Below are 57,671 nucleotides of genomic sequence, written 5' to 3' on the forward strand. Positions count from 1 at the left end.
TTATTGAAAAAGCCTTAGATAAAGCAACTGGCGGCGGCGGTGAAGATTACCAACCTGCTCGTTATGAAGGTTTTGGGCCTGGTGGTGCGAGTGTGATCGTCGATTGCTTAACGGATAACGGTAATCGTACTTATCAAGATGTTCGTCAATGCTTTGTAAAAACAGGGGCGAAGATTGGCACACCAGGTGTGGTAGCACACATGTTTGATCATCAAGCCGTCTTTCAATTTAAAGGCAGTGATGAAGAAGCGATCCTTGAAGCGTTGATGATGGAAGATGCTGATGTAACGGATATCGAGTTAGAAAACGATGTCATTACCGTGTTCGCACCTCACACCGAGTTTTTCAAAGTGAAAACGGCACTGGCTAATGCTTTTCCTGATTTAGTCTTAGATGTTGAAGAAATCACATTCGTGCCACAAAACCATACAAGTGTTAGTGGTGAAGATGCTGAAAAATTCCAAAAATTCTTGGATTTGTTAGATGATTGCGATGATGTACAACAGGTATATCATAATGCTGAAATCAGTTAATCCATAAACTACGATAGCCGAGCTTGCCTCGGCTTTTTTACGTCCTTAGCATGTCAATCTTATTCAATATAGGGAAATTATTATGAAAGTCAGTTTTCTCGGTTTAGGCGTGATGGGTTATCCGATGGCAGGGCATTTAGCCAATGCGGGTTTTGAAGTGAGGGTTTTTAACCGTAATCAGCAAAAAGCCATTAATTGGTCTCAGCAATTCTCAGGCCACGCGGTAATGACCATCGCTGAATGTGTCGCTGATGCTGATGTCGTATTGATGTGTGTCGGTAATGACGATGATGTCCGCAGCATTACGCTTGGCCAGCATGGCGCGCTATCAGCAATGAAGCCAAATGCTATGCTAGTCGATCATACTACGACGTCCGCTGAGCTTGCCCGAGAGCTTGCCCAAGCGGCGAAAGAGCATGGAATAAGCTTTATGGATGCTCCGGTCTCTGGCGGACAAGCTGGCGCTGAGAATGGGCAATTGACCATTATGTGTGGTGGAGAGCAAACGCTATTTGAAAAGTTGCAACCTGTTTTTGCCGCTTATGGTCGTTCTGCAATACGGATGGGGGAGGTTGGTCAAGGGCAAAGTGCTAAGATGGTCAATCAAATTTGCATCGCAGGCATCTTAAATGGACTGTCTGAAGGCTTGTTATTAGCTGAAAAAGCAGGCTTAGACGTTCCAACCATGATCGCTTGTTTAAAAAATGGCGCCGCAGGCTCTTGGCAAATGGAGAATCGTGCAATCAGTATGGCTGAGGATCGCTTTGATTTTGGTTTTGCTATTGATTGGATGATCAAAGATCTGCAATTTTGTCTTGATGAGGCTGAGCGTCATGGCTTGTGTTTACCGATGACCGAAGCAACAGCGCAACGTTATCGTGATTTGTCTGCTCAGGGGCTTGGCCGGATGGATACCTCGGTTTTAATCAAAGCACTTAGGGATTGATCTTTTACCGCTGACGTCTCTTAGTCATCATGCCCAAACAAAATATTTCATAAATTTGATTTGGGCATTGATGCCGTTATCGTTGTTTGATCAATCATTGGCCTCTTCTGTTGATCAGCAAAGCTATTCGCTCTATGCCACAAACTGAACTATATTTTTATGCATAGGGTTTGTTACTCTTGTGATGTTCTTTGTTCATTCTTATCAGTGGGGTGGATGGAATAATCAAGGCTGACAGACCCTAGTCGTCTAAAAATAAATAGCACGCACAGTCAGTGAGGCCGAGTATGAGAGTACTGATCATCGATGATCATGCGACCAACCGAGAATTGTGCCGTATTATGTTGAGTCATATTACGCCGCATGTTGATCTTTTTGCCGATGGCCAAGGGGTGGTTGCGGCGATGAAAAAGATGGATCCTTTGCCCGATATTATTTTGCTCGATGTGATGATGCCGGTAAAAGATGGATTTACGACAGCAAAAGAGATCCGGGCGGCTTTTCCTGAACAACATATTCCTATTCTGTTTCTCACTGCCTTAGATGATCAAGATTCCTTTGCTCGCTGTCTTGCTCTGGGTGATGATTTCATTCCTAAGCCGATTGAAAAAGGTGTCTTATTAGCCAAAATACAGGCGCATTATCGGATTGTAAAAATGCATCAGCAACTGATCTCTCAGCGTGATCAGTTACAGACTTTCCAAGATCAAGTCCAGCATGATTACTCTGTGGCTGAATCGATTTTTAGTAACTTAGTCGAAGAGATGAGCACACAAATCGACCCCATTTATGGGATTCATTATATCTCTACTCCTTCAACGATTTTTAACGGAAATTTAATCTTGGTGGCTCGGCGTCGCTATGGTGGGATATACGTTATGATCGCGGATTCAAGCGTCGATGGCTTGCCTGCTGCGATTGCTAATATTCCTGCGACTCGTGCTTTTTTTGCATTAGCGGAACGGGGCTGTGCATTGAGCGAAATGGTTGTTGAGCTTAATCAAGAACTGGCGACATTCTTACCCCCGAGTATTCATATTGCTGCTAATTTATTTGAGATACACTCCAATGGTTTTGAAGTTTCTTGGTGGGGGGGAGGAATGCCTGACGGTTATATATTATCGCCGAATCGTCAGTTGGTGAAACGCTTAGCATCGACACATCAACCCTTAGGGGTTCTACCGAGTGAAATGTTTCGCTGTGATATCAAACACTTTAAACTTTCACCTGGGCAGAGCATTGTCTGCTGCACGAAAGGTGTTATTGAGACCCGTAATCAAGAAGGTGAGATGTTCGGTCGTAAGCGACTGGAAACATTATTGACTCAAGCATCGACACAATCGTTTATCAGCCTGATTGATTCGGCGGTGCACGCTTTTTCATCAGCAAGACAAGATGAAGATCTGTCCATTCTTACTTTATCTTTTCCGATCATCAATGCGCAAAATGTTCAGCCGATCCTCAGCTCTTCTCCCAGTCTAATTCCTTGTAAAAGTGAACTCTACTTTTCCTCTTCGGTGTTAAAGCAGATCATCTTAATGAACGAAGTTCGTTTATTTTTAAAAGGGATGATTCAAGTTGGCGATCATTTAGATTTTATCTGCTCGATTTTATCGGAACTCTTCACGAAGATTATTGAACAAGGTTTACTTGGTCTTTCTACCGAGCTGAAAGATCATCCAGATGGTTTTGTTCTTTATCATCAACAACGGGAGCAAGGACTGCAGGAACTGGCTGACGATTATTGGATCCGTTTTCAGGTCGATTATCAACCTCAACAGCAGCGGATACTGTTTATTCTTGAACATAATGGACACCCGCTGACGGATGTTAATACCGAGCAAACGGATCGGATGCACGACGATCAAGATTTATTGTTTGCAACGGAGCTATGTGAATCGATTCGTTATATAAACCACGGTCAGAAAATTCAAGCCGTGTATCGTTTTGATAGTCGGTATGCTTTTCCAGATGTCTCTTTAGTGATTGAAGACCAGGGGTACTAAACCAATCGTATTGGTCTTTAATTGGGCCTTTTCCTTGTCATCAAGCCGATATCCAGTGATGGGGGCCTTAATTTGAACATCGAATTATTTAGTGATTCAGGCATTTTTTATACACTGCTCTTTAATCCAAAGAGATGCTGTAAGGTTGAGTATTATGTGGAAGGATCTGATTACTCTCTCGGAAGACAAGGGCCGCGTTATTGCGCGCTTGCCGAGCGATAGCAACGCAACCCCGGAATTAGCTCAAGCAGGATTGAGTGAGTCCTTAGCACGATTAGGGGCGGGGAAATTCTATGTGCTCGAAGATGCTGTCAATCGTTTTATCAATGGTGTTAAAGAAGGTAAAAAAGAAGCTCGAGAAGGTATCATCATCGCAGAAAAAAGAAATGCGACTGTTGAGGTTGTATTAAGTGAACAAGACATGCTGGCCAGTATGGTGGTGACCGGAGCTTATGGAGGGCGTGGTCTTTATGGTAGTGAGTTAGTGCATGCTTTGGCTCAAGCGTATGTGATTAAAGGTATAAATAAACAAGCTTTGAAAAAAGTTTTACTGGTGAGTAAAACGTTAAAACCTGGAGAAACGTTTACCCAGCCGATTGCTCAGGGGAAAGCGCCGATCCAAGGCCAAGATGTACAATTTTTACCCTTAGTAGACGATGTGACAACCCGCATTTTAGCACCACAAAAAACCGCTGATCCGCATAAAGTTGACATGAGAAATTTGGGCGAAACGATCACTGTTGAGGAAAATGATCCGGTGATGCGCCGCAAGCCAGCCACTCAAGGTGAACCCGGTTTTACCGTTTTAGGGAAAGTGATCCCAGCTAAACCAGGTAATGAAGGAGTACTGGTTGCTGGTAAAGGGACATATATCTCCCCTAATGATCCTAATTTATTGCTCGCTAGCTTATCTGGAATGCCGATCATTAAGAATAAAACGGTCGATGTAGAAAGCGCCTTATGCCTCAATAATGTCAGTGTTGCAACTGGTCACGTAAAATTTAAGGGCAGTGTAGTCATTGCTGGAGATGTAGAGCCGGGGATGATCGTTCGCGCTACAGGTTCTATTGTGATTGGGGGATTTGTTGAATCGGCAGATGTACAAGCTCAAGGTGATATTGAGATAGGTAAAGGGATTATTGGGCATACGGTTTATGATGATGAAGCGAAAACCTGTGTGGTCAAATCAGGCGGCAGTATTAAAGCCAATTATGCACAATTTTCTGAGTTACAAGCAGCGGAAAATATTCAGCTTTCTGTGCATAGTCTGAGTAACGATATTCGTTGTGGGGGGGATTTAACCGTTTTAGATAAAGCGGAAAAACAAGGCACACTAAGCGGTGGCAGCGCTAAAGTTGGTGGAAAGGTTGTTTGCTTTAACCTTGGAGCCGAAGGCGATGCTGCCACTATGTTAGAGGCTTTTGCGCGTTATGGATGGTACCGCGACCGAATTGCCAAACATAAAGAGTATTATAAGCAGGCTCAAGAGAGCACGATGGAAGTGATTCGCCGAGAATTAGAATTTAAAAAACGCCCAAAAGCTGAACGTAATGAAGAGGAAGCGTCACAGATTGAGCAACATAAGGCGCAATCAAGTGAGCGAATGGAAAAAGTTAAGGTAGCGGTCGACTTGTTAAATGAAGAGTTTGAACAGATGCTGGAAATCAATACCATTGAAGTCAAAGGTAAGGTATTCACCCACGTGACGATTCAATATGGTGACGAAAAAGTGGTGACGAAGCGGGTTCATGGGCCTTCGATGATTATGTTTAATCAGCATGAAATTAAGTTTTCTTCCAAATTGGATCAAGAAGATATTGGCATTTAAGCCTGATATTTTGCACGTTGAGATATCAGCGTGCGAAATCAATCCGTTCTACTTGAGATCGTTAGGCTATCAGCGCACAATCATAGCCAAAAAGAGGAGTAGACATGGATCTTTCAGATATTCGTCGTGAGTACACACAAGGTGGATTACGCCGCAAGGACTTATTGCTCGATCCGATCGAGCAATTCAATTTTTGGCTAGAGCAAGCGATTAATGCAGGGCTTGCAGATCCAACGGCAATGACGGTGGCGACTGTAGATGACGATGGTCAGCCTTTTCAACGTATTGTTTTATTAAAAAATGTTGATCAGCAAGGTTTTGTGTTTTACACCAACCTAGCAAGCCGTAAAGCGCAGCATATTGAACACAATCATCGCGTCAGTTTGCACTTTCCTTGGCATCCTTTAGAGCGTCAAGTGCACATTACTGGCGTCGCGGAAAAACTGACTGCCTTTGAGAACATGAAGTATTTCACTTCTCGTCCGAAAGAGAGTCAACTGGCTGCATTGGCGAGTAAACAGAGTAGCCGCATCTCAGCTCGTGGTGTATTAGAAGGTAAGTATCTAGAACTGAAACAAAAATTTGCTAAAGGAGAAATTCCTGTGCCTAAGTTCTGGGGGGGCTATCGAATCAAACCGCAAAGTATTGAGTTTTGGCAAGGTGGTGAGCATCGCCTACATGATCGTTTTCTATACAGTAAATCTGAACAACAGTGGCAGATAGAGCGTCTCGCACCATAGCTAGGCACGACAAAGGGGATAATATGACTATTATCCCCTTTGTCGCCTTTATACTGTCGCTACAGCTCGCGTAGGACGCGAAATCCGAGATAGTTAGCCGATGTAGAAGGTGAGACAAAAAGCTGATGATAAGCTTTAGCCATTTCAGGGGAGAAACTCCACGCCCCACCTTTAGCTATACCGGGATTATCAGATGTCCATTGCCAAATGTTGCCGACCATATCGTAGAAACCTAATGGGTTTGGTGAAAATGCCATAACGGGGGACGTTTGCTTATTTGACCATGGTGTGCCACTCCATCCTGTGTTGGCTTGACCGGCTCCAAAATCATTCCCCCACCAGTAATCGGTTCTTCGCCCTGCACGGGCGGCCACTTCCCATTCATCTTCACTCGGTAAGCGATAACGAAACCCTGTTTGTTGGGTTAGCCAATTGGCATAAGCTCTAGCATCGCTACGACTGATACAGACGGCTGGCGATTGAACGGTTTGTTTAAAGCCTGGGTTTTGCCAGTGACTTCCCGATACCGGAGCAACGGTTGTCCCTTGTACGGCCAGACAGATATTTTTCAGTTCAGCATCAGTTTTATAACCCGTTTGCTGCACAAATTGTTTAAATTGTCCCACGGTGATTGGCGTTGCGCTAATAGCGAAAGCATGATCAAGGCGAACTTGACGAGAAGTATTCTCTCCCAGTAGGTATTCTCCTGCGAGTAAAGTGATCATCTGTGGGGCTTGCTGAGTATTTTTTAAGGTATCAGCGAATTTATCTCCCGCTTTTACCTCATTAACAATTTCACGTAATACCGCTCGTAAGGTGTGATCGCTACTGATATTGACCTGTTGATCAAATGGGTGGAAACCTTCTTTTTTGATAACGACATGGTGTTGACCAGTAGGGAGCATGATTTCAACAGGAGTACTACCATAACGGACACTATTAATCGTGACCTGATCGTTATGCTGATTGGAACGAATCATGACATTAACCCAAGCCACTTCTTTTTGTTGATTTGGATGGCTACCATCACTAGGAGCGAAGCAATATTGGCTATCAATATTGAGTAATGTACAAGGCACGTTTTCGGCAGGTCTTGCATCCAATTGTGCTTCAAGTACCGTTTTAAAGCGGTTGCCATCATAAAAACCAGAATCAACGGTTTTATGTCTGAGCAAGTGAATGTTGAGCGAAACGGCGGCGAGGTGCTGTTTGATCAACGGCGCTTCAGTGGTCTCTTCTATTAACCACGTTTGAAATTGATTGACGGCCTTTTGCTGAGCTAAATCAGTGGTTTGTTGGCTACACTGTGCCAAAGTCATTGTGGCATGACAGACATTGGTAAAGCTGACTTTTTGTTCTCCGACACGACTCAATTCTGCTCGTAATCGCTCTGCTCTTGCTCGGAGTCTATCTTGATCCAATTGAGTAATTTTTTGTTGGATAGCGTCTTGGCTAGCTTGTAATTGAACGAGCTGATTTTGCATTTCTTGCAAGGTTTGTTGAGCAAGCAAAGTGTCTTGTTGATTTTTCTTAACTTCAGACCAAGCCGTTTGGTAAGCGTGTTGTGAACCGCTAATGTCTAATTGCGGTTCATCAATCATTTTCAAATAATCACGTTCTAGGGCTGTTTTCGCTGAATTGAACACGGTATTGAGTTGTTTAGCTAAGGCAGTTAAACGAGCGAGTTCAGCTTGCTGAGTGTCCACCACCGTTTGCTGATGTTGAGTTGCTTTCTTCGCTTCTTGCCACTGGGTATGATGCGTAAATAATGCGTCATCAATCGCCATGACTGAGGAAGGTGTGCCTTCAGCTAACGTGGGTGCTGTCACTAAGCAAGGTAAAAGTGCTAATAACAGAACGGGTAAACCTGGTCGCATTGTTGCCTACTTCAGTTAAGTTTTTGAAAATTATTGTCGCTATTCTAAACGAAAACGCCGTTTTGTCAGAAGTCATCTTTCAATAACTTAGGACCAAAACGGCGTTTAAACGACAGCTTTGTGAAATCAGACCAGAAAACGAGTCGATTTACAGGAATTAATCGTTTCTACTAGGGCGAAGTCTTACCCAAATAGTGTCATTTCCGTTGATTGTGACGGTTTGATTATAGGTTTCAAATCCGTCTTTAGTCACAGAAATTTGATGACGTCCTGCGGGTAAAACGACTTCCACAGGCGTACTGCCGTATTGTATACCGTTAATAGTGACGGAATCATGATATTGATCTGAACGAATGGTTACATTGGCCCACTGTTTTTCATTTTTGCTATTGACGGTTTCAGTTGCATTTTTTAAGCAATAGCGACTAGATACGTTTAACAGTTTGCAGGCGGCAACGGCTTCTGGACGTGCTTGTAGCTGAGCCTGAATATGAGTGAAATACTCGTTGTTCCCTTCAAATCCACTACGGATCACTTGGCTTTCTTGAACGTGAATATTGAGTTCAACGCCACGCAGATTTTGCTTAGCGATGACCGATTCAGTCAAGTTATCAAGTAATTGCTCTCTGAAGGTATTCACAGCACGCTGACGAGTCAATTGTTGACCTTGATTGGCACACTCACCCAGCGTCATACTGGTCGAACACGTAGTCCGAAAGCTTGCTTCTAGCACGCGACTTTGACGCAGCTCAGCTTCTAGGCGCTTAACTCGTGCATCAATCTTGCTCTCTTGCAAGTTAGTGAATTCGGTTTTCAAACGAGCATGACGCTGCTTCATTTGAGATAAACGCATATCACTTTCTGTCATCGCTTGCTGATTAGTAAGTTGCTCCGATTGGTTTTGTTTCACATCGGCCCAAGCTTGCTGATAGCGCTGTTGAAAGGTGACTAAATCGGTGTCTGGATCTTCAAGAAGGCGATTATACTGTTTGTCCAGAGCAGATTTTGCCCGGTTTTGCCGTGCATTAAGCTCATCACTTTCACGTTTTAAACGTGCCTGTTCATTTTTAAGTTGTTGAAGTTGAGCTCCTTCCGCTTCAAATTCTGCAGCGATAGTGTCAATTTCACTTTGTTTAATGGTTATTTTTTCATCGATGGCGGCCACAGGATCAACCTGTGTAACTTCTTCCGCGAACACCGATGCCGATACCCACAGAGGGCTTAGCGCAAGCAGTAGCGCTGGGAGGTGATATTTGATCATTAGGTCCCTGCAACAATTAACATAGCCACATTATAGTGGAGAAAGACAAACTTTTGACAGCGTTATCAATACGCTGGCTCATCGCAAAAAATTCTCATCCTGAAGGCACAATTGTATACAAAATCTAGTGAGTAGGTTACTGATTTTGTATCTTTTATAAATGTACTTACTCCATTTTGAGCAGATTCTTGAAATATGCAAGCACCGATTTCCGATCTGCTTTAACGTTTTTTAATTGGATACTCATTGACCGTAATTTATGTGCACTTGATCATTGTTCCGAGGCATTAAATGAATGGTTCGGGAGCTAATTTTATCTTTCGTTTACGGTCTTGATACGGAGATGAGACTTATTTCACTATCAAGCTTGGTTTCTGATAAAAATGTTATAACATGCACAAAGGTCATCCCATGGTGCAGTGCTCATGAGTCAATATTTAGTGAAGAATCCAGAAAGAGCCAAACTTTTGTCGCCTCGTCCGGCGGAGTTAATTACTTTACCCGCTTATATGGATTGCCATGATCATAGTTACACACAAATTGTGATTGGCTTAAAAGGTCAAGCGGATTTCGAAGTGTCTGGTGTCGGTAATATTGTCGGACCTGGACAAGGATGTGTCGTAACTTCTGGTACTGGGCATGCTTTCGGTGCAACGGTAGGACAATCGGACATTTTGGTGTTGAATTTGCCCTTACCCCAAGGGGATGATCCTTTAACGTTACAGAGAATCAATGAGCTGGCACGTAGCGACATTTATTTTCAACTCGATAAGCAGATTCAAAAACTTATTCAAATGTTAGTGCTGGAAATGCACGCCAGCCCAGACGATTTATTGCTCAGTCGAGCATGCAGTGATACCGTGGTTGCTTTATTGTTGCGTCACATCTCGGCATTTGAGGTGCATCGTAAAGAGGCGCGTTTTGATTTAGAGGCGATCGATCGCTATATCGAACAGCATTTAAGTCGACGCATTTCTGTCGCTCAGTTAGCTGGCAGTGTTTATTTAGGTGAGAGTCAATTCCATCAATTATTCAAAGAGCAGCTGGGCATCACCCCTCATCAATATGTGTTGAGTAAACGAGTGGATATGGCGAAACAACTCCTTGAACAAGCTCGATTTACTTTGGGACAAGTTGCCGAGTTGACCGGTTTTTCTAATCAAAGTTCGTTCACTCATACTTTTTCTCGTTTACAAGGTATTTCGCCTTCTCAATACAAAAAGCAGTGTAGCCGATAAGTCTCTTGTTACGCGTTGCGAACTCGTATTAAGCCAACAACAGCAGCAAGACTAAACGTTGGTCTTGCTGAATTCCTCATCATCGATTCGATAACACAGCGCGATTATGTTTTCCTAGGCATCGATTACTGTGCATTTAACGGCATATTGACGTTGTTTTTTTGAAAAAATATCAGTGATTTTGCTTTTTCTTATGACCTTAATTGCTGTGATTTTGTTTTTGTTTTGTTAAAAAGACGAGTTTTTCACAAAAATTCCGGAGTTTTTGACAAGTATTATTGATGCGCTCAAAATACACTGCTTGCCATTGACTGAAATCCGAGCCACATCCCTCGGATAGGAGATTGAGGAAAACGCATGTTTACAGCAATAGATGTGTTGAATCCCAAATTTATTGAGCAACCGCTTAGTAAGCTTTGGGGACAGATCTCGCCACTTTATATGGTGGACGAGTCTCAATGGCTAACCCAATTATTGCCTTTGGCAACGCCTAGCGATGAAGAAAAAACGTTAATTACCACCAAAACAACACAGTTGATCACGGCGATCCGCCAAGACAAAAAATCGGTACAGATGATCGATGCACTGCTTCTAGAGTACAGCTTAGATACTCAAGAGGGGATTTTATTGATGTGTTTGGCGGAAGCTCTGATGCGTATTCCAGATGCACCAACAGCCGATGCATTTATTAAAGACCGATTGTCGATTGCGGATTGGAAATCACACCTAAAAAATTCGGATTCTGTATTTGTTAATGCTTCAACCTGGGGCCTGATGCTGACTGGTAAAGTGATTGGCTTGGGAGAAAACCAAACGCAAAGTCCGACTCAAGCGTTAAACCGTTTAGTCAATAAACTTTCTGAACCTGTGATCCGTAAGGCCATGCACCAAGCAATGAAAGTCATGGGTCATCAGTTTGTACTTGGGCGTACGATTAGCGAAGCGCAAAAAAATGGCCGCGTGATGCGCGATAAAGGTTATACCTATTCGTTTGATATGTTGGGTGAAGCGGCGTTAACCACCAGCGATGCCAGCAAATATTTAAAAGATTATTTAATGGCGATTGAAGCGGTTGGCCGCGACCAGTATGGGTTGGATACTAGCCCGGCGCCCTCGGTCTCGATTAAGCTATCGGCGTTGCACCCACGCTATGAAGTCGCTAACCAAACTCGCGTTATGGATGAGCTATACCAGACTCTGTTGCAGTTATTAGTCCGAGCGAGAGAATTGGATGTCGCTATTACTATTGACGCCGAAGAAGCCGATCGTTTAGAGCTGTCGTTACAGCTGTTTGAAAAATTGTACAGCTGTGAACACGTTAAAGGCTGGGGCAAGTTTGGTTTAGTGGTTCAGGCGTATTCTAAACGTGCTTTACCAACGTTGGTTTGGTTGACCGCGCTTGCCAAACAACAGGGTTGTTGTATTCCCGTCCGTCTTGTTAAGGGGGCTTATTGGGATAGCGAGATTAAATGGTCACAGCAGCGAGGCTATCAGCGTTACCCAGTGTTTACTCGTAAAGAAGCCACCGATGTTTCTTACTTAGCTTGTGCTCGATTCTTATTGAGTGATGGGGTTCGTGGTCATATTTTCCCTCAGTTTGCAACTCATAATGCTCACACTGTATCGGCAATTGCGGTAATGGCGAGCCATAAAGATTTCGAGTTTCAACGTCTGCATGGTATGGGTGACGGCTTGTATCACCATGCCATCAAAGCGTATCAGCAATCGGTACGTATTTACGCACCTGTTGGTAGCCATAAAGATCTGCTGCCTTATCTCGTCCGTCGCCTATTAGAAAATGGCGCGAATAGCTCTTTTGTTCATCGTTTAGTCGATGCACGCTGTCCGGTTGATAGTTTAACTCAGCATCCGGTTGATGCGCTATTAGCGTTCGAGACGTTACATAACAGTAAAATCCCACTGCCGCCACAGATCTTCCCTGAACGCAAAAATTCAGATGGGATCAATATTGATATTCAAAGTGAAGCGCAACCATTTGAACAGCAAGTACATCATTTTTTAAGCCATCAATGGCAAGCCGCTCCCATTGTTAATGGCCAGTCACTGTTCGAAAGCATGATCAAGGAAAATATGGCTCCTGTAGCGGTCACCGCTCCGTATGACCGCCGAGTTCATGTTGGACAAGTCTACCATTCAAGCCATGATCATGTTTCCGAAGCGATAGCCATTGCTCAAGCCGGTTTTAGTCATTGGCAGCAAACGCCAGCTAAGCAACGTGCTGAAAAATTGCTTAACCTAGCCGATTTGTTGGAGTCGAATTTAGCCGAGCTGTGTGCGCTTTGCCATCAAGAAGCAGGTAAAACCATTCATGATGCGATTGATGAGGTTCGCGAGGCGGTGGATTTCTGTCGTTATTATGCGAATCAAATTGGCGGTTTAGCTCCATTCACGATGGACGGTTTTGATGGCGTAACTCGTCAAGTTTCACGTCAAGGATGTGGTGTGTTTGTGTGCATTAGTCCATGGAACTTTCCGTTAGCGATTTTCCTTGGCCAGATCACGGCCGCGTTAGTGGCAGGCAATACGGTGGTTGCTAAACCCGCGGAGCAGACCAGTTTGATCGCCGCGCGTGCTGTTGAACTAATGCTTGAAGCTGGCTTCCCCCATTACGCTATTCAATTTTTACCCGGTCGAGGCTCTGAAATAGGTCATGCGTTGACCTCACATCCTGCGATTGCTGGTGTGGTGTTCACAGGATCGACAGCGACTGCTCAGCGTATCAATCAAACACTGGCTGAGCGAGAGTCTAAGCCTGTACCTCTGATTGCTGAGACGGGAGGGCAAAATGCGATGATCGTCGATAGTACGGCTCTGCCCGAGCAAGTGGTGCGCGACGTGTTACGCTCGGCCTTTGCCTCGGCTGGTCAACGCTGCTCAGCGTTACGGGTATTGTTTGTGCAGCAAGATATCGCAGATCGCGTGATCAGTTTGATTCAAGGCGCTATGCAGGAGCTATCGGTTGGCATGCCTTACCTGCACAGTACCGATGTCGGGCCAGTGATTGATGCAAAGGCAAAACAAGGTTTAGAGAAACACATTGCTCACATGAACCAGACTCAGAAAAAAATTGCTCAATTAACGTTAGCTGATGACTGTCAATATGGCGATTTCGTAGCACCGACTGCGTTTGAAATCTCAGGAATTGATTGTTTAAGCGAGGAGCAGTTTGGGCCTATTTTGCATATTGTTCGCTACCAAGCGAATGAGCTGGCTCAGGTGGTGCAGCAGATCAACGCGACAGGTTATGGCTTGACGATGGGGATTCATAGCCGCAATGAAACCACTTATCGTTGGATAGAGAAGCATGCTCGAGTCGGTAACTGCTATATCAATCGCGATCAAGTTGGTGCGGTGGTTGGAGTGCAGCCATTTGGTGGGCAAGGACTATCTGGCACTGGTCCGAAAGCGGGTGGGCCACATTATTTATATCGTTTTACTCAAGCACAATATAGCTAGTCGATAAAACTAAGGAGTCATTTATGGTACATCAAGTCACCCGTTTTACCGATGCTTTCTCAGCTTGGGAAAACTGGAACTTAACCGATTTCGATTTTAAATGTGAGTGCTTACTGTCATTGAAATCATCGTTAAAAGAAAGTATGCCTGGATTAGCCAATGTAGTCTCTTTTCACCTTGAGCAAGCCAGTGCATTACTGGCGCGTTCACACTCCTTGATTGGTCCTACGGGCGAAACCAATGAACTGTATACCGCAGGGCGAGGAGTCACGCTACTTATCCAAAATGACGTGAGTATAACGGCTAAGCAAGCATTAGTGGCCCAGTTATGCGGTGCGTTGGTGGCGGGCAATAGCGTCATTATCTGCAGTGATGACCGAGAGCTTATAGCAGCCTTAACGGAAGCTAATCAGCAGTCGTCCTTACCGATTAATTTACTGCAGTTTAGCCCATTGGATGCGTATCAGGCATTAATTGAATCAGACATTCGCAGTGTTGGCTACGTTGGCTCTGCCTCGTTTGAACATCGCCTTAATCGCCAACTTGCTCAGCGTACTGGTGCCATTATTAATCTTGTTTCAGAAACCGATCTCACCACGATTCCCGTGGCACACGATCCACACTTATCGCTGCGTTTTATTACCGAACGTACGCGCACTATAAATATAACAGCAGTGGGTGGTAACGCGACGCTCTTAGAGTTAGGCAACGAAGCCCATTAATCCTGACCCTCCTCTTGTTAAATAAGAGAGGAGGGAAAGCGATCTTAGTAAATAGAGGAAATATCAATGGAAAATAGCTTTGCTATTACGACCACCTTCATTATCTATCTGATATTGATGTTGGCGATCGGTGTGTTTGCCTATCAGCGAACCAAAAACTCATCAGACTACTTTCTAGGGGGCCGTTCTCTTGGGCCATGGCCAGCTGCGCTCTCGGCTGGGGCATCGGATATGAGTGGTTGGTTGTTATTAGGTTTACCCGGCTACGCTTATGCGGCAGGGATTGAAGCCTTTTGGCTCGCGGGTGGCTTACTCTTGGGAACATGGGCTAACTGGTTAATTACAGCAAAACGGTTACGCACTTACAGTATTACCACCGACGCCCTGACATTGCCTGAGTTTTTATCGCGGCGCTTTAATGATAAATCGAAACTGATTCAAACCATCTCAGCCTTTTTCATTTTGTTATTTTTTCTTTTCTATACCAGTTCAGGTTTAGTCGCGGGTGGTAAATTATTTGAAACCGTCTTTGGGATTGATTACACCACGGCGGTGATCATTGGCACGATTTGCGTGGTGTCCTATACCTTATTTGGTGGTTTTCTGGCCGTATCTTGGACCGATTTGGTGCAAGGTTTATTGATGGCAGCGGCGTTGCTGATTGTCCCGATCACCGCAATGAATGGTGGCTTTAGTCAATTGAGTTCAGATTTGAGCGCTATTAACCCGCAATTATTGACTCTATGGGATGATATTCAAGGTAAGCCTCTTTCAAGTATTGCCATTCTCTCCCTCGTGGCTTGGGGCTTTGGCTATTTTGGTCAACCACATATTTTGGCACGTTTTAAGGCGGCTCGCTCAAACAAAGATTTAACTACAGCGCGTTGGATTGCTGTATTTTGGACGGCACTGTCGATGTTTGGAGCGATGTTAGTGGGTTTAGTTGGCCTAGTTTATGTTACGCAAAATGGGTCGATTCAGCTCGATGATGGTGAGCGAATCTTTATGCTGCTGGTGAACGCGGTGTTTCATCCAGTCATCGCCGGTATTCTGCTTGCGGCGATTTTAGCGGCCATCATGAGTACGGCGGATTCACAATTACTCGTTTCTTCTTCAGCGCTAGCAGAGGATTTCTATAAGCAAGTTTTCAAACAAGAGGCGACTTCAGAAGAGATCGTTAAAGTAGGGCGCTTTTCCGTTGTGCTGATATCGATTGTTGCGTTAGTGTTAGCGATGACACCGGATAGCTCGGTGCTTGGCTTGGTGTCTTATGCGTGGGCGGGCTTTGGTGCCGCTTTTGGTCCAGCATTGGTACTTAGCCTTTATTGGTCGCGTATGAATCGCAATGGTGCTCTAGCTGGAATCATCACCGGTGGCGTGACAATTGTGGTCTGGAAACAATTGACTGGCGGTTGGTTTGATGTGTATGAAATCGTTCCTGGGATACTCTTTTCAACCTTAGCGATTGTGGCTGTTAGTTTGCTCACTGGTGAGCCAGAAGATACGGTTAAAGCGCAGCACAAAACCTTTCAAAAGAATTTAGTTGAATTAGATTAAACTTCGTACAGACTAACGTTATTCAGCCCCATGTTGATCATGGGGCTTTTTTTTATTGCGTCTACATGTCTCAAATCTGGCCGCTTGTCACTTTGCAAAATGGGTGCTACGTATTACCATAGCCAGTGTTAAGTCAAAGGGATACCTTGGATTTGACGTTAACTCATTACTTTAAAATTCTCAGGGCGGGGCGAAATTCCCCACCGGTGGTATGCCTATTAGGGCCAGCCCACGAGCGCTCGATTCGTCGAGGTCAGCAGATCTGGTGAGAAGCCAGAGCCGACGGTTATAGTCCGGATGAGAGAGAATGACAAATACGCCAATAGTGTCTAGCGAGGATTTACTGAGCTTGCCATTATGGTGCCTTTCGTTTTGCCTCATAAAACTGCCCTGATTCTGGTCATTATTAGGAGTAAACCATGAATCAGTTGTCACTACTTGCCGAATTTGGCGATTCAATCACTCGAGTAGAAAATGCGTTACACGCTTTACGTGAAGGGCGTGGTGTTTTATTGCTTGATGATGAAGATCGTGAAAATGAAGGCGATATTATCTATTCTGCAGAAAAGTTGACCAGCCAACAAATGGCGTTGATGATCCGCGAATGCAGCGGGATTGTCTGTCTATGCTTAACCGATGAGCAGGCCAATAAACTCGAACTGCCGCCGATGGTCTCTGTCAATGACAGCAAAAACCAAACCGCGTTTACCGTATCGATAGAAGCACGTCATGGTGTGACGACGGGAGTGTCCGCTCAAGATCGTGTGACCACGATTAAAACGGCGATCAATCCACAAGCTAAACCGGATGATTTAGCTCGCCCAGGTCATGTTTTTCCTTTACGTGCTCGTAAAGGAGGCGTAATGACGCGACGTGGCCACACCGAAGGCACGGTAGATTTAATGCAAATGGCAGGATTATTACCCGCTGGCGTGTTATGTGAGGTAACCAATCCGGATGGCACGATGGCAAAAACCCCAGAGATTGTTGCTTTTGGCCGTTTACACAATATGCCCGTTTTAACCATTGAAGACATCGTTCAGTATCGTCTTATCGCACAGCAAAAACTGGCGTAATCGTACGATGTCATTTCAGGTTTAATAAGGGATGACGCAAGTGTAAAGCCTTTATACTGAGGCGCTGTTGAGAGTTTGAAACCGCTAGTCTCGAAATCTCAACAGCGCCTCATTGTTCATGTTAGAATGAACAATATTGTAGTACGTTTTGTTCTACATCATCTTATTTAGAGTCTGCTATGTCATTTACACAACTTGGGCTAAACGAAGCACTGATCAAATCAGTCGCTGAGCTTGGTTATCAAACTCCAACCACCATTCAAAAACAAGCCATTCCGGTTATTTTAAAAGGCCAAGATCTGATTGCCGCTGCGCAAACCGGGACCGGTAAAACGGCCAGTTTTGTGCTACCAATTTTAGATAGATTAATCCAAGGGCAGACTCAGCGTAAAAAACGTATTCGCGCGCTGATTTTAGTCCCGACTCGTGAGCTTGCCATCCAAGTTGCGGATAATGTCAAACAGTATGCTCAATACACGCCGTTAACCAGTTTGGCGATGTATGGTGGTGTTGATGAGCAGGCACAAAAACAGCAACTGATTGAAGGCGTAGATGTTCTGGTTGCTACCCCCGGACGACTGCTTGATATGTACGCTCAACGAGCGGTACATTTTGATGAAATTGAAGTGGTTGTGCTGGATGAAGCGGATCGAATGCTCGACATGGGCTTTATTGAAGCGATTAATAAAATCATTCAACGTTTACCAACTGAAGCACAATTTTTACTTTTTTCCGCAACCTTATCGAATAAGGTTCGTGAACTGGCTAAAACTGCGGTCGGTGAAGCTCATGAGATCAGCATTGCAGCGAACCAAGCGTCGAAGTCGAATATTACCCAGTGGCTTATTACGGTAGATAAAGATAAAAAGTCTGCATTATTGAGCCACTTAATTCATGAGTATCAATGGGATCAAGCGCTTATTTTTATCGAAACCAAACACGGCGCTGCCAAATTGGCTTCACAATTAGAAAAAAGAGGGATTGCCGCTGAAGCGTTTCATAGTGGTCGCAGCCAAGTGGTACGCGAGCAGCTGTTAGCAGATTTTAAAACTGGTAAGATCAAATATTTAATTGCGACCGGTGTTGCCGCGCGTGGTATCGATATCGATGAATTATCCCGAGTTATCAATTACGATTTACCTTTCCCTGCTGATGAATATGTTCATCGTATCGGACGTACTGGTCGAGCTGAGGCGAAAGGTGAGGCGATCTCTTTAGTATCGAAAGATAATTTTAAAAATTTATGCATGATAGAGAGCCGTTTAGGGCATTTGATTGAACGACGAGAAATTGCAGGATTTGAGCCTAAACATCCTGTGCCGATATCGATTCTAAATTACGTGCCGAAGCACAAACGCACTCAATAAAAAATGCGGCTGGTGGATTGTTTCTACCAGCCGCATTTTACTCATATCCGCTCTCTGTTTTTTTAATGCCTTAGACGCAGGTCTATAGACTGATTAATCGAGAGCGATCCCATACTTAAGCAGTATTTCGTTAAAAGTACCATTGGCTTTGATTTGTGCTAACCCTCGATTAAAGGCTTCGATGTACTCGAGAGCATTGGGATTGGCTAGCCCAGAGGTAACATGAAGTGAGTTAGCGGATAAACCACTCGTGGTAAATCGATAGTTATTGGCATCCAAACCATTGTCACTCATTAAAGAGCGAGCGACTAATTCATCTTCTAAAGTGACGTCGATCCGGCCTGCTTCTAAACGGCGTAAATTAGAAATTAAATCATTGGCTTCTGAGCGATTAAATAGCGTTGAATTTAAAAAATCGTCGCCATATCCATAACCTCGAACAGTACCTACGCGTTTACCTGCGAGACTATCAAGACCGCTATATTCAAAGGCATTCGTGGGTAGGGTAATAAACTTTATTTGGTTGTAGAGATAATGATCGCTATAAGCCAGAACGCTGGTTCGCTGTTCGGTAAACCACGTTGCTGGTAGCAAATCAATATTGCCTGCTTGAACCTCTGCCAGTGCCCTTGCCCAAGGCATAATTTGAAACTCCAGTTGATAGCCTTGCGTTTCTAGAGCGGCGCTGACTAATTCAATAGAAAGTCCATGAGGAGCCTCTGAGGTGACAAACGGTGGCCATGGATCTTGCGCTGCTGTGAGAGTTTTCGCCCAGCTTGTCCAGCTCAGAAAAGTAAGTAATACGGTTAAACAAAGTGATGTAACTTTCATACGAAGACCTCATTATCCTAATAAAACACTGGTGTCGTTTGAGTAGGGAAAACGCCACTTTGTATCCAAGGTGATCACTTGAAGAGATTGAAGAAGTATTCTCTTCAAGTGATGAAGTACGGATTGATAGTATTAACGATAACCGGCAATAATTTCATCGAGCTTACCGCTCTCTTTGATGAGATTAATTCCGTTTTGCAGTTTTTCGACATACTGATCATTGGTATTGTTATGGAACGCGAAGTAGGTTTGCGATTCATGTAATACGTAGACGATTTCGTAGAGACTGGGATCGATATTTTGTTCACGCATAATAAATACACCGACATTATCGCCATAAGCCCACAGATCGATGCGATTAGCATCCAATTGTCTGGCGACCATTTCTGGTGATGCGGAAGGTCTTAACGCATTAGGATTGACCTCTAGATTGCGTAGCAGTTGCTCACCGATATCTTCTCTGACTACACCCACGCGATAATTATTAAGATCGCTCGGTGTGGAAATTTTGATACCTTTGGCTTTTGGTGCCCAGAGCACGACTCGACTTTCAACAATCGGTCCAGCCCATTTAAAGAGGTTGTCTCGAGCTTCAGTACGTGTCATAGAAAAGAGAACGGTATTTGGCGTTTCTAGCGCTGCAGCGTAACCTCTCGCCCATGGTTGAAGTTGTACGCTTTCGCGCTTGACAGGGTCATTGACGGCTTCTGAGGCTGATTCAAGCACATCAATAGCGATTCCCGTTAATCTCCCTTGTTCTTCATAGTTAAAGGGAGGGTAGATTTCAGTAATAAAATTTAGATCGTTTAAGCTTGATGCAAAACTGTAAGAAGATACGGCCAATAAACTGGCGGTGATAATTGACTTCATGGTGTTCCCTCTTGATGACGATTGAAGTGGTATCCCTAGAGGAGGCAATGAACCATTACCTCCTCTCACCGGAAATTAATGGGTTTTAAATTTAGCAACTTGTTGTTTGATTTCTTCTCCAATATTGATCACCTCCACCGACATACTTAAGTTGGTTTGAGCACCATCAGCCACCGCTTTAGATGCGTCAACGACGTCAAGTAAGGAGCGACTAATTGAGGCAATCGATACATTTTGTCTTTCGGCAAGATCGGCCACGTGCTGGTTTTTTTCTTTGATGGTTTTTGCCATCAGGTTCATTTTTTCGATAACGGAGTGAGACTCACCAAAACGTTCAGAAGTTTTTTCCAGAGTTAGTGCGATGTCATGCAACTCTTTTTCAACCATTGAGGTGGCTTCATTGAGCGCATTGATATTGGTTTTTATTTGTTCGGTTGAGTGGCTGGTTTTTACGGCTAGATTGCGGACTTCATCGGCGACCACCGCGAATCCTCGACCTTGTTCGCCAGCTCGAGCGGCTTCGATGGCCGCGTTGAGTGCCAGTAGGTTGGTTTGTTCTGAAATGTCATTAATCACATTTAAAATGGCGTTAATCTTTTCACCTTCTTGAGAAAGCGTAGTCATTTTGCTGTTAAGCAGTAGCATTTTCTCCTGCATTTTCTTCATTTCGTGCGAGGTGGTTTCAATCGTACTGTGCATTGAGTCTGTTAACGTGCTAGATGAACTGGCGTGCTGGGCGCTATCTAAAGCAGACTCATTAACTTGTTGAATTGAATGTTGAATCTCAACCGCAGCGTGTGAGATAGAATCTAACGTGTGTTGCTGTTGATTGAGTTTTACGGCATTGTCGCTCGCGATATCTTTACTGGCGAGTGAGGATTGATGCAGGTGTTCCGTTGACTGGATGATTTTTTGAACAATGGTTTCTAAAGACTCGGTGAATCGATTGATCCCTAAGGTAATATCTTTAAATTCGTTGAGTTTGGCTGGCTCAATCCGTTGCGTGAGATCACCATCTCCAGAAGAAAGATCCATGACACGCTCTGTTAGATTAGATAATGGTTTTAAGACGGTCATCCTTAAAAGTAGGAAAGAGATTAGCGTGATTAATATATCCAGAGTTAGAATTTCAATAATGACCGTTTTCATTAATTCAGATAATTGTTCAGCGATGGAAAAGTCATTGTAATATAAGACGATAGAACCCACTTTTTTGATATCACCAAAATCATCAATAAAGAATTCCTGCTCTTTTTTCCCCGTATATGATTTGGGGTCAATATTGGTGATCTCGGGGTATTCAGGATGATTGAGATAAAAGATTATCGATTTATCATTATTGTCTTTTATCTGTATCGCACTAATCGCAGGCTCATTAAGCTCTGATACTACAATCGCTTTCGCTGAGTCAAAATCGAAGTCCCAAATCGGTTTAGGTAGGCTGATCGATAAACGATGGGTGGCATGTTCAACATTTGCACTAAGGCTTTGATAAAGCTGTTTTTGAAAAACATTATATTTTACTGCGCCCATTCCCAGCAGAATCAGAGTAATAGCCAATACAATTTGGCTAAAAAAGATCACTTTGATACTTTTAAACATAATTAATCCCCATCTACTCCGTTACCTATTGAGTATAGTCGGCGCTCAATTTAGTGCTAACTGAAGCGAAAAATTATGTTTTTTTACAGGGATGAGAAATTAATTGGATGAAATTTCTTCATCTATTAGTTTGATTATATTAGATTTTTTAAGGAATGGTCATATCTAGATGATCCCATTGTGTACTGACAAAATCGATAAACTGCCGCACGAGTGGTGACTGATAGCTGCGTGATAAATACACCGCCCACAATGCGCTGGTTGCTAAATGGTAGTCGGGTAATATCTGGATTAGAGCGCGATCTTTTAAGTAGCGATTGGCTAAATCACAAGGGAGCAGGGCAATGCCTTTACCATGTAATGTTGCCCGGCAGATTAGGCTCATATCGTTGGCTCGAATCGTACCATTGACATTAACACTGTAGGTTTGGTTATGACGAAGAAACTCCCATTTATGATGTGAAAGATGGACAAAACAGTTGTGCTTAGCTAGGTCACTCGGCTGTACAATCGGTTGATGTTGAGCAAGATAAGTCGGTGCAGCACAAGCAACCGTATCGACTTGAAAAAGACGCCGAGCAATTAATTGTTCGTCAGGCTGATTAGTGAAACGCAGCGCAATATCTACCCGTTCATCAACCAGTTGAGCTAAGCGATCAGAAGCAAGAATATCAATCGTCACTTGTGGATGTAGGTCAGTAAACGCTTCTACCGCATCAAGCAGAAGATAACGTGCCAAGCCAATCGGTACCGAAATTCGAATGCGTCCAGACAGTGACTGCGATTGCTCTAGGGCTCGCATTTCTAATTCTGCTGTTTGATGGAGGATTTTCTCACACTGTCTAAGCGCTTCTTCACCGGATGCTGTTAGGCTCACTTTACGTGTGGTTCGATGCAGCAAACGTTGTTTTAGCCAATCTTCAATTTCTTGTACATGACGGGAGACTTGTAAGCGGCTTAAGTTAAGATTTTCTGCCGCTTGAGTGAAACTGCCAATATTGGCAACTTCTACAAAGCTGCGCATCGCGGTCAATTTATCCATGGTCATCTCTCATTAGTATCTTAGTTAGATACAATCTACATCCTTTCTTACTATTTATCACTCGTTCAGGGGCGACTACACTAGCATCTGTTGATAAATTAAACATTAGGGTGTTAAAGAATGAAAGTTGCTATTGTTGGAGCTTCGGGTTGGATCGGTAGTCATTTAGTGCAAGAAGCACTATCTCGTGGGCATGATGTCGTCGCTATGGTGCGCGATCCTGCGAAAATGACCGATGCGAATGTTGAGGTGCGTCAGTTTGACGTGGATAACCAAGCCAATTTTGCTCAATTATTTGCCGATATTGATGTTGTCATGGTGTCGATTGGCGGTCGAGCAAACGGGGAACATGGTATTGTGGCTAAGACGGCAGAGCTATTATTAAGCCAATTACCTCAAGTAGGCGTCAAGCGTTTACTTTGGGTTGGGGGAGCCGGTTCGTTAGAAGTTTCACCGGGGGTTGCACTGGTCTCTTTACCGGACTTTCCAAGCGAATATAAACCAGAAGCATTAGCACAAGGCGAAGCCTTGGCGATTTTTAGAAGTAGCGATAGTTCATTGAATTGGACTTTCGTTAGTCCTGCGGCTGAGATTTTCCCGGGGGAAAAACAAGGGGCTTATCGAATCGGTGGCGATCAGCTGCTCGTGGATAGCGACGGAAATAGCCGTATCTCTGTCAGTGATTATGCGGTAGCCATGCTGGATATGTTAGATACTGCCTCATTTGCCCAGCAACGAGTGGGGGTTGCTTACTAACTAATGGTTATTTATTGATATCATGATCGTCGCTAAGTGAATAGACACTGAGCGACGATCCATATCATCTACTGATGAAGCTTATTATTCTACTTTCACGCTATTTAAAATAAATTGGCTTTCATAAACCATCGGATAAGCATCTGAAGGTTGATGAAGCCCTTTACTGATTGCCATGATGGTCGTTTCACTGGTGATCTGTGTGGTTGAATACAACCACTTTTGCTTATTTTCAGCCTGTGAAATTTGGTTTTTAGCAACAGAATCAACATTGATTTCCTCATCTAAGAGGGTGAAGTAAGCATATCCAGCTTGATTCGCCAACTCCGCACTTTTGCGCAATATATACTTACGTGCAATGGCCCTGTCTGTGTAATCATTACCAATAAAACTGATTTGCCAAGTGTCTTGAGCAAGGGCCTGTACATCAAATCCTTTGCCAAAAGACCAAAAGTTTTTTTCTGTTTGATAAGGTGTTGCACAACCTGAAAGTAGTAATAACCCTGCTATGATCATCGCGATGTTTTTTTTCATTAATTTTTACTCTATAAACGTTGTTGATAAAGGTGTAAGACCTTGGTTAACTGAAGTTTACCTAAGATTGACATCGATGATTGTCTGGGAATGTCGTGCAATGTCTGTTGACGTCTTTTCTCTTTGAAAACTGATGATCCATTACTTACATTTATAGTAGGGATTAATGAGTAATTGATTTAGAAAAGAGTTGGATAACGATGATGCCAGTAACAATGAAAGTGATACCGATTAATGCCGGAATATCTAAACTTTGTTTATAAATAAAAAATGACATTATAGAAACCAGTAAAATACCCATTCCTGCCCATATTGAATAAGCAATACCGATGTTCATGGATTGTACAACCTGAGACAAACCATAAAATGAGATGCAATATCCGATAATTACAAAGCAACTCGGTAGGAAACGAGTAAAACCATAGGAGGCTTTCATCATGGTTGTTGCTATAGTTTCGGCGAGGATAGAAATCATTAATATAATATATACTTTTTGCATAAAATTGATGCCTGTCTAAATTAATAAATCGAATGAATAGAATCTATTTTGTGGATAAGTTTAAGTTTGGTTTTCTCATTTTCCACAAGATTCTTTTATACCATGGAAAAGCGGTGACATGCACCATACGATGTAGTACACGAGAGTAATCCATAACTAAACCCGGAGTCCATGCCATCATTAATGCTCGTCTTCTTATTTGTGCTGCAATCCATAGTTCTGGAGTGCACATTATTTTTAATAAAGATAAAAAGTTATTATTTGGCCGAGAAAGAATACCCTCTAAGGCTGCTTCTAAAGCATAAGCTACAGTACTAGAACAATTCTGATGTGTTATATTATAAATTGGATATTGACGGTAACTTTGCCAAAAATGTAGTAAAGCATCTCTATTATAATGTTCAAAAATAATTTTTTGATCAGATTCACACCAGTCAGCAGCTTCAGTTTGATAATCTGATAAAAATCGTCCTGGTACATTATTATCTGGGGTTGCTCGTAATAAACGGAAAAAATCCTCGGCTTGACGATCAATATCTTCTTCTGGGTATAAGCTTATATAGAGTTCAGAAGGTAATTCTAATGAGGCGTGACCCGTTGAAATAGTACCATCTTTATCGACTGCGGCAATATAACGATTAATAATTGGACGAGGCAACGTTGGTGCACTTGCTGAGCCTACAGGTGTCCATATATGAATAGTCAGAGGCTGTTGAATCGGTTGAGTTGGTTGATATGTGACATTGGATACACTTTTAGTCTGAATAGGGTCGAGAGATAATTTAGGGTTAATAATCTGAAATATAGTACTACCTTGTTTTATATAACGAGAGCGAATCGCGATCGATAGAGAACTTACGCCTGTGCCAATCATAATTAGCCCTATGAAAAAGGACAATGTTGATTGATGATGAGTTAAAATAAAAAATGAAAACAACATCTGGAATACTCCCCAGACTAGAGTGATTTTCCAGCGATAAAATCTGACTATCCAAGCTGAAGCCATAGCAAAGGAGCCGGTAATAAAATAAGCGAAAACAAAAATCGCTGAGATAATTTCGTTACTGTATCCATTGTTCATTAAAAAAATATAAGAGAAAAATAAAAATAAGATTCCTTTACATAATAGTAAATGGTTTTTATTTTTTATACTGCATAGGGCAATGCTCAATGTCATTAAACTTTCAAATAATAAAATAATACCAAAGGTATTTTTAGGAAATAACAGTTGTTGATTCAGTCCATCAAAAAAAATAAATACCCCAGTCGCCACCCATAAAATACCGAAAAACCAGAGGTGAAGTGAGTATTTTTTAACAAAATCAGAACCTAAAAGTAGTAAAGCAATCTGTAACATGTTGAGCCTATTCTTATTCTTTAACTACAGCGATGAAATTAAGATAAAAATATCTTATGAATGGAGTCTACCTAAAATCTGAACCTATGATTGTCTGCATATGTCGCCTTCTGTCTTGGTCATTTTGATTAATATGAGGATTAGGTCACTTTTCGTCTTTCTGATGAGTTTTTATTGAGTGATTTAATTTAAGTTATTGATATATAATCGCTATTTTTCCATACAAACCCATACATTAGTCAACGAGTACTAAGTAATAAAACGCTGTATAATTGCTCTCTATGTCTATTTGCTCAGGTGAGATGATTCATCTCACCACTGACGAAGTGTGAGTAATTAATTCTATGTTGACTAATATCCAACACGATCTACCTGAATGGGCGGCAAAAATTTATCCAGAAAGTAAAGGCTGGGATCGTATTCGTAAAAACTGGCGTTTTCGTTTGTGGGCGTTGCTGCATCCCCAAGCTGTACGTCGGATGTTATCACTCGTTGAACAACCTATTCTCGCTAAGGTACTGAATGACAATCCACAGCTATTAGAACGACCTCTAAAACCTTACTTATGTGTTAATTTATCGTTAATGCAAAGAGTGGACTATCTTGAGCAGCATTTTTTATTTTTAGCTCAGCGATTTGGAGAGCATTGTACGGCGATCATGTCTGACCAAGGCGTCAGTTTATGGTGCATCGAAGATAAAAATGGCGAAGCCTATGATATTCGTTTAAACCGAGGAGCCAGTCGTGAGGGATCGATTGGATTAAGCTTGGTGAATCAAGCTGGTGCTACTATCTATTCGATCAGTTTTCATTTTTCTGATCAGGGTAAAACGATGCATATCGGAGCTTTGCAAGGCCCAAGTGATAAAATTGAAAATCGTCAGCAAATCATTAAAGATTTAACACGTACAGTGCACGGCTTACGGACAAAAGCATTGATGGTCGAACTGGCCTTATTAGTCTCTCGTCAGTTGGGTGTTGAACGTTGTTATGCGATTTCTAATCGTGGTCATATTTATCAAGCGCTACGTTATATCGGTTCTAAGCGTAATAAAGTCAGTTTTGATTACGATGAGCTATGGACGGAATATGAGGCGGAAAAAATCGATCGTTATACATACCGTATTGCGATGATGCCGGTGCGAAAGGATATAGAGAGCTTAAATCGTAATAAACGTCGTTTGTATAGTAAACGCTATCAATGGTTAGATGAGTTAGAGTTAGCTATCGGTGAGCGACTCAAGCAATTGAGCTGCTAATTGTTGGCACATACCGACTATGTGATTGGGGTGAACGAAACGTAACCAACACCCCTATAGCTTCTATAGCCCTTTATTTGATTTATTATTTAATGAAAGGTCTCAATATAGAGATCTTCCACCTTACTTCTTGCCCATTCTGTGCGCCGTAAAAATTTCAAAGAAGATTTAATGGATGGATCGCTTTTAAAACAGTTGATGCTAATTCGTTGCGCTAATCCTTGCCAGCCATAATGTTCGACCAATCTAGTCAGAATTTTTTCTAACGTCAGGCCATGTAAAGGGTTATGCGGCTGCGCATGGGAATCGTTGGTTGGCATAAAAATAGAGTCAGTAATGATTGGGTTAGCCAGTATAGCGCGCTTGGCGATAAATGTGCACTAGCGCTGATCTTTACCTCATCAAGATGCTAAGTTGTTGGTTATTTGTTAGCTTATGGTTTGTTTTTATGGCTACTTTCCATTGATGCAAGTTGGCATCGGTTATATCGAACCATCATAGCTGACCGGTCAAATCAACTTATGAGTCTACCAATCGATGAGCAGAATAAACATGACATGGCTGAATGAGCATTAATATGCGATCAACAAATACCTTATTAGTATTGATGGTTGGCATGAGTTCGACGCTGATTGGTATCGGTTTATCTCGTTTTGCTTTTACCCCCTTAATTCCGATGTTATCAAGCGAGGGATGGTTTTCGGTAGCGCAAACCAGTTACCTCGGTAGTTTGAACTTACTGGGTTATTTGATTGGCGCTTTAAGTGCTCATCGCTTAGCGCAGCAGGTCGGTGATCGCTTACTCCTGATCATCGCTACTGTACTGGTCAGTGTCAGTTATCTTGCTTGTTTTTTGCCTATGCATTATTGGTGGGTGGCGGGATGGCGTGTCATCGCTGGCGCCGCGGGGGGGTACTTAATGGTGATTGGCCCAGCCTTGGCTTTACAGCATAGTGATAAGCCTCATCGTAATACCGTCATGACGATGATCTTCATGGGGATTGGTTTAGGCGTGGTGTTTTCTGCTGTTATCATGCCACTCTTGCTGCAGTTCAGTCTTTCAGTCACTTGGTTGGCGATTGGTAGCCTATCTTTGGCGATCAGTGGGCTGATGATCATCGCTTTAAAACGACTGCCCGTTATTCCTCGTGCCATTGTATCTTCTGATGCTTCAGCGCCTGTTGCGACGGGCGCGGTTTGGTTAGTGATTGCCGCTTACGCCCTTGATGCCGCAGGTTTTATTCCGCACACTATTTTTTGGGTTGATTATCTGGTTCGTGAGCGGTATTTCACACCACCGCAAGCGTTATGGTTTTGGTTTGCCTTTGGCGGCGGCTGTCTTAGTGGACCATTAATGGCTAAATGGCTGGTATCACGATTCTCTTGGCACAGAGCACTTTGGGTTGCTTACGCACTCAAAGCGGCAGCGATTCTTTTACCTGTGCTGACCGCGCAGCCATTTTGGCTTTTTTGCTCCGCGTTTATCGTTGGGGCAATGACGCCTGGCATTGTCGCATTAACCGCTGGGCGAATTGCTGAATTGGTTGGCACCACGTTGCACTCCTATTATTGGGGAAAAGCAACCGCAGGCTTTGCATTATTACAAGCCATTTCGGGGGGAATGATGGCTTATTATTATCAGCATGTCGCTGAGTACATACCGCTCTTTATCACGGCGACGCTATTGATGCTCTTCGCTTTGCTCTGTATTTCGCTAAGTCCATTCTTCCACTCAAAATCGGTGAAACAGTCATGTTAACTCTCTATTTAAATGCCACTTCTCCTTATGCGCGCTTAGTACGTATATGTGCACTAGAAAAACAAATCCCGTTAAATGTAGCCATGGTCGATCCGTGGGCGTCACCGGATGTACTTTTGCAGGTTAACCCTGCGGCAAAAGTTCCGGTGTTAATCACGGACGCAGGTGTTGCCTTGAGTGAAACCTTACTTATCCTACAATACTTGGATATTCACTCCTCTTGTGCGCCGAGAATGGATGACGACGAGCAAGTGATGCAATGGTTAGGTCTAGGTCAAGCATTAATGGATAGTGCTTTTCAGACGGTGATCGCCAATAAATATGGTGAGCCCGATAAGGGTGAATTGGCTTTACGTCGTCAACATGCCATACAGAGAATATTAACTCAGCTTGAAAGTGAATGCTTACTGTTTGCTAACAAACCATTCACCACTGCCCATTGTTCGATTGCGGTAGGATTAGCTTATCTCGATTTTCGTTTGAGTCAGCTAAATTGGCAACGCTCGTATCCACAGTTGGCAAGCTGGTATGCACAAATCACACAGCGCACCAGTTTTCAACAAACGCAATTTTCCCAGTGAGTATACCGATTTCTCCTCGCTATCTCAGTTAATGCTCAGTAGGATAACGCTTTGTTTTGTATCAAGGTGATATAGCCATGACTCGTACCCGAATTCTTATCTCTGAATCGACCAATCCTTGGTTCAACTTAGCGGTTGAAGATACGATTTTCCGTTCGATGCCCGCCGATCAGCGCATTTTGTTTTTATGGCGTAATGCCGATACCGTCGTTATTGGACGAGCGCAAAATCCATGGCGAGAGTGTAGAACTGAGCGTATGGAACAAGATGGGGTGAAACTGGCTCGCCGACAAACTGGTGGCGGCGCGGTTTTTCACGATTTGGGTAACAGCAACTTTACCTTTATGGCAGGTAAACCTGAGTACGATAAACAAGTGTCGACACAGATTGTATTAGCGGGATTACAACAACTGGGTATTCACGGCGTTGCTAATGGGCGTAATGATTTGGTGTTGCAAGATGAGGAGGGGGTGCGCAAGTTCTCTGGCTCAGCTTATCGAGAAACGCTTGATCGCGGCTTTCATCACGGCACTTTACTCTTGAGTGCAGATATGAGCCGCTTAGCGGATTACCTTAATCCTGATCCCAAAAAACTGCAGGCGAAAGGGATTACTTCGGTTAAATCTCGCGTGATTAACCTCAATAGCGTTAAAGCGGATATTGACCATCAGCAAGTATGCGATGCGATCATCCACGCTTATTTACAGCATTACCAACAAGATGCCCAAGTTGAGTACATTTCTCCTGAACAGTTTACCGATTTACCCGGTTTTGAAGACAAGTTTGCAAAACAAAGCAGCTGGGAGTGGAACTTTGGCCAAACGCCACCTTTTACTCACCATTTGGATGAGCGTTTCACGTGGGGAGGAGTAGAAATTTTTCTCGATGTTGAGCAAGGAGTGATTCAGCAAGCGACGATTTTCTGTGATATGCTCGATCCTTATCCGATGGAGTTATTAGCGAAAAAACTGGCTCAGGTTCCTTATGATCGCTGCGCTATTGCTTTGTGCATTGAGCAATTAGCGCAGCAACACTCAGAGTCTGCAAAGGAGCTGCAAGAGTTGTCAGCATGGATAGTGACCGCTTGTTGAGTATTGACTGAGTTAGCCATCCTCTCTTGTGCCAAAACCAAACATAGCCAAGCTACACTTACTGAGCGGCTTGTAGATAATAACCCATGCCGCGTTTGGTTTTGAGCAGCGGGGCGGTGAAAGGATCGTCAATTTTTTTGCGTAATCGGCGCATGTAAACATCGACCACATTGGTTAAGGGATCTTGATGAATTCCCCAAACGTTAGCCAGAATGCGCTCGCGGCTAAAAATATGCCCAGGCTTATTCATCAATAATTCTAAAATGGACAGCTCTTTGGCGGTCAACTCAATAGATTGATTGGCACGGGTGACACGCATGGTCGATAAGCAGAGGACCAAATCTGCGACTTGTAGTGTGGCTAAGGGACTGGATTCAGAGTGACGCCTTTGTAGGGCATCTAAACGAGCCAGTAACTCTTCAAAATGGAATGGCTTAGCAAGATAATCGTCTGCGCCAGTGCGCAAGCCTTTGACTCGTTCATCAACATCACCTAACGCTGACAGCATCAAGATCCGGACATCAATGCCCGCTGAGCGGATTTGTTGACAAATGGTCAGTCCATCACAATGAGGCAGCATGCGATCTAAAATCAGCACATCAGGTTCATAGCTGATAACGGTTTCTACCGCGTATTGGCCATCATTCAGGTGTTGGATCTGATGACCTTCGGCTTTTAAGCCTCGTTCGATAAAACTTGCGATTCTAGAATCATCTTCAATTAATAAAATACGCATGCTAAACCTCTTCCAGTGGAAAACTAAGAGTCACTTGGCTACCTTGATTAAGCTGGCTAGCGATCTTTATCTCGCCATTTAATTGTTTAGCCATGCTCTGAGCTAAGGTTAAGCCTATGCCGAGTCCGTCAGGACGATATTGTTTACCATTGTTAGCACGAAAATAGCGTTCAAAAATACGCTCAAGGTCATCGCTAGCGATTCCAATACCTTGATCGTTAAGTTGAAACGATACTTGGTTGGGTTCGAGCGTTAACGTTAGTGTAAGTGGCTGTTTTTTCGGGTCATAACGTAATGCATTATCAACAATAATACGGATAATCATTAATAGTTTATCTAAGTCGGTATAGCAAATCAGAGCCTGCCAATTGGCTTGTGTTGGCTCTGTGGCTGCAACGGTTACTTGCTGAGAGCTGGCAAGCAGGTTGGTTTGTCGCACAATGGCTTGCCAAATCGCCTCAAGTGTCATCGCGGTGAGAGTCGGCTTAAATAGCTGTTCATCTTGGCGGATCAGCATTAATAGATCATCAATACGATAAGATAAGTGCATCGCTGACTCGTTAATACGTTGTAAGGTTTGTCGATACTCGTCATCACTATTGTGGCGGCTACGCAGGGTGATTTGCGCTTCGCCTAAAATGGCCGTTGCTGGGGTGCGTAGCTCATGGCTAACGTTGGCAAAAAACTCTTTTTGTTGATGTTTGGCTTTTTCTAGGGTTTGCAAGGCTTGAGCGAGCTCTTGGGTGCGAGCCGTCACTTCGCGCTCAATCAACTGGCGGGAAGCCATTTCTTGTTGCTGAGCTTGCTCTAAGCTTTGCGCCATATAGTTGAAATGGCGAGCGAGAGTTTTCAGCTCCAAGGGGCCACTAACGACAATTCGATGATCCAGTTGGCCTTGCTCTAATGCCGTGGTGCTTTTGACCAATTCCGCCAATGGTTTGGATAAGGTTCTCAGCAGCCAGCCACCGAGTAATCCACCTAAAATCACGCCAATCACCGCGAGACTGATGATCACGCTTCTCACATTCGATAGCGCGTTCATTGCTGCACTTTCATAACGAGTGGTACGTTGTTGTTGCACACTAATTGCTTGATTGAGTAACTGGCGCAGGTCAGTATTATCGACCTGATCAAACGACTGACTAAGCAGCAGCCAGCGCTCATCATCATCGGTAATTTTAGCGATTTCCCATGAGCGTAGTGCTTGTTTTAAACTGGCGAAGTTGGTTTCAAATAAAGAGATGACTTTAATTTGCTGAGTAATTTCCGCAAAGTCTTGCTGAGTTAAACTCTGTTGCTGGGCTTGTTCGGTGAGCTGGTTGAGCTTTTCTAGTAAATCTTCAATTTTGGCAAAGCGTAGGTCGCGTTTTAAAGTACTGCCATCTTTAACCAACAGATATTCGGCAAGCCAAATTTTCAACTGTTGTTTTTCGGTGCTCAGTTGCATGAAGTTTTGTAAAATTTGGTTAGACACTTGCCCACGCTGCAGGTGCTCATTGGCGACTTGATTCGACCAATAAGCCGCCCCCGCCTGAGCTAAAATCAGCGACAGTAAAAGTGCCAACACAAACGATAGTTGATAGCGAAACACAGCCATTTCCTCAGAGCATAGCGTTAATAACAGCAGAGTAAGCGATTTATGTACTGACGGTAAACCATGTTCATCTTAGGTTAATCTTAGCGCAGGGTTTAGGTTCATCAAAGCGCGCTACAGTAGTTACTCAAATCACTTAAATGAGTAAGGCAGGGACTATGCAACGCATCCATAAAACATTTTCTATTTCAGCACTATTATTATCCAGCGTGTTACCGTGGGCAGCTCAGGCTTCCTCGCCAGTTGTGAATAATAATATTACCCATCAAGAAGTGCTGAATGCTCAACAGGCTTGGGGTGAGGCATTAATTAATATCAGCCAAACGTATGAAAAGCAAGGCCACGCAGCAGCAAAAACGTTAGCCAGCCAAGTGTTGGAACAAGCTTATGGTTACCAACAAGGTGCGGTGCTGTTTAAACCGACGCTCGCCAGTGGTCAGCAAACGTTTCGTACCGATGTGGCTGGAGCATTAGCCTATTTTGTCGGTGGTAATAGCCATTATGCACAAGACTCTGGCTTTGCTTTAAAAGGTTGGAAGGAATACCGCTTTGAGAATGCTGCGGTTTACATTAATGGCGATTTAGCCTTGACCATGGGTAATGTCATATTAGTTGATAAGCAAGGGCAAACCACGATGGTTGATAAAAGCTGGGCCTTTAAGAAAGATGAGCAGGGGCAACTACGCATCGTCTTGCATCACTCTTCTTTACCTTATCAACCTTAAGGCTTAATACCGTTAAGCTTCGATACAGAGCCGGTGGCGATGCGACCGGCTCTTTTCTATTTGGGCCATTTAATACGCTATTATCGGTGTTTATCATGACTATGGTGCAGATGATGTTTTTCCTTTAACTGCTGACGAAACCGAGCGAGATGAAATTGGGAGCGAGGTTGCTGACCGTGTTTTCTATGACTATGTTGATGCTGTGAATCTAGGCGCTGCTGTTGATTATCATCGACAAAGAAAGAGGCTACGCTCGCGGTTAATAAACCAAAGAGGGTGATGCCCGTTAACATGAGAAACACCGCAACGCCGCGGCCAAAAGCGGTCACTGGATACATATCGCCATAGCCTACGGTAGTAATGGTGGTCATTGCCCACCAGAGCGCATCACTATAATCTTCAATTGGACTGTCGCTGCCTCTCTCCACCAAATAGACAAATGCTGAACTTAACATCACGGTTAATAAGCTGGTTAAGCCAATAAAACTAAGGGTTTTTTGCCGTAAGACCGCTTTGGTTTGCCGCCAGGTTCTCGGTAAAATAAACAGAATACGTATAAAACGTAATGGTCTTAGGAATGGCATCGCAACAATCAAGACATCAGGCCAATTTTGCATTAAATAGCGGCCACGCTGTTGGCTGAGCAAAATTTTAATGGCTAATTCAGTAGCGAAAACGCCCCACACTAACCAAATCAATTGATTGATAAAGTGGCGTTCTTCTTGGTCTAGCTGAGCGACATCGGGTATTAAAGCCAATAGTACATAGATAAGCGATAAGATAAGCATTGGCACTTCGGTTTTGCTCTCGAAGGCGGCCAGTAATTTTGCGCGTTGTTTCGGGTTCATAATTCTAATGTCATTGTGCGTGGTTTGATAAAAAGTGGTCTGCGTTTAGATGCTATCGGTTAATTGAGTGATACGCGCGCAGAGTGCTTCGGCTAATTGGTGGCTAGCGAGGTTGCGCTCAATGATTGAGTGGGCGAGTTTTCCTTGTTGTATCACCCTGAGCCATTCATCGATCATCGCACTAAATCCTTTGTTGGTCAGCATCGGTGTCCAATCTGGCGAAGCCAGTAGTTGCTGCTGATTATTCTGCCAGTGTATGCCTTCAGAAAAAGAGTGAAACTGATAACTTTGATTAACGAACTGCGCACTGACAGATTCACTGGTAATACCAAATTGTCGATTCATTGAAGCATGCAACAAAGTGGCTCCATGTTGCCATTGAATATCGATACGCGCTAACTGTTTGCTGGCCATTTGATGGGTGATGTAAGCGTCTTGCAAATCGGCTTTAGCGTAGAGATTGATACTGTCTAATGGATGGATGAAGTCATCAAACAAGAAGGTACGAATATCACCAGGTAAAGCATGGCGATTTTTCTCCCAGCGTAAGCCGAGTAAGTCGTCTCGTAAGCCTTGCTGTACTCCGACCAAATGTTGATTTAATAGCGGAAGGTGGCGACGATTAAAGCCGACATAAAGCGGTTGTTGGTGCTGTTCAGCTAATGCGTACAATTGTTCGCAATCAGCCGCGCTGTTTGCTAATGGTTTATCGACAAATGTGGCGATGCCATGACGTAAGAAAAAAGCCGCAATCTCAGGATGAGCGGCCGTTGCCGCGTGGATCATCACGGCATCGACTTGGAATTTGAGCAGATCTTGATACTGGGTACAGGTTTTAGTGATCCGATATTGAGCGGCTAAATGCGCAAGAGTGTGCTGATTTCGAGTGCAAAAGACCAGTTCAACCTCGGGACGTTGGGTTATCACGGGTAAGTAAGCTTTTTGGGCGATATCCCCCAAGCCAATAATGCCTATTTTGATCATCGTTATCTAAACTGGTTCGCTTCACAATGAGGACAAGACTAACACTCGCTCTAAAAATCGGTAAGTGTATTGCCGAGAAATTGGGAAGACGATCTTTGTCATTTCTAATGATCAGTTCGAGAACGAGTCATACAATAGGCCATGATGATTTAAAACGGGCTCTCTTTATTGAGTTCATTACAAACCTCAATAATCGCTAAGGAAAGTCCAGAGCGGATCACTTGCTGTTGGCGCTGTAGTTGTAAGTGATAAAAGTCGAGATCGATGTCGCCATCTGGATCAACCATCGTCACAGGTAACAATCCTCTGTTTTGGACAAGATTTAATGCTTTTATGGCGTGAATTACTTTAGGATCGGTAAAGCTGTACTCCATAGCATCACTATTCAATTGATTACGCAGTTTGATGATGGCTTCGATATCGTGATAAGTGTCATCGGTCACCACGCCTAGGCCATATAACAGTTTTAAGCGAACAGAAAGGTTACCAAGTGGTCCTGTATCGTCTAATAATGGTCCAACAACCGATTGCACCGCAAAATTATCTTTACGAAAAATACGCTGCATCAGTGCATCAACCGCTTGGGTCAATATGTCAACGGTTGTGATAAAAAAGCCACGCACAGAGGGGGCGTTGTTCAGTTGTTCTAAAATATCGATTTCGTCAATTTTCTGTGCCATATACTATCTAATTTAAGGTTGAGATAGGAAGGCGGTGGCCTTCCCATCTTAGTGTCACGTTAAAGCTGATGATAAATTGCTTCAATTTTTTGTACTTCGACACTGTTTTCTTTTAAGCCTGAATAATGTGCCAGCGTTTTTGAGATCCCGCGTTCTTTGAGTGAAGCTTGCAATTCAATGGATTGCGGATCGTTAAGGTTGGTATATTTTAGGGCGGCGGCAATCCCTTTCAGTAAGGTTGTATTGTCTGTGCCGTACTCTATTGTACCGAGTAATGGCTTGATTAATCTATCATTCGGCCCTAATTTTCGTAGAGGTTGACGTCCAACGCGATCCACTTCATCGACTAAGTAAGGATTTGCAAAACGCGATAAGATTTTTTCGATGTACGCATGATGCATTGTGCGATCAAACCCATAACGTTGGATGAGTACTTCGCCACTCTCTAGCATCGCTTGTTTGACCTCGGCGCGTATCTCTGGGTCTTCAATGGCTTGACGAATGGTATGGTGCCCTTTCAAACAGCCCAAGTAAGCAGTAATACAGTGTCCGGTATTGAGGGTAAACAGTTTTCTTTCGATAAAGGCCATCAGATTTTGGGTGGTTTCCATGCCCTTGATACAAGGAACTTCGCCTTTAAACTGCTGCTCATCGACAATCCATTCACTAAAGCTTTCTACTGTGACGTCAAGTGGATCGTCGTTGGCGGCTTCGGCGGGAGGGACAATTCGATCGACGGCTGAGTCAACAAATCCAATGTATTGTTCTGCTTTGGCTTGGAGATCAGAGGATAAATACTTAAACACCTCAGTTTTTAAATGGCTAGTGCCTCGTACCATGTTTTCACAAGCGATAATATTAAGAGGTTGTTGATTACCGGCCGCAAAACGCGCTTCAATCCCTTTGGCGATGGTTTTTGCAATCATATCCAATACGGCGGGGCCGACAGCCGTGGTGACTAAATCGGTGTTAATCATTCGTTCAATGAGCTCGTGGCTGGCGGAGTTAACGGCGGTTACCTTAGTAACGGTATCAATCTGACAGTCATGACCGACAATCTTAACTTTATACTGTTGTTGATGACTAAGTTGATCCACTAAGGGGTCATTAACATCGGCGAATGTGACTTGAATGTGCGCATCGGCGAGTAGTTTTCCAATAAAACCACGGCCAATATTACCGGCACCAAAATGTACTGCATTTTTCATAATTCATTACCTACCAAATAGTGACTGACAAAGATTAGGGTGAGGTCAGCATAAATTTCGGGGGATGCTGACCTCGTTTGCCTCAAGAGCAAAGGCAATTAGGCCGCTTGGGCATTGTTCAAAATTGCCAATATCTCTTTGATGTTATTGGTCGAGGTCAGGGTGTTGATGGCCTCTGGATCATCAAGGGCATTGGTGATGGCAGTAATGACTTGAATATGGTCATCATTTTTGGCGGCAATACCGATCACTAATTTGGCGATATCGTTTTCATCGTCGCTAAATTGGACGCCGGATGGGTACTGACAAATGACAATACCCGTTTTGATGACTCGATCTTTGGCTTCAATTGTGCCGTGAGGAACCGCGATCGATTCACCTAAGTAGGTCGAGACTAATTGTTCTCTCGCAAGCATCGCATCAACATATTCCGGGTACACATAGCCAAGTTCTACGAGCTTATTACCAGCAAAGCGAATGGCTTCCTCTTTATGGATGGCGGTTAAACCTAGGTAGATATTGTCTTTCTGTAAGCTAAAAATGGAAGGTTGCTGAGGGTCAAAATACTCATCATTAGCGGCGACTAACGGTGCTTTAATGAGACAACTGTCATTGGCTGCTTTGGGATGTGTGGCGGCCAGCAGTTGGATGACTAATTGATTATACATATCGCTATCAAGAAAATTGGTGAGTGATAGATGCTGGGCATTAGGAGCGTGTTTACGCGCTCTGTCGGTGAGATCTTTATGGGTGATCACAATATCCACATCTTGTGGCAAGTTATTGATCGCCAGATTTGTGATGGTGACGTTTAAGCCCGCTGCTTGCGCTTTCTTACGTAATAAACTGGCTCCCATAGCGCTTGATCCCATCCCCGCATCACAGGCCACAATGATGCTTTTGACATGGTTTAGTTTGAGATCATGCTTAGCTGGTGACGGTTTAGCTTGTTCTGCTGTTGTGGATTTTAACGTGTTCATTTGCGCAGTAGCTTTGGCGAGTGAACCTTGATCGCCCTCTTCATCGGTTGAATGCTGCGCTTTCATGAGAATGGCTGCAACAATGAAGGAGACGGCTGCGGCGGCAAAAATAGAACAGATCACACCAAGCATGGAGGCTTTATTGGTCATTAATAAAATGGCAAAAATAGAACCTGGTGAGGCAGGAGAGACAATGCCTGCATTGAATAGGGTTAAGGTAAAGATTCCAGTCATTCCGCCAGCAATCGCGGCTAAGATTAGGCGAGGATTCATCAGTATGTAAGGGAAGTAGATCTCATGAATACCACCGAAAAAGTGAATAATCGTTGCTCCACCAGCGGTTTGACGAGCGGTCCCTTTACCAAACACCATATAGGCTAATAAGATACCTAATCCCGGTCCTGGGTTAGCCTCAATCAGGAAGAAAATGGATTGCCCTGTTTCGCTGGCTTGTTGAATGCCAAGTGGGGAGAAAATACCGTGATTAATGGCATTGTTGAGAAATAGAATTTTCGCAGGTTCGACAAAAATGGATGTTAATGGAAGTAGGTGCGCTGCGACCAAAAAGTTAACGCCAGCCGCTAAAACATCCGAGAGTACTTTGACAAAAGGGCCGATTAAATAAAAGGCGATGACGGCGCAGATCATACCGATAATACCAGCAGAGAAATTGTTCACTAACATTTCGAAGCCGCTTTTAATCTTGCCATCAACACGTTTATCAAAGTATTTGATGGCCCAGCCGCCCATTGGTCCGACGATCATTGCGCCCATAAACATAGGAATATCCGTACCGACGATAACCCCCATGGTGGTTATTGCACCGACAACGGCACCTCGTTCACCACCGATTAACTTACCCCCGGTATAACCGATCAGTAGAGGCAGCAAGTAGGTGATCATCGGGCCAACTAAAGAAGCTAATGTTTCATTGGGTAACCAACCTGTAGGAATAAAAAGTGCGGTAATAAAGCCCCAAGCGATAAACGCACCAATATTGGGCATAACCATGTTTGATAAGAAACGGCCAAAATTTTGTATCTTGACCTTAGCATCTGGTGATAACATATCCGTTCCCCGTTCGATGTTCTAAAGAAGTAGTGTGATAACGGTTCGTCTAAAACCGTTGGTTGCTTAGTACCCAATCAATCTATCACACAATTTTACGTTAGAGCTGACAACGGGTTTTTTGTGATCTATCACGCGATAACTGTCTTTCAACTGCGCTCATTACGTGATTCTCTTCACCATTTTGCTGTGTAATTAATTTACATTTCATTTGTTTTAATTTTGTCAATTTATTTTAGTTGCGCTATGTATCAAATTTGGTAATTTTCATTTATCTCATATGGTGATCAAGATCTCAATTAAGTGACAATGATTGATTTGTTTGAATAATTGTGTGATCTAAGTACCGTACTAATTTTGCCTATTATTAAAAAAATAAATAATTGACGATGTTTAAATGATTTCTGTAATTTAAGTACAGTTCGACGAAATGGTGTGAGGATGCGTTATCAGAATATTCCTTCACCCATTGTTTTCTCATCTGATGTTACTGAGTGATGAAGAGGGGTAGTATGATCCGCCACCTTTGCACACAGTTACAACGACACTTATTGTCTCTTTATCTATGCTTATGGTGGATGGAATCGCTTGATGTTGATTGGCAATCTCAAGTTGTTTTGGGATATCAGTGTCAGGTAGAGAGGCTATTTATCGCAACTTATTATAAAAATAAAAAAGAGATCCATGTCAGAAGCTGCTTAACCTAGTGTAGTCCAATCAAGCAAAACGTTTAGTCATTGCGGGTTACCTGCTAGAATCAAATAATTCCACCTTAGTATTAATAGAATCAATGAAAGAAAAGGTTATCGTTTCTGTTTCATCTATCCACGGCACGCGACACTTTCATCTCGGCAAGTGGTATCGGCATGTTTTAAAAACAGTGGGTTATACTCTGCTAGTTGCATTACTGACCATTGGTGGGGTGATCTATTATTTGTCCAGCGAAGTGGATTTTGCCAAATTAAAGCAGCAAGAACTAGAGAGCCAATCCTCTTCATTACTGGGTGAGCTATCTTCACTGCAAGAACTAAAAAATAATTTAGAGCATGATTTACAAGAGCGTGAAGAAAAAATGCAGTTGGTTGCCGATCGACTAGGCGATCTCGAAAAAGTTTTAGGTATGGAAGACAGTGGTGCGGAATTAGAGTCTCGCTTGGATACAGCAGCGATAACTTCTTCGGTGAGAATGGTGATGTTAACCCAAATTCCCAGTGGCGCACCTGTGCATGAGGCAAGAATTTCGTCAGGATATGGTCAGCGAACTCATCCTGTAACAGGTAAGGTGCTTTTTCATCGCGGGCAAGACTTTGCGGTCAATATCGGTACTCCTGTCTACGCGCCAGCCGATGGCGTGGTGGAAGTCACTCGGGCGAGTAACCAAGGTTCAGGTAACTTTTTGCGCTTACAACATGCTTATGGTTTTTCAAGCTCTTATTCGCACTTACAAAAGTTTGCGGTTAAGAGTGGTGATTTTGTACAAAAGGGCGATCTGATTGCTTATTCGGGTAATACCGGTCTCTCTTCTGGGCCTCATCTACATTATGAAGTGCGTTTTGTTGGTCGACCATTAGATCCCAAACCTTTTGTCGATTGGGGCATTAATGATTTTGAAAGTTTATTTAGTCAAGTAAGAGGTATTCGATGGGAATCTTTAGTAAACAAAGTCGAACTCAGAGTCAGCGCGCAGCTACAACTCTCATCGCAAAAGGCTGTTCAATTAGCGGACAACTCCGGTTAGAAGACAATATTCAAATCGATGGTCTTGTCGATGGACAACTGCATGTTATTAAGACCATTGTGGTTAGTGAAAGTGGCGCGGTAAATGGTGATATTTTTGCGCAACATGTGATCATTAACGGCGCATTTGAAGGCACTTGTCACGCCGACAAAATCGAGATTTTAAGTAAAGGGGTGGTTAATGGCACTCTGTATACTGACGATCTGAGTATTGAACAAGGTGGACGTTTTAATGGCATGACTCACCCTGCTGCAGGTGAAAACGTTACTCAATTAGTCGATGCGGTTGACGCCAAGGAAACCAAAAATACGAAAATCCATAAAGAGATAAAACCCGCGACTAAAGGCTCAAGTCTGTAATTAAAAGTCTGCTGGCACTTCAAAGGTCATTTTTTGATGATGATAGGGGTGAGAAAAGCTTAACTTCTGAGCATGTAAACACAGTCTTTCAGCAGCTTGCCCATACAGATCATCGCCAACGATAGGAAAACCCAATCCATCAGGATGAGCGCAGTGGACGCGCAATTGGTGGGTTCGTCCCGTATGAGGATATAAATTCACTCGGGTTTTACCTTGTTCAATCGCTACCTTTTCCCACCGTGTCTGCGCCGATTTTCCTATCTCAAAGCAGACCTTTTGTCTTGGTCTATCGTCTAGGTCCGCGGCCAGAGGCAGCGTAATATCTCCGCTATCTTGTTCAAGTTCGCCGGATAATAAAGCCACATACTGTTTGTCAATTTGCCGAGTAATAAATTGTTTTTGTAGGGATTTATTCGCGCGGCGCGTTAAGGCGAACACTAACAGTCCTGATGTCGACATATCTAAGCGGTGCAAGACAAATGGACCTTCACAGTTAGGAAATTGCTCAGCTAAGCGGGTGAAAGCGGAATCTTTAATATTAACGCCTGGTACGGATAAAAACTCAGCAGGTTTGTTGATAACGACGATTGCCTCATCTTGGTAGATAATCTCAATTTGTTTACCCTCGGCAGGATTCACTAATAAGGGATTATCCTCTAACGGCATACCTTTGAGCATGTGCGCCAAAATCGGTTGACACTTACTTTGACAAGCGGGGTAAAACTTACCGTGCTGGCGGATCTCCGATTTCGGTGAGCTACCCCTCCAAAATTCCGCTAACGCGATTGGGGTTAGTTGGTGCTGAAAAGCATAATGCAGTAATTTCGGTGCCGCGCATTCCCCTGCACCTGCTGGAGGGACTGGGTTTGGACACGGAGCAAAAATAGCATTGAGGTTTTTCTTCTCGCCGTACTGGTTAAGAAAGAAATAGTGTGAGAAGAGTTGATGCTGCAAGCGTGCTGAACGTTGCTTACGCTCTTGTTTTAGTTCGGTTATTTTATGATTGAGTTGCTTGAGCTGTTCATCTAACACCGCAGTCTTTTGTTGCCATTCAAGCTTAAGCTGTTTTAATTGCCATTTTTCTTGCACGCTTTGCTGAGCAAGTTGGTTGAATAACTCTTGTTGCTCCGCTGTTGTTGCTTGGCTGGTCGCCGTGGCGCGCTGTTGTTTTCGCTGTGCTCGGCTGTCGATCATTGCTTTTTGCTGCGTGCTAATCGCTTGTTTCGCTTGTTCTTGGCAGGCCTGTAAAGCTTCAATAAGAGCGCTGAGCTGTTCTGAGTGCATTAACTGGCTAATTTGCTGATTTATTTCGGCAATATGGTTGGCTTCTACGCTAAAAAATTCCGTTTGTGTAAAACGGTCAAAGACTGGAGGCACAAAACCGGGGAGATGATCTTGTTCGGCGAGCTGGCCAGAAAATGCAGCGAGATACCCCAATTGGTTCTGAGCATTTTTCACCACTAAAACACCAAACATTTTTCCGTGACCGTCACTTTGTCGTTCCATACCAAAAGGGTGGACCCAATCATTTTGTGTCGTTAGATGAGTTTGTAACTGTTTGGCGGCAATCAGCGCTAAAGGATGTGGCTGATAACAAAACGGATAAGTGAAGCGCTCAGGTAACGGGATAGCAGTGATGTCGGTTGCAAATGGAGTGAAGCAATGGGCAGGCATAGTGAAGACAACAGTGGTTAAAAACAAGGGAGAGTTTACTGCGCTTGGCGTAAAAAGTCAGTATTTCTCCCTAAGCTTGAGCAAAACAACCTATTTATAGCATCGGCAATACAGACAGCAGCAATAATCCCCCCATGGCACCATTAAACCAACGGACATAGCGTGGATGATTCATCCACTGGCTTAACTGCTTACCCGCTACCGTCCAAACGCTTACCGATGGTATATTGACCATAGCAAATACCAAGGCGATGACCATTAATTGTATCCAACTTGCCTGTTGGTTAAACACACTCACTGCGGTGAGTGCCATGGACCAGCCTTTCGGATTTACCCACTGAAAGAGTGCCGCGGCAGTAAAGGTCATCGGTTGATAGTGCTGCGTTGTTTGTGAGGGGTTACTCAAGGCTATTTTTACGGCTAAATAGACTAAATAGGCGGTGCAGATGATTTGCAGTCCGTATTGTAGCATTGGATAACGATGAAACAGTTCGGTGAGTCCAATACCAACCAGCAGTACCATGATACTGAATCCTAAAGTAATGCCCAACATATGAGGAATGGTCCGTACAAATCCGACGTTGGCTCCTGAGGTCATGAGCATGATGTTATTTGGACCGGGTGAAAAAGTAGAAACAAACGCGAATGCGATGAGTGGTCCCCATTGTGTGTAATCCATGAGCGGCTCTTGTTAAGTAAATGATGAGAAAATAATAATGGTATTGTTGGGCAATATTGTGTTTATATTTGTTTTCAATGACCTTAATTAGCAATAAAAATGACTTATGGATAGATTTGACGAACGAATATTGCAAGAGCTTCAAGCGGATGGACGGATCTCTAATGTTGAGCTTGCCGAGCGGGTAGGGTTATCACCCTCAGCGACACTAAGGCGAGTGCAAGAGCTTGAGCGCAAGAAAGTCATTAAAGGCTATCGAGTGATCGTCGATAAAAGCCAACTTGATATTGGGTTTGTGGCGTATGTTGCGATTGGTTTGAATAGCCATACCAAAAAGGCACAACTCAGTTTTGAAGAGCACGTACGCTTTGCTAAAGAGGTGGTGGAGTGTCATAACATTACTGGAATGAATGAGTACTTACTTCGTGTGGAGACTAAAGATCTCAGTGCTTATAAGCGCTTTCATGCCGATGTGTTAGGTGAATGCCTAACGGTAAAATCCATTAGCACTATGGTCGTCATGGATTCTCCAAAAGATGCCCGCCAGTAGTGAGCATCTTTTCATCCTATTTTTAGGGTCTGTAGACCTTTCGAACAAAATTGAATCGCGAAAGGTCTACAGACCCTAGTGTCCGAGAAACTAAAAAATACAGTGTTTCGCGTATGAGGTCGCTTGATTGGCTGTCCAATCGCCTTTCGGTTTCTCTTGCATATCCTCACACCACTCTTGACTGCCCACTTCGGTTTGTAATACGCAGTGTTTAGCAAAATCCACGGCTCCTTGGGCACTCCATTCACCTTTAGGTTTTTCACGCATCTCTTGGCACCAAGAGCTAGTACCTACTTCGTTTTCACAAGCAGTGAGAGCCAAGGTACTGAGCAATAATAACGCTAATTTTTTCATTGTTGATCTACCGATAAAGAAAACGTAAGTCATGATACCTAAGTCGCTCTACAACAAGCCATGCTTTCTGGTTATTTTTCTGTTTTTCCTACTGCAATTGCGGATATGACTCAGCGGATCATTGATTGGCTGATAAAAATCTCAGTGATCATTCTCACTGTTTATCGATCATCAAATATCGATAAAACGATCCAACTCACAGTCTGATTTTAATCTAGATGCAAAGCAAAAAAGTGGCGTTATTATGCTATCGAAACGTTTCGATGAGTGTTTTGTCAATAATTAACTGTCGAGATGGGTCCTCGCTTCACCTCAACGTGCACTGAAATAAAGGTCAAATAATGAAAAAAAGTCTCCTACTAAACGCAGAGCTCTCTTATCTAGTCGCCACGTTAGGTCATACCGATGAAATTACGATTGGCGATGCTGGTTTACCGATTGACGATTCTGTACAGCGGATCGATTTAGCTTTAACGCAGGGTATCCCGAGTTTTTTGGATACGGTGCGAGTCATCCTCAGCGAAATGCAAGTGCAAGCGGTGCTATTGGCTAACGAGTTTGCTCAAGTCAGTCCTGATTTACATAGCGAATTACTCGCTGAGTTACGCCGCGAGCAACAGAAAACAGGTCAACCTATTGCGATTGAGTATCTTAGCCATAATGAGTTTAAAACTCGTACGGTTGCCAGCCGCGCGGTGGTAAGAACCGGTGAGTGTACACCCTATGCCAATGTGATTTTTCAATCGGGCGTGGTGTTTTAGCGTTCGATGTTGTGATTTAACGATAAGGAGGAGTGATGACTCAACCGATTTTAGCTCTCAGTCAGATTGATAAAGCTTTTCCTGGTGTGAAAGCGCTTGATCAAGCTTGTTTAAACGTCTATCCCGGTCGAGTCATGGCCTTGATGGGAGAAAATGGCGCTGGCAAATCGACCTTAATGAAAGTATTGACGGGGATCTACAGCAAAGATGCTGGCACCATAGAGTATCAAGGTCAACCAGCCAGTTTCAAAGGCCCTAGGGATTCTCAGCAAGCGGGGATCAGTATTATTCATCAGGAGTTAAACCTGATCCCGCAGCTGACAATTGCAGAAAACATCTTTCTTGGTCGAGAAAAAACCAGTGCTTTCGGCCGCATTTTGTGGCAAGAGATGTACGCGGAAGCCGATCAACTGTTAGCCCGTCTTAATGTTAAACACAGTGCCAAAACCTTGCTCGGTGAGCTGAGTCTTGGTGAACAGCAGATGGTGGAAATCGCCAAGGCTCTGTCTTTTGAGTCCAAGGTGATCATCATGGATGAGCCAACCGACGCTTTAACGGATACCGAAACCGCCTCATTGTTTAATGTGATTAATGAATTGCGCGACCAAGGCTGTGGCATTGTTTATATCTCTCATCGTTTAAAAGAAATTTTTGAAATTTGCGATGATATTACCGTGTTGCGAGATGGCAAATTCATCGGTCAATGCCAAGTCAGTGAGACGGATGAAGATGGTCTGATTGAAATGATGGTTGGGCGTAAATTAGAAGAGCAGTATCCACGTATTGACGTAGAGCCAGAAAATAAAGTTTGTCTCGAAGTGATAGGTTTGACCGGATCGGGGATTCATGATGTCAGCTTTACCCTGCGTCGAGGAGAGATTTTAGGTATCTCTGGTTTGATGGGAGCGGGACGTAGCGAATTAATGAAGGTGATTTATGGCGCGCTGCCTTCTGAGCGGGGCGTGATTAATCTTAATGGCCGCACCATTAACCCCGTTAGCCCGCAAGATGGTTTAGCCAATGGTATTGCCTACATCTCAGAAGATCGCAAAGGCGATGGTCTGGTACTCGGTTTATCAGTCAAAGAAAATATGTCGCTGTGTGCCCTCGATAAACTGACCAAGGGCATACAAATTCAGCATGGCGCAGAAGCGACAGCGGTAGAAGATTTCATTCAACTGTTCAATATAAAAACCCCTTCTCGCAACCAGATCATTGGTCATCTTTCAGGTGGGAATCAGCAAAAAGTGGCGATCGCCAAAGGCTTAATGACGAAACCTAAGGTACTGATTTTAGATGAACCGACACGTGGCGTTGATGTAGGTGCGAAAAAAGAAATCTATCAATTAATCAATAAGTTTAAAGCGCAAGGGATGAGTATCATTTTAGTTTCATCGGAAATGCCAGAGGTACTTGGTATGAGCGATCGAATTTTAGTGATGCATGAAGGGCGGATCAGTGGCGAATTTGATGCCAAGCAAGCCAATCAAGAAAATCTTTTAGCGTGTGCCGTTGGCAAAACCTTGAACGAGGAAGCAGCATGAATAGTAAAACTCTAAGTAATCAGACGCCAGACGGTGGTAAAAAGTGGTTTAGTAAAGCGTGGTTGATTGAACAAAAGTCACTGATTGCTCTGCTATTTTTAGTCGTTGTGGTGTCATTTTTAAATCCCAACTTTTTTACCGTCGACAACATACTGAATATTTTACGTCAGACATCAGTGAACGCGATCATTGCGGTTGGTATGACTTTAGTTATTTTAACCGCAGGCATTGATCTCAGTGTTGGCTCTGTGTTGGCCCTATGTGGAGCATTTGCTGCCAGTCTGATTGCTCTCGAAGTTCCGGTTCTAGTAGCAGTACCCACGGCTTTACTTGCCGGTGCCGTACTAGGAGGTATCAGTGGCATCATCATCGCCAAAGGTAAGGTACAAGCTTTCATTGCTACTCTCGTTACTATGACGCTGCTGCGTGGCGTCACCATGGTTTATACCGATGGGCGTCCTATTTCAACCGGATTTACCGATACCGCTGATGCATTTGCTTGGTTTGGTACGGGTTACGCACTGGGCATTCCTGTACCCGTTTGGATGATGGTGGTGGTATTTGCGGCGGCGTGGTACTTGCTCAATCACACACGTTTTGGTCGTTATATCTATGCCATGGGTGGTAATGAGTCAGCGGCGCGTTTATCCGGTATCAATGTTGATCGCGTCAAAATCGGTGTGTACGCCATTTGTGGTCTGTTATCGGCTTTGGCGGGCATTATTGTTACTTCTCGGCTCTCTTCTGCGCAACCTACGGCAGGCATGGGCTATGAGCTGGATGCGATTGCAGCGGTTGTATTAGGCGGTACCAGCTTAATGGGCGGTAAAGGTCGGATCATGGGCACCTTAATTGGCGCACTGATCATCGGCTTTTTAAATAACGCATTAAACTTACTCGATGTGACCTCTTACTACCAGATGATAGCGAAAGCGGCCGTTATATTGCTGGCTGTGCTGGTGGACAATAAAAATAAGTAAAACGTGAACCTACCAGATGTAAGCGTGCTTTTGTCTGGTTCCCCCTACCAAAAAAGGATGATTAACATGAAAAAACTTGCGACGTTAATTTCTGCTGCGCTGTTATCGGCTTCGGTATCGGTCTCTGCTTCAGCTAAAGACACGATTGCCATTGTCGTTTCAACCCTGAACAATCCATTCTTTGTCACCATGAAAGATGGTGCGGAAGCGAAAGCCAAAGACTTAGGCTATAACCTGATCATTTTGGACTCGCAAAATGACCCAAGTAAAGAGCTGTCGAACGTAGAAGATCTGACGGTTCGAGGTGTAAAAGCGATTTTAATTAACCCAACCGATTCTGATGCCGTATCGAATGCTATTCGCCGAGCTAATCGCGCAAAAATCCCTGTGGTAACCTTGGATCGTGGTGCGAGCCGTGGTGAGGTCGTCAGTCATATCGCTTCGGATAACGTAATGGGCGGAGAAATGGCTGGCCAGTTTATCATCGAAAAAATTGGTGAAAAAGCCAAAGTCATTCAGCTCGAAGGGATCGCCGGCACCTCCGCGGCTCGTGAACGCGGACAAGGTTTTATGAACGCAGTTAAAGAGCATGATATGGTTTTACTTGCCAGCCAACCTGCTGACTTTGATCGCACCAAAGGATTAAACGTCATGGAAAATTTACTGGCCTCAAACCCAAGCGTGCAAGCTGTTTTTGCGCAAAATGATGAAATGGCATTGGGCGCGCTGCGCGCAGTGCAAGCGTCTGGTAAAAACATTTTGATTGTTGGTTTTGATGGTACTGACGACGGCATTGCCGCAGTAAAACGTGGTCAGTTAGGGGCAACGGTCGCTCAGCAACCCGACATGATTGGCGCTTTAGGGGTTGAAACCGCTGATAAGATCCTCAAAGGTCAGACGGTTGAGGCTTATCTTCCTGTGCCACTGAAAATTATCAGTCAATAACTCACCTATCGTATACCTCGCTCTGAGTATAGAGCGAGGTTTTCTATCTTATAGAAGGATAATTCTTATGAACAAATTGGTGGTATTAGGTAGTGTCAATGCTGACCATGTTCTACAAGTCCCTACTTTTCCTCGTCCTGGAGAAACGCTTCATGGCCGAAATTATCAAGTCATCCCTGGTGGTAAAGGTGCAAACCAAGCGGTTGCCGCCGCGCGCTTAAAAGCGGATATTGGCTTTATTGCCTGTGTTGGTGATGATGCCTTTGGTATCGAAAGTTGTGAACGATTTAAGCTGGATGGAATGGATATTCGTGGTGTGAAAGTACAAGCGGATTGCCCAACAGGCATTGCGATGATCCAAGTGTCTGATCGTGGAGAAAACAGTATTTGTCTTTCAGCTGAGGCGAATGACCGATTAACCGCAGAAGCGATCGAAGATGACCTACCAAGCATTCGTGCCGCCAGCTACTTGTTAATGCAACTTGAAACACCGATTGACGGCATCATTAAAGCGGCGCAAGTCGCTAAACAAGCGAAAACGAATGTGGTGCTCAACCCAGCGCCAGCCCGTGAGTTGCCATTGAGTTTGCTCAGTTGTGTTGATGTGATCACTCCTAATGAAACAGAAGCGCAAGTGCTCACCGGCATTACCGTCACCGATGATGCTTCAGCCCAGCAAGCGGCAACAGTGTTACATCAGCAAGGCATTGAAATTGTTATTATTACCCTTGGCGCAAAAGGGGTTTGGTTGAGTGAAAATGGGCATGGACAACTGATCCCCGGTTTTCGTGTCTCGGCCACCGACACCACCGCCGCGGGCGATACATTTAATGGTGCGTTTGTGACTGGCTTGTTAGAGAATATGCCTTTAGAATCCGCGATTAAGTTTGCTCATGCCGCAGCAGCGATTTCAGTTACTCGTTTTGGCGCACAAACGTCGATTCCGACTCGCCAAGAAGTGGATGAATTTTTAGCTCAGCATCAATAAGGGATAAGATGATATGGCAACCATGAAAGATATTGCGCGCGTTGCAGGGGTTTCGACTTCCACGGTTAGCCATGTGATCAATAAGACTCGCTATGTTAGTGATGATATTGCCGAGCGAGTCAATAAAGCCGCGAAAGATCTCAATTACGCGCCTTCTGCTTTGGCGCGTAGTTTAAAAATGAATCGTACCCGTACCATTGGTATGTTAGTGACTACCTCAACCAACCCATTTTTCGGAGAAGTCGTTAAAGGGGTTGAGCGCAGCTGCTATCAACAAGGTTATAGCCTGATCTTATGTAATACCGAAGGGGATAATCAACGCATGAAAGCGTCGATCAATACCCTATTACAAAAACGAGTCGATGGCTTAATTTTAATGTGCTCGACCTTAGAAGGCGAACGGATTGAAGTCTTTGAGCGCTATCCTGATATTCCAGTGGTGGTTATGGATTGGGGGCCAATGCTATTTGCCAGTGATAAAATCCAAGATAACTCACTGCGTGGTGGCTACATGGCGACCCAGTACTTAATTGAATGTGGTCATCAATCCATCGGCTGTATTACTGGACCACTGAGTCGTCATCAAGCGCAAATGCGCTATGAAGGTTATAAACGAGCCATGTTAGAAGCGGGCTTAACCATCAATCCTGACTGGATTACGGAGTCTGATTTTGAATGTGAAGGAGGCGCGCAAGCACTGTATCGATTGCAAAAAAAAGGGCCATTGCCCAGCGCACTTTTTGTTAGTAATGACATGATGGCCATGGGGGTGATTCATGCCGCCAGTGACCTTGATATTGCTATTCCAGATCAGCTTTCGATCATCGGTTATGATGATATTCATATCGCAAATTTTATGACGCCTTCCCTGACGACTATTCATCAGCCTAAATACCGTTTAGGTCAGGCTGCCATCGAAACACTATTAAATAAGCTTGAAAATCAGAGCCGCGAACCTCAAATGGTTCAGCTAGAACCAACGCTGGTTGTCCGTCAGAGTGTGAAAGTGTTGAAGTAATACGGTAGATAGAAAGCCATTAGAATATTCCCGCACGTTGGATCGTTTGTTGATTGATGACTCCTTGATAGCAACCCTGTTCATTAATAACCGGTAAAGCCGTTATTTCATTTTGGCGCATAATAGAAAGAGCCTGATGGCATAGTGTTGAATGTATAATCACCGTTGGCTTGTTTGTCATTAATTGTTTGATATCTATGGTTAGTGAGACATTGCCATGTAATGCTCGGCGTAAATCACCATCAGTAAATACACCTAGGATTTTTTCTTTTTCTACTACTGCAATTAATCCTAATCCAGTCCGACACATGATCTCAATGACTTCGGTTAAGCAAGTTTGTGGTGAACAATAGGCAGTAGTATGCACATTGGTCATCAGTTGATAGACTTGTGTTAACAGTCGTGCGCCCAGAGCACCTGCAGGATGAGAACAAGCAAACTCTTCGGCGGTGAATTTTTTTTCAGACATGACGGTTAAAGCAAGTGCATCCCCGATTAATAGGGTATTAGTAGTACTAGAGGTTGGAGCGAGGCCAAGTGGACAGGCTTCTTTTTCGACATGAATATCTAAAAGATAGTGACTATGCTTGGCTAAGTAGCTATCGCGTTGTCCTGTGATGGCAATGATAGGAATACGTTTGTTAAGTAATAGAGGTACAATCGTTTTAAATTCATTGGCTTCGCCAGAGTAAGAGATCAAAATAGCTAAGTCGTGTTCAGTCCCCATACCTAGATCGCCATGTAAAGCTTCTGCTGGGTGAATAAAAAATGCTGCCGATCCCGTAGAAGCTAGGGTCGCTGCAATTTTTTTTCCAATATGGCCTGATTTACCGATACCAAAAAGAACAATTTTGCCTTTGCATTGCTGTATCGCGACGCAACAGTGGGCAAAGTCCTTATCCATCCTGCTTTGAAGTCGAGCTCCTTGTTCTAATTCCTGTTGAATGACCTGTTTACCACATTGAATCATACGTTCGGTTATTGTCATTTTCTCTTGTCCATTTTCATTTCTCATTACTAATGACTTTCAAGTGAAAGTCATTGTGTCAGTATTTCTTCGTGCCCAACTTATTATTTCAATCCCACCAACAAAATGAAAGTGTAAATCCCGTTTATTTTTACTGTGAAAGTTTATTTTTGTGATCGCTTTCAATTTGGTGAAAACTTTATCTTTTAGTTTGAAAGTTAAGGTGGGAGTATGTCTGCGTGGTAAGACACAGTCACAATTAGATGAGGATCTAAAGATGGAATGGATAATTCATGGTGCGGAATGGTTTATTGGACTGTTCCAAAAAGGGGGCGACGTTTTCGTGAGCATGGTAACAGGAATACTGCCATTGCTGATTGCGTTACTCGTGGCAATGAACGCATTAATTCAGTTTGTGGGACAAGAGCGTGTTGAACGCTTGGCACAGCGTAGTGCAGGAAACCCGATATCTCGTTACTTAGTGCTACCCGTTATCGGTACCTTTATTTTTTGTAATCCGATGACATTAAGTCTTGGGCGATTTTTACCTGAGCGTTACAAGCCTTCTTATTATGCGGCGGCATCGTACAGTTGCCACTCTATGAATGGCCTCTTCCCGCATATTAACCCAGGTGAATTGTTTGTGTATTTGGGTATAGCTAGTGGATTAACGACACTGGGTTTACCGCTTGGTCCTTTGGCGGTCAGCTATTTACTGGTTGGGATGGTCACGAATTTTTTCCGCGGATGGGTCACTGATTTCACCACCATGATGGTTGAACGGCAACAAGGTGTTCAACTTGAAAGTGAAGTTCATTTCAAATAGAGGAAGAAGATAATGAATTACATTCAAATTGAAAAAGGTAATGGTGGTTGGGGTGGTCCTTTACGTTTACCAGTTGAGCCTAATAAGAAAATTATTTACATCACGGGCGGTACACGTCCAGCCATCGTCGATAAGCTAGCCGAGCTAACAGGATGGGAAGCTGTTGATGGTTTTAAAACCACCATTAATGACGATGAAATTGCTGTAGCTGTAATCGATTGTGGTGGCACCTTACGCTGTGGTTTATATCCTAAAAAACGTATTCCTACCATCAATATTCACTCCACGGGGCAAAGCGGTCCTTTGGCTCAATATATTACTGAAGATATTTATGTCTCTGGTGTTAGAGAAAAAAATATCAACTTGTACCAAGGAGAGGAGGCACAGTCTGCCACAATCTCGCGTGATCTTGATGAGCAAGATGCAAGCCAGAGTAAATTTGATACGAGTAAAAAACTGACTCAACAAAGTGATGGGCTATTGGCCAAAATTGGTATCGGTATGGGGTCTGTCATGGCGGTCTTTTTCCAAGCCGGTCGAGAAACGATAGATACCGTTTTAAAAACCATTTTACCTTTTATGGCCTTTGTTTCGATGCTTATTGGGGTGATTATGGCGTCAGGGCTTGGTGACTTCATTGCTCATTTTCTGACACCATTGGCTCAGAATCCGCTCGGATTAATCACCTTAGCGCTGATTTGCTCCTTTCCCCTATTATCGCCTTTTTTGGGCCCAGGGGCGGTGATAGCACAGGTCATAGGGGTATTAGTAGGTACCCAGATCGGGTTAGGTCATATCCCACCGCAATTAGCCTTACCAGCGTTATTCGCAATCAATGCGCAAGCAGCCTGCGATTTTATTCCTGTCGGATTAGGTTTGGCTGAGGCAAAGCCGAAAACGGTTGAAATTGGTGTGCCTTCTGTCTTGTATTCTCGTTTTCTAACAGGGGCTCCAACCGTCATGCTCGCTTGGTTTGTTTCAATGTTTATTTATCAATAAGGAGACGAAGTGATGTCTGCCCTTTATCAAGTACAAGTCGAACGAATAGGTGCTTTTGCTTATGAAGCTTTAGAAGATGACATGATGATTATCTTTAGCCAAATCGCACCACAAGATGCTGCCGATTACTGTTTTATCCATAGTCACGATACGTTGAAAGCACCGATTGAAGCTGGTTACACCTTAATGATTGGTCAGCAACGCTATCCTATTACTTCGGTTGGTGAGGTAGTGAACCAAAACTTAGCTGAATTAGGCCATATAACGATTCGTTTCGATGCATTGGATCAAGCTGAGTATCCCGGTTGTCTTCATGTGAATGGGCAAAGACCAACACAAATCCTTTGTGGGGAACAGATTGCCTTTTTTAGGTGATAACGTTTTGTTAATTATGAATTTTATATTGTAAGTAAGATGTCAAATGAAAAGTTGGAGTGAATCATGGATAAAGTAGCATTAGTGGTTGGTGGTGGCCAAACGTTGGGTGAGTTTTTGTCTCGAGGACTAGCTGATGAAGGTTATATTGTCGCTGTCGCTGATCTGAATGAGTCGAATGCACGATCGGTGGCAGAGCAGATTTGTCAACAATATGGCGATAATAAAGCGATAGGAATTGCGGTAGATGCGACTCATGAAGCGAGTGTTTGTCATATGGTTCAGCAAGTTGATGAGAGGTTTGGGCGCGTTGATCTCCTAGTTTATAACGCGGGAACCGCAACTGCGGCCAAAATTGATCAATTTCCACTCGATGCATGGCAGCTTTCGATTAATGTGAACCTGACGGGCTATTTCTTATGCGCGCGAGAAGTTTCTAAGATCATGATTAGAGAAGGAAGAGGAGGTCGCATAATTCAAATTAATTCTAAGTCTGGTAAAGTGGGTTCAAAACATAACAGTGGTTATTCTGCAGCCAAATTTGGTGGGGTTGGGCTAACGCAATCATTGGCGCTGGATCTAGCAGAGCATCAGATTACGGTTCACTCTTTGATGCTGGGTAACTTATTAAAAAGCCCGATGTTTCAGTCTTTGATTCCGCAGTATGCTAAGAAACTGGGAGTGGCAGAGTCCGAAGTGGAACAAATTTATATTGATAAGGTTCCGTTAAAAGCCGGTTGTGATTATCAAGATGTTCTTAACGTTTTAAGCTTTTATGCTAGTGATCGTGCAGCATACTGTACGGGCCAGTCGATCAATATTACTGGTGGACAAGTGATGTTTTAATCCTCCCCCAGGATTTTAGTATCAGCATGCTTCTGAGGTATTTGGGCGAGCTTTGCTTGCCCTTTTTTAAATGATGAGGGCAACCAAAATGGATGAAACAACATGGTTAATCGTATTGGCTTTATGCGCTTGGGGTGGGCAGATAGCTCTCGGTTTTTTACAAATCAGAGCATTCAATAGGATGCTGCAATCTCTAGCAAAACAAGGACAAGTCAAAATTGGTAAAACGCGCAGTCGTTGGAAACCGAGAACGATTGTGGTTTTAGTCGAAGATGAATATAAGCGTATCATCGATGCTAAAGTCATGCGGGGAGTCACGATTTTTGCAAGGCCAAAATCGCTGCCTGAATTAATAGGCTTAACCTCGCCGATTAAAGGTGAGCAAGTTAAGCACTTAGATAAACGATTGCAAGAAGCGATAAGTGTCGCATTTTCAAAGTAATCGATAACACTGTGGGATTGTTTCTTTCAATGTGAAAGTTTAATGTTAAACTAGTCTCAAGATAATCGTTAAGTGAATGATATGAATCTAGATAATAGAAGAGAGCAATTACTGCATTTTTTGCGTCGTCATGGCAAAACATCCGTTAATGAGCTAGCAAAAATTTTCAAAACGTCAGGAGCAACCATTCGAAGTGATTTACGATCACTAGAAGAAGATGCCTTGGTTATTCGTCGCTATGGTGCTGCTGAAGCCTGTCAAACTTCGCTTATTCATCATGAAGACCGTTCAATGGATGAGAAGCAGACGGTTAATTTGGATATGAAATGTCAAATAGCTCAAATGGCCGCGAGCCTTGTTCATGAAGGAGAATCGATAATTTTAGATTGCGGTAGTACAACATTACAGATGGTGTCACACTTTGATCGATTAGCCTCACTGACTCTGATGACGAACAGTATGCATATTGTTAATGCGATGGCTGATTTAGAGACAGAACATACCGTTCTTATGCCCGGTGGTACCTACCGTCGTAAGTCAGCTTCTTTTCATGGTCAAGTTGCAGAGCAAGCATTTCAGCATTTTTCATTTGATAAACTTTTTATTGGTGCTGATGGCTTTGACTTAAAACAGGGGACAACAACGTACAATGAGGCTTATCAAGTCAGTCAAGCCATGTGTGATGCTGCAAATCAAATTATTGTTGTAACAGATTCAAGTAAATTTGGTCGTCGTAGCCCTAATGTCGTGGTTCCGTTGGAAAAGATAGATATCCTCATTACCGATCATCGTATTTCAACCGAATGTGTGGAGTCGCTTGAACATAAAGGGATCCGCGTTATTTGTGTTGGAGAGTCGTCATTTATAAAAAGTTAACATCATTTTTGTTTTACTACTTTTGAAATGAAAATTCTCGTGATTAGTTTCACAGTTCCCTTTCTTCTCTCTTTTTAAAATTGTCAATTAGATGAACACTCTCTGCTGAGTTGTTGGGCGAGAGTAATGTATGGACTGGATACTGTTTGGGGCAGATTGGTTTATTGGTCTGTTTGAAAAAGGTGGGCAGGTTTTCATGACAATGGTCACGGATGTCCTCCCACTGCTTGTTTGTTTATTAGTTGCAATGAACACACTTATGCGTCTCTTTGGTCAACATAGAATAGAGAGAATTGCGCAAAAAAGTGCATCCAATCCACTTTCTCGTTACTTACTGCTGCCAACCATTGGGACTTTTGTATTCTGTAATCCAATGGTGCTGAGTTTAGGCCGCTTTTTACCTGAAAAATACAAGCCTTCGTTTTACGCCTCGGCATCGTATTCATGTCATTCAATGAATGGTATGTTTCCTCATGTTAATCCCGGAGAACTTTTTATTTTTCTCGGCATTGCTGCTGGGATAACTCAACAAGGTCTTTCTTTAGGACCGCTTGCGATTACTTATTTATTGGTCGGTTTAGTCAGTAATTTTGTGCGTGGATGGGTAACTGACTTTACTACGATGTGGGTTGCGAAACAGCAAGGGGTGGTCCTTAGCGATCAAGTGAAAATTATTAAAAATGGTAAGCCTTCATGAAGATACTGCAGGTCAATGCTGGATCCGGTGGTTGGGGCGGTCCGTTATTTATTCCTATTCAGCCCCAGAAAAAAATCCTTTATATAACCGCTGGTACGAAACCCTCTTTTATCGATGAAATAGTCAACCTAACCGGGATGGAGAGCATTGATGGTTTTAAACAGCATATTGACGATGATCAGGTCGCTTGTGTAGTCATTGATTGTGGAGGAACACTGCGTTGTGGTTTATACCCTAAAAAAGGTATTTCTACACTCAATATTCATGCAACCGGAAAAAGTGGTCCTTTGGCGGAGTATATAACTGAGAGCAACTATGTCTCTTCAGTTTCTTCTGACTGTTTTCAACTGATTGAAGAGCAACAAGCAGAGCAAGTTGTGTTGAATACAACTCTTGAGCAAACAAATTTTGATATTAATCG

Annotated in this window: 55 protein-coding genes and 1 riboswitch (2 of these 56 only partly in view); of the genes, 34 read left to right on the top strand and 21 right to left on the bottom strand. The window is 43.5% G+C overall.

Going from position 1 to position 57,671, the window contains the following annotated elements; genetic code table 11:
- The 5 genes from BSR11_RS13360 to pdxH all read left to right on the top strand — a co-directional run.
- On the top strand, window positions 1-533 hold the 3' portion of the coding sequence (locus BSR11_RS13360) for a YebC/PmpR family DNA-binding transcriptional regulator (RefSeq protein ID WP_072670834.1). Its footprint begins 187 nt before the window's first position; 533 of the gene's 720 nt are visible here — the last part of the coding sequence; the start codon falls outside the window, past its left edge; the stop codon is at window positions 531-533.
- A gap of 82 nt (window positions 534-615) precedes the next feature.
- On the top strand, window positions 616-1,479 hold the full coding sequence (locus BSR11_RS13365) for an NAD(P)-dependent oxidoreductase (protein ID WP_072670835.1): 864 nt from the start codon (window positions 616-618) through the stop codon (window positions 1,477-1,479).
- Window positions 1,480-1,766: 287 nt separating this feature from the next.
- The gene (locus BSR11_RS13370; RefSeq protein WP_072670836.1) at window positions 1,767-3,485 is read left to right on the top strand and encodes a PP2C family protein-serine/threonine phosphatase; all 1,719 of its coding nucleotides are present in this window, start codon (window positions 1,767-1,769) and stop codon (window positions 3,483-3,485) included.
- A 154-nt stretch (window positions 3,486-3,639) separates the two neighbouring features.
- Window positions 3,640-5,313: a flagellar assembly protein A gene (locus BSR11_RS13375; RefSeq protein ID WP_072670837.1), complete on the top strand. Its 1,674-nt coding sequence runs from the start codon at window positions 3,640-3,642 to the stop codon at window positions 5,311-5,313.
- A 104-nt stretch (window positions 5,314-5,417) separates the two neighbouring features.
- Complete coding sequence (gene pdxH / locus BSR11_RS13380) at window positions 5,418-6,053, top strand: pyridoxamine 5'-phosphate oxidase (RefSeq protein WP_072670838.1); 636 nt, start codon at window positions 5,418-5,420, stop codon at window positions 6,051-6,053.
- 59 nt (window positions 6,054-6,112) lie between these two features.
- On the opposite strand, the gene BSR11_RS13385 is transcribed toward pdxH, so the two are convergent.
- Window positions 6,113-7,930 (bottom strand): SUMF1/EgtB/PvdO family nonheme iron enzyme, encoded by a 1,818-nt coding sequence (locus BSR11_RS13385; RefSeq protein WP_072670839.1) that lies wholly within the window; start codon window positions 7,928-7,930, stop codon window positions 6,113-6,115.
- 157 nt (window positions 7,931-8,087) lie between these two features.
- Entirely contained in the window at window positions 8,088-9,191 is a 1,104-nt protein-coding gene (locus BSR11_RS13390) for a PEGA domain-containing protein (protein WP_072670840.1), read from the bottom strand.
- Between the two features lie 425 nt (window positions 9,192-9,616).
- On the opposite strand from BSR11_RS13390, the gene BSR11_RS13395 reads away from it, so the two are divergent.
- From BSR11_RS13395 to BSR11_RS13420, 6 genes are all read left to right on the top strand, one after another.
- A complete protein-coding gene (locus BSR11_RS13395) occupies window positions 9,617-10,429 on the top strand; it encodes an AraC family transcriptional regulator (protein WP_072670841.1) in 813 nt (270 codons plus the stop codon).
- Between the two features lie 357 nt (window positions 10,430-10,786).
- On the top strand, window positions 10,787-13,906 hold the full coding sequence (gene putA, locus BSR11_RS13400; protein ID WP_072670842.1) for a bifunctional proline dehydrogenase/L-glutamate gamma-semialdehyde dehydrogenase PutA: 3,120 nt from the start codon (window positions 10,787-10,789) through the stop codon (window positions 13,904-13,906).
- A 23-nt stretch (window positions 13,907-13,929) separates the two neighbouring features.
- Window positions 13,930-14,628 carry a 1-pyrroline-5-carboxylate dehydrogenase gene (locus BSR11_RS13405; protein ID WP_072670843.1) on the top strand — a complete coding sequence of 233 codons (699 nt, stop codon included), beginning with the start codon at window positions 13,930-13,932 and terminating at the stop codon, window positions 14,626-14,628.
- 66 nt (window positions 14,629-14,694) lie between these two features.
- Window positions 14,695-16,185 carry a sodium/proline symporter PutP gene (gene putP / locus BSR11_RS13410; RefSeq protein ID WP_072670844.1) on the top strand — a complete coding sequence of 497 codons (1,491 nt, stop codon included), beginning with the start codon at window positions 14,695-14,697 and terminating at the stop codon, window positions 16,183-16,185.
- 172 nt (window positions 16,186-16,357) lie between these two features.
- A riboswitch (FMN riboswitch) is annotated at window positions 16,358-16,498 on the top strand.
- A 106-nt stretch (window positions 16,499-16,604) separates the two neighbouring features.
- On the top strand, window positions 16,605-17,261 hold the full coding sequence (gene ribB / locus BSR11_RS13415; RefSeq protein WP_072670845.1) for a 3,4-dihydroxy-2-butanone-4-phosphate synthase: 657 nt from the start codon (window positions 16,605-16,607) through the stop codon (window positions 17,259-17,261).
- A 179-nt stretch (window positions 17,262-17,440) separates the two neighbouring features.
- A complete protein-coding gene (locus BSR11_RS13420) occupies window positions 17,441-18,628 on the top strand; it encodes a DEAD/DEAH box helicase (RefSeq protein WP_072670846.1) in 1,188 nt (395 codons plus the stop codon).
- 93 nt (window positions 18,629-18,721) lie between these two features.
- Here the strand turns inward: BSR11_RS13420 and BSR11_RS13425 are convergent, their stop codons facing one another.
- The 4 genes from BSR11_RS13425 to BSR11_RS13440 all read right to left on the bottom strand — a co-directional run bounded on the left by BSR11_RS13425 (window position 18,722) and on the right by BSR11_RS13440 (window position 22,973).
- Window positions 18,722-19,459, bottom strand: a complete 738-nt coding sequence (locus BSR11_RS13425; protein WP_072670847.1) for a transporter substrate-binding domain-containing protein — start codon at window positions 19,457-19,459, stop codon at window positions 18,722-18,724.
- Window positions 19,460-19,591: 132 nt separating this feature from the next.
- Window positions 19,592-20,329, bottom strand: a complete 738-nt coding sequence (locus BSR11_RS13430; RefSeq protein ID WP_072670848.1) for a substrate-binding periplasmic protein — start codon at window positions 20,327-20,329, stop codon at window positions 19,592-19,594.
- Window positions 20,330-20,404: 75 nt separating this feature from the next.
- Window positions 20,405-21,931, bottom strand: coding sequence for a methyl-accepting chemotaxis protein (locus tag BSR11_RS13435; protein ID WP_072670849.1), 1,527 nt, complete (start codon window positions 21,929-21,931; stop codon window positions 20,405-20,407).
- Between the two features lie 148 nt (window positions 21,932-22,079).
- Window positions 22,080-22,973 carry a LysR family transcriptional regulator gene (locus BSR11_RS13440; RefSeq protein ID WP_072670850.1) on the bottom strand — a complete coding sequence of 298 codons (894 nt, stop codon included), beginning with the start codon at window positions 22,971-22,973 and terminating at the stop codon, window positions 22,080-22,082.
- Between the two features lie 120 nt (window positions 22,974-23,093).
- On the opposite strand from BSR11_RS13440, the gene BSR11_RS13445 reads away from it, so the two are divergent.
- Entirely contained in the window at window positions 23,094-23,729 is a 636-nt protein-coding gene (locus BSR11_RS13445; RefSeq protein WP_072670851.1) for an NAD(P)-dependent oxidoreductase, read from the top strand.
- 84 nt (window positions 23,730-23,813) lie between these two features.
- On the opposite strand, the gene BSR11_RS13450 is transcribed toward BSR11_RS13445, so the two are convergent.
- The 3 genes from BSR11_RS13450 to BSR11_RS13460 all read right to left on the bottom strand — a co-directional run bounded on the left by BSR11_RS13450 (window position 23,814) and on the right by BSR11_RS13460 (window position 26,119).
- Window positions 23,814-24,263 carry a CC0125/CC1285 family lipoprotein gene (locus BSR11_RS13450; RefSeq protein WP_072670852.1) on the bottom strand — a complete coding sequence of 150 codons (450 nt, stop codon included), beginning with the start codon at window positions 24,261-24,263 and terminating at the stop codon, window positions 23,814-23,816.
- Between the two features lie 163 nt (window positions 24,264-24,426).
- The gene (locus tag BSR11_RS13455; RefSeq protein WP_072670853.1) at window positions 24,427-24,762 is read right to left on the bottom strand and encodes a DMT family transporter; all 336 of its coding nucleotides are present in this window, start codon (window positions 24,760-24,762) and stop codon (window positions 24,427-24,429) included.
- 43 nt (window positions 24,763-24,805) lie between these two features.
- On the bottom strand, window positions 24,806-26,119 hold the full coding sequence (locus BSR11_RS13460; protein ID WP_072670854.1) for an HdeD family acid-resistance protein: 1,314 nt from the start codon (window positions 26,117-26,119) through the stop codon (window positions 24,806-24,808).
- A 344-nt stretch (window positions 26,120-26,463) separates the two neighbouring features.
- On the opposite strand from BSR11_RS13460, the gene BSR11_RS13465 reads away from it, so the two are divergent.
- The gene (locus tag BSR11_RS13465) at window positions 26,464-27,378 is read left to right on the top strand and encodes a VirK/YbjX family protein (protein WP_139299846.1); all 915 of its coding nucleotides are present in this window, start codon (window positions 26,464-26,466) and stop codon (window positions 27,376-27,378) included.
- A gap of 89 nt (window positions 27,379-27,467) precedes the next feature.
- Here BSR11_RS13465 and BSR11_RS13470 read toward each other — a convergent pair whose 3' ends face one another.
- On the bottom strand, window positions 27,468-27,698 hold the full coding sequence (locus tag BSR11_RS13470) for a VF530 family protein (RefSeq protein ID WP_072670855.1): 231 nt from the start codon (window positions 27,696-27,698) through the stop codon (window positions 27,468-27,470).
- A gap of 257 nt (window positions 27,699-27,955) precedes the next feature.
- Between BSR11_RS13470 and BSR11_RS13475 the strand changes: the two genes are divergently transcribed.
- The 3 genes from BSR11_RS13475 (at window position 27,956) to lplA (ending at window position 30,809) form a co-directional block, all read left to right on the top strand.
- Window positions 27,956-29,137: a YbfB/YjiJ family MFS transporter gene (locus BSR11_RS13475; protein WP_167363662.1), complete on the top strand. Its 1,182-nt coding sequence runs from the start codon at window positions 27,956-27,958 to the stop codon at window positions 29,135-29,137.
- Complete coding sequence (locus tag BSR11_RS13480) at window positions 29,131-29,718, top strand: glutathione S-transferase family protein (protein WP_072670857.1); 588 nt, start codon at window positions 29,131-29,133, stop codon at window positions 29,716-29,718. Before BSR11_RS13475 ends, BSR11_RS13480 begins: the two co-directional genes overlap by 7 nt.
- 77 nt (window positions 29,719-29,795) lie before the next feature.
- Window positions 29,796-30,809 (top strand): lipoate--protein ligase, encoded by a 1,014-nt coding sequence (lplA, locus tag BSR11_RS13485; protein WP_072670858.1) that lies wholly within the window; start codon window positions 29,796-29,798, stop codon window positions 30,807-30,809.
- A 58-nt stretch (window positions 30,810-30,867) separates the two neighbouring features.
- Here the strand turns inward: lplA and BSR11_RS13490 are convergent, their stop codons facing one another.
- The gene (locus tag BSR11_RS13490; RefSeq protein WP_072670859.1) at window positions 30,868-31,545 is read right to left on the bottom strand and encodes a response regulator transcription factor; all 678 of its coding nucleotides are present in this window, start codon (window positions 31,543-31,545) and stop codon (window positions 30,868-30,870) included.
- 1 nt (window position 31,546) lies between these two features.
- Window positions 31,547-33,136 carry a HAMP domain-containing sensor histidine kinase gene (locus tag BSR11_RS13495; protein WP_072671212.1) on the bottom strand — a complete coding sequence of 530 codons (1,590 nt, stop codon included), beginning with the start codon at window positions 33,134-33,136 and terminating at the stop codon, window positions 31,547-31,549.
- A gap of 161 nt (window positions 33,137-33,297) precedes the next feature.
- Between BSR11_RS13495 and BSR11_RS13500 the strand changes: the two genes are divergently transcribed.
- Window positions 33,298-33,864, top strand: coding sequence for a metal-independent carbonic anhydrase family protein (locus tag BSR11_RS13500; RefSeq protein ID WP_072670860.1), 567 nt, complete (start codon window positions 33,298-33,300; stop codon window positions 33,862-33,864).
- 80 nt (window positions 33,865-33,944) lie between these two features.
- On the opposite strand, the gene BSR11_RS13505 is transcribed toward BSR11_RS13500, so the two are convergent.
- The 5 genes from BSR11_RS13505 to BSR11_RS13525 all read right to left on the bottom strand — a co-directional run bounded on the left by BSR11_RS13505 (window position 33,945) and on the right by BSR11_RS13525 (window position 39,632).
- Complete coding sequence (locus tag BSR11_RS13505; RefSeq protein WP_072670861.1) at window positions 33,945-34,712, bottom strand: potassium channel family protein; 768 nt, start codon at window positions 34,710-34,712, stop codon at window positions 33,945-33,947.
- A gap of 45 nt (window positions 34,713-34,757) precedes the next feature.
- Window positions 34,758-35,693: a Gfo/Idh/MocA family protein gene (locus tag BSR11_RS13510; RefSeq protein ID WP_072671213.1), complete on the bottom strand. Its 936-nt coding sequence runs from the start codon at window positions 35,691-35,693 to the stop codon at window positions 34,758-34,760.
- A 152-nt stretch (window positions 35,694-35,845) separates the two neighbouring features.
- Window positions 35,846-36,376 carry an MltR family transcriptional regulator gene (locus tag BSR11_RS13515; RefSeq protein WP_004396869.1) on the bottom strand — a complete coding sequence of 177 codons (531 nt, stop codon included), beginning with the start codon at window positions 36,374-36,376 and terminating at the stop codon, window positions 35,846-35,848.
- A gap of 59 nt (window positions 36,377-36,435) precedes the next feature.
- Window positions 36,436-37,584, bottom strand: coding sequence for a mannitol-1-phosphate 5-dehydrogenase (locus tag BSR11_RS13520; RefSeq protein ID WP_072670862.1), 1,149 nt, complete (start codon window positions 37,582-37,584; stop codon window positions 36,436-36,438).
- A gap of 98 nt (window positions 37,585-37,682) precedes the next feature.
- Window positions 37,683-39,632, bottom strand: a complete 1,950-nt coding sequence (locus BSR11_RS13525; RefSeq protein ID WP_072670863.1) for a PTS mannitol transporter subunit IICBA — start codon at window positions 39,630-39,632, stop codon at window positions 37,683-37,685.
- 790 nt (window positions 39,633-40,422) lie between these two features.
- Between BSR11_RS13525 and BSR11_RS13530 the strand changes: the two genes are divergently transcribed.
- Entirely contained in the window at window positions 40,423-41,370 is a 948-nt protein-coding gene (locus BSR11_RS13530; RefSeq protein WP_072670864.1) for a M23 family metallopeptidase, read from the top strand.
- The gene (locus BSR11_RS13535; RefSeq protein WP_072670865.1) at window positions 41,274-41,729 is read left to right on the top strand and encodes a bactofilin family protein; all 456 of its coding nucleotides are present in this window, start codon (window positions 41,274-41,276) and stop codon (window positions 41,727-41,729) included. Before BSR11_RS13530 ends, BSR11_RS13535 begins: the two co-directional genes overlap by 97 nt.
- Here BSR11_RS13535 and BSR11_RS13540 read toward each other — a convergent pair whose 3' ends face one another.
- Both BSR11_RS13540 and BSR11_RS13545 read right to left on the bottom strand, forming a co-directional pair.
- Window positions 41,730-43,403: an RluA family pseudouridine synthase gene (locus BSR11_RS13540; protein WP_072670866.1), complete on the bottom strand. Its 1,674-nt coding sequence runs from the start codon at window positions 43,401-43,403 to the stop codon at window positions 41,730-41,732.
- 94 nt (window positions 43,404-43,497) lie between these two features.
- Window positions 43,498-44,082: a LysE family translocator gene (locus BSR11_RS13545; RefSeq protein ID WP_072670867.1), complete on the bottom strand. Its 585-nt coding sequence runs from the start codon at window positions 44,080-44,082 to the stop codon at window positions 43,498-43,500.
- A gap of 106 nt (window positions 44,083-44,188) precedes the next feature.
- Between BSR11_RS13545 and BSR11_RS13550 the strand changes: the two genes are divergently transcribed.
- Entirely contained in the window at window positions 44,189-44,632 is a 444-nt protein-coding gene (locus BSR11_RS13550; RefSeq protein ID WP_072670868.1) for an Lrp/AsnC family transcriptional regulator, read from the top strand.
- A gap of 90 nt (window positions 44,633-44,722) precedes the next feature.
- Here the strand turns inward: BSR11_RS13550 and BSR11_RS13555 are convergent, their stop codons facing one another.
- Window positions 44,723-44,986 carry a DUF3012 domain-containing protein gene (locus tag BSR11_RS13555; protein ID WP_072670869.1) on the bottom strand — a complete coding sequence of 88 codons (264 nt, stop codon included), beginning with the start codon at window positions 44,984-44,986 and terminating at the stop codon, window positions 44,723-44,725.
- A gap of 341 nt (window positions 44,987-45,327) precedes the next feature.
- Between BSR11_RS13555 and rbsD the strand changes: the two genes are divergently transcribed.
- From rbsD to BSR11_RS13585, 6 genes are all read left to right on the top strand, one after another.
- Complete coding sequence (gene rbsD, locus BSR11_RS13560; RefSeq protein WP_072670870.1) at window positions 45,328-45,747, top strand: D-ribose pyranase; 420 nt, start codon at window positions 45,328-45,330, stop codon at window positions 45,745-45,747.
- Between the two features lie 35 nt (window positions 45,748-45,782).
- Window positions 45,783-47,291, top strand: coding sequence for a ribose ABC transporter ATP-binding protein RbsA (gene rbsA, locus BSR11_RS13565; RefSeq protein ID WP_072670871.1), 1,509 nt, complete (start codon window positions 45,783-45,785; stop codon window positions 47,289-47,291).
- On the top strand, window positions 47,288-48,271 hold the full coding sequence (rbsC, locus tag BSR11_RS13570; protein WP_072670872.1) for a ribose ABC transporter permease: 984 nt from the start codon (window positions 47,288-47,290) through the stop codon (window positions 48,269-48,271). Before rbsA ends, rbsC begins: the two co-directional genes overlap by 4 nt.
- Before the next feature lie 66 nt (window positions 48,272-48,337).
- Entirely contained in the window at window positions 48,338-49,216 is an 879-nt protein-coding gene (rbsB, locus tag BSR11_RS13575) for a ribose ABC transporter substrate-binding protein RbsB (protein WP_072670873.1), read from the top strand.
- Window positions 49,217-49,283: 67 nt separating this feature from the next.
- On the top strand, window positions 49,284-50,204 hold the full coding sequence (rbsK, locus tag BSR11_RS13580; protein ID WP_072670874.1) for a ribokinase: 921 nt from the start codon (window positions 49,284-49,286) through the stop codon (window positions 50,202-50,204).
- A 13-nt stretch (window positions 50,205-50,217) separates the two neighbouring features.
- A complete protein-coding gene (locus BSR11_RS13585) occupies window positions 50,218-51,222 on the top strand; it encodes a substrate-binding domain-containing protein (RefSeq protein WP_072670875.1) in 1,005 nt (334 codons plus the stop codon).
- A gap of 19 nt (window positions 51,223-51,241) precedes the next feature.
- Here BSR11_RS13585 and BSR11_RS13590 read toward each other — a convergent pair whose 3' ends face one another.
- Window positions 51,242-52,210, bottom strand: a complete 969-nt coding sequence (locus BSR11_RS13590) for a KpsF/GutQ family sugar-phosphate isomerase (protein WP_139299848.1) — start codon at window positions 52,208-52,210, stop codon at window positions 51,242-51,244.
- A 256-nt stretch (window positions 52,211-52,466) separates the two neighbouring features.
- Between BSR11_RS13590 and srlA (BSR11_RS13595) the strand changes: the two genes are divergently transcribed.
- The 8 genes from srlA (BSR11_RS13595) to srlE (BSR11_RS13630) form a co-directional block, all read left to right on the top strand.
- Window positions 52,467-53,015: a PTS glucitol/sorbitol transporter subunit IIC gene (gene srlA, locus BSR11_RS13595; protein WP_072670876.1), complete on the top strand. Its 549-nt coding sequence runs from the start codon at window positions 52,467-52,469 to the stop codon at window positions 53,013-53,015.
- A gap of 12 nt (window positions 53,016-53,027) precedes the next feature.
- Window positions 53,028-54,014, top strand: coding sequence for a PTS glucitol/sorbitol transporter subunit IIB (srlE, locus tag BSR11_RS13600; protein ID WP_072670877.1), 987 nt, complete (start codon window positions 53,028-53,030; stop codon window positions 54,012-54,014).
- Window positions 54,015-54,026: 12 nt separating this feature from the next.
- Window positions 54,027-54,389 (top strand): PTS glucitol/sorbitol transporter subunit IIA, encoded by a 363-nt coding sequence (locus tag BSR11_RS13605; RefSeq protein ID WP_072670878.1) that lies wholly within the window; start codon window positions 54,027-54,029, stop codon window positions 54,387-54,389.
- A 66-nt stretch (window positions 54,390-54,455) separates the two neighbouring features.
- Window positions 54,456-55,235: a sorbitol-6-phosphate dehydrogenase gene (srlD, locus tag BSR11_RS13610; RefSeq protein ID WP_072670879.1), complete on the top strand. Its 780-nt coding sequence runs from the start codon at window positions 54,456-54,458 to the stop codon at window positions 55,233-55,235.
- Window positions 55,236-55,323: 88 nt separating this feature from the next.
- On the top strand, window positions 55,324-55,677 hold the full coding sequence (locus BSR11_RS13615) for a transcriptional regulator GutM (protein WP_072670880.1): 354 nt from the start codon (window positions 55,324-55,326) through the stop codon (window positions 55,675-55,677).
- A gap of 81 nt (window positions 55,678-55,758) precedes the next feature.
- Window positions 55,759-56,553, top strand: coding sequence for a glucitol operon DNA-binding transcriptional repressor SrlR (gene srlR / locus BSR11_RS13620; protein WP_072670881.1), 795 nt, complete (start codon window positions 55,759-55,761; stop codon window positions 56,551-56,553).
- A 130-nt stretch (window positions 56,554-56,683) separates the two neighbouring features.
- Entirely contained in the window at window positions 56,684-57,250 is a 567-nt protein-coding gene (gene srlA, locus BSR11_RS13625; protein ID WP_072670882.1) for a PTS glucitol/sorbitol transporter subunit IIC, read from the top strand.
- A protein-coding gene (gene srlE / locus BSR11_RS13630) for a PTS glucitol/sorbitol transporter subunit IIB (protein ID WP_072670883.1) crosses the window boundary here: on the top strand, window positions 57,247-57,671 show its 5' portion. The gene runs 547 nt beyond the window's last position; 425 of the gene's 972 nt are visible here — the first part of the coding sequence; its start codon is at window positions 57,247-57,249; the stop codon falls past the right edge of the window. The genes srlA (BSR11_RS13625) and srlE (BSR11_RS13630) overlap by 4 nt, the downstream gene beginning before the upstream one ends.

Source organism: Vibrio injensis (genome assembly GCF_001895205.1).
GTDB lineage: Bacteria > Pseudomonadota > Gammaproteobacteria > Enterobacterales > Vibrionaceae > Vibrio > Vibrio injensis.

Bases quoted from the DNA above. Each gene is read 5' to 3' on its own strand.
- BSR11_RS13605 (WP_072670878.1), top strand. From the start codon at position 54,027: ATGTCTGCCCTTTATCAAGTACAAGTCGAACGAATAGGTGCTTTTGCT.
- BSR11_RS13385 (WP_072670839.1), bottom strand. From the start codon at position 7,930: ATGCGACCAGGTTTACCCGTTCTGTTATTAGCACTTTTACCTTGCTTA.
- BSR11_RS13420 (WP_072670846.1), top strand. From the start codon at position 17,441: ATGTCATTTACACAACTTGGGCTAAACGAAGCACTGATCAAATCAGTC.
- BSR11_RS13585 (WP_072670875.1), top strand. From the start codon at position 50,218: ATGGCAACCATGAAAGATATTGCGCGCGTTGCAGGGGTTTCGACTTCC.
- srlA (WP_072670882.1), top strand. From the start codon at position 56,684: ATGGACTGGATACTGTTTGGGGCAGATTGGTTTATTGGTCTGTTTGAA.
- srlE (WP_072670877.1), top strand. From the start codon at position 53,028: ATGAATTACATTCAAATTGAAAAAGGTAATGGTGGTTGGGGTGGTCCT.
- ribB (WP_072670845.1), top strand. From the start codon at position 16,605: ATGAATCAGTTGTCACTACTTGCCGAATTTGGCGATTCAATCACTCGA.
- srlR (WP_072670881.1), top strand. From the start codon at position 55,759: ATGAATCTAGATAATAGAAGAGAGCAATTACTGCATTTTTTGCGTCGT.
- rbsB (WP_072670873.1), top strand. From the start codon at position 48,338: ATGAAAAAACTTGCGACGTTAATTTCTGCTGCGCTGTTATCGGCTTCG.
- rbsD (WP_072670870.1), top strand. From the start codon at position 45,328: ATGAAAAAAAGTCTCCTACTAAACGCAGAGCTCTCTTATCTAGTCGCC.
- BSR11_RS13500 (WP_072670860.1), top strand. From the start codon at position 33,298: ATGCAACGCATCCATAAAACATTTTCTATTTCAGCACTATTATTATCC.
- putP (WP_072670844.1), top strand. From the start codon at position 14,695: ATGGAAAATAGCTTTGCTATTACGACCACCTTCATTATCTATCTGATA.
- BSR11_RS13505 (WP_072670861.1), bottom strand. From the start codon at position 34,712: ATGAACCCGAAACAACGCGCAAAATTACTGGCCGCCTTCGAGAGCAAA.
- BSR11_RS13545 (WP_072670867.1), bottom strand. From the start codon at position 44,082: ATGGATTACACACAATGGGGACCACTCATCGCATTCGCGTTTGTTTCT.
- BSR11_RS13405 (WP_072670843.1), top strand. From the start codon at position 13,930: ATGGTACATCAAGTCACCCGTTTTACCGATGCTTTCTCAGCTTGGGAA.
- BSR11_RS13470 (WP_072670855.1), bottom strand. From the start codon at position 27,698: ATGCCAACCAACGATTCCCATGCGCAGCCGCATAACCCTTTACATGGC.
- BSR11_RS13365 (WP_072670835.1), top strand. From the start codon at position 616: ATGAAAGTCAGTTTTCTCGGTTTAGGCGTGATGGGTTATCCGATGGCA.
- BSR11_RS13460 (WP_072670854.1), bottom strand. From the start codon at position 26,119: ATGTTACAGATTGCTTTACTACTTTTAGGTTCTGATTTTGTTAAAAAA.
- srlA (WP_072670876.1), top strand. From the start codon at position 52,467: ATGGAATGGATAATTCATGGTGCGGAATGGTTTATTGGACTGTTCCAA.
- BSR11_RS13615 (WP_072670880.1), top strand. From the start codon at position 55,324: ATGGATGAAACAACATGGTTAATCGTATTGGCTTTATGCGCTTGGGGT.
- BSR11_RS13555 (WP_072670869.1), bottom strand. From the start codon at position 44,986: ATGAAAAAATTAGCGTTATTATTGCTCAGTACCTTGGCTCTCACTGCT.
- lplA (WP_072670858.1), top strand. From the start codon at position 29,796: ATGACTCGTACCCGAATTCTTATCTCTGAATCGACCAATCCTTGGTTC.
- BSR11_RS13370 (WP_072670836.1), top strand. From the start codon at position 1,767: ATGAGAGTACTGATCATCGATGATCATGCGACCAACCGAGAATTGTGC.
- BSR11_RS13590 (WP_139299848.1), bottom strand. From the start codon at position 52,210: ATGACAATAACCGAACGTATGATTCAATGTGGTAAACAGGTCATTCAA.
- rbsC (WP_072670872.1), top strand. From the start codon at position 47,288: ATGAATAGTAAAACTCTAAGTAATCAGACGCCAGACGGTGGTAAAAAG.
- BSR11_RS13540 (WP_072670866.1), bottom strand. From the start codon at position 43,403: ATGCCTGCCCATTGCTTCACTCCATTTGCAACCGACATCACTGCTATC.
- BSR11_RS13435 (WP_072670849.1), bottom strand. From the start codon at position 21,931: ATGTTTAAAAGTATCAAAGTGATCTTTTTTAGCCAAATTGTATTGGCT.
- BSR11_RS13530 (WP_072670864.1), top strand. From the start codon at position 40,423: ATGAAAGAAAAGGTTATCGTTTCTGTTTCATCTATCCACGGCACGCGA.
- BSR11_RS13550 (WP_072670868.1), top strand. From the start codon at position 44,189: ATGGATAGATTTGACGAACGAATATTGCAAGAGCTTCAAGCGGATGGA.
- BSR11_RS13430 (WP_072670848.1), bottom strand. From the start codon at position 20,329: ATGAAGTCAATTATCACCGCCAGTTTATTGGCCGTATCTTCTTACAGT.
- pdxH (WP_072670838.1), top strand. From the start codon at position 5,418: ATGGATCTTTCAGATATTCGTCGTGAGTACACACAAGGTGGATTACGC.
- BSR11_RS13480 (WP_072670857.1), top strand. From the start codon at position 29,131: ATGTTAACTCTCTATTTAAATGCCACTTCTCCTTATGCGCGCTTAGTA.
- BSR11_RS13515 (WP_004396869.1), bottom strand. From the start codon at position 36,376: ATGGCACAGAAAATTGACGAAATCGATATTTTAGAACAACTGAACAAC.
- BSR11_RS13390 (WP_072670840.1), bottom strand. From the start codon at position 9,191: ATGATCAAATATCACCTCCCAGCGCTACTGCTTGCGCTAAGCCCTCTG.
- BSR11_RS13535 (WP_072670865.1), top strand. From the start codon at position 41,274: ATGGGAATCTTTAGTAAACAAAGTCGAACTCAGAGTCAGCGCGCAGCT.
- BSR11_RS13525 (WP_072670863.1), bottom strand. From the start codon at position 39,632: ATGTTATCACCAGATGCTAAGGTCAAGATACAAAATTTTGGCCGTTTC.
- BSR11_RS13520 (WP_072670862.1), bottom strand. From the start codon at position 37,584: ATGAAAAATGCAGTACATTTTGGTGCCGGTAATATTGGCCGTGGTTTT.
- BSR11_RS13455 (WP_072670853.1), bottom strand. From the start codon at position 24,762: ATGCAAAAAGTATATATTATATTAATGATTTCTATCCTCGCCGAAACT.
- BSR11_RS13395 (WP_072670841.1), top strand. From the start codon at position 9,617: ATGAGTCAATATTTAGTGAAGAATCCAGAAAGAGCCAAACTTTTGTCG.
- BSR11_RS13425 (WP_072670847.1), bottom strand. From the start codon at position 19,459: ATGAAAGTTACATCACTTTGTTTAACCGTATTACTTACTTTTCTGAGC.
- rbsA (WP_072670871.1), top strand. From the start codon at position 45,783: ATGACTCAACCGATTTTAGCTCTCAGTCAGATTGATAAAGCTTTTCCT.
- BSR11_RS13450 (WP_072670852.1), bottom strand. From the start codon at position 24,263: ATGAAAAAAAACATCGCGATGATCATAGCAGGGTTATTACTACTTTCA.
- BSR11_RS13375 (WP_072670837.1), top strand. From the start codon at position 3,640: ATGTGGAAGGATCTGATTACTCTCTCGGAAGACAAGGGCCGCGTTATT.
- BSR11_RS13440 (WP_072670850.1), bottom strand. From the start codon at position 22,973: ATGGATAAATTGACCGCGATGCGCAGCTTTGTAGAAGTTGCCAATATT.
- putA (WP_072670842.1), top strand. From the start codon at position 10,787: ATGTTTACAGCAATAGATGTGTTGAATCCCAAATTTATTGAGCAACCG.
- BSR11_RS13465 (WP_139299846.1), top strand. From the start codon at position 26,464: ATGTTGACTAATATCCAACACGATCTACCTGAATGGGCGGCAAAAATT.
- BSR11_RS13490 (WP_072670859.1), bottom strand. From the start codon at position 31,545: ATGCGTATTTTATTAATTGAAGATGATTCTAGAATCGCAAGTTTTATC.
- srlD (WP_072670879.1), top strand. From the start codon at position 54,456: ATGGATAAAGTAGCATTAGTGGTTGGTGGTGGCCAAACGTTGGGTGAG.
- rbsK (WP_072670874.1), top strand. From the start codon at position 49,284: ATGAACAAATTGGTGGTATTAGGTAGTGTCAATGCTGACCATGTTCTA.
- BSR11_RS13445 (WP_072670851.1), top strand. From the start codon at position 23,094: ATGAAAGTTGCTATTGTTGGAGCTTCGGGTTGGATCGGTAGTCATTTA.
- BSR11_RS13475 (WP_167363662.1), top strand. From the start codon at position 27,956: ATGCGATCAACAAATACCTTATTAGTATTGATGGTTGGCATGAGTTCG.